Annotated in this window: 66 protein-coding genes and 2 pseudogenes (2 of these 68 running past the window's edge); 47 read left to right on the top strand and 21 right to left on the bottom strand. The window is 60.9% G+C overall.

What is annotated here, in order from left to right; all coding sequences use genetic code 11:
• From P0D52_RS07955 to P0D52_RS07925, 7 genes and pseudogenes are all read left to right on the top strand, one after another.
• Positions 1-369: the 3' end of an isoaspartyl peptidase/L-asparaginase family protein gene (locus tag P0D52_RS07955; RefSeq protein WP_394692134.1), read on the top strand. 714 nt of this gene lie to the left of the window's left edge; 369 of the gene's 1,083 nt are visible here — the last part of the coding sequence; its start codon lies beyond the left edge, outside the window; it ends in the stop codon at positions 367-369.
• The gene (locus tag P0D52_RS07950; RefSeq protein ID WP_394692133.1) at positions 353-751 is read left to right on the top strand and encodes a hypothetical protein; all 399 of its coding nucleotides are present in this window, start codon (positions 353-355) and stop codon (positions 749-751) included. Before P0D52_RS07955 ends, P0D52_RS07950 begins: the two co-directional genes overlap by 17 nt.
• Before the next feature lie 65 nt (positions 752-816).
• Positions 817-1,899 (top strand): annotated as a pseudogene (locus P0D52_RS07945) (homogentisate 1,2-dioxygenase); the annotation flags it as partial.
• Positions 1,889-2,116 (top strand): annotated as a pseudogene (locus P0D52_RS07940) (carbonic anhydrase); the annotation flags it as partial. The pseudogenes P0D52_RS07945 and P0D52_RS07940, both read left to right, overlap by 11 nt.
• Before the next feature lie 179 nt (positions 2,117-2,295).
• Positions 2,296-3,255 (top strand): sodium-dependent bicarbonate transport family permease, encoded by a 960-nt coding sequence (locus P0D52_RS07935; protein ID WP_394694778.1) that lies wholly within the window; start codon positions 2,296-2,298, stop codon positions 3,253-3,255.
• 2 nt (positions 3,256-3,257) lie between these two features.
• Positions 3,258-3,569 carry a DUF190 domain-containing protein gene (locus P0D52_RS07930; protein WP_394692132.1) on the top strand — a complete coding sequence of 104 codons (312 nt, stop codon included), beginning with the start codon at positions 3,258-3,260 and terminating at the stop codon, positions 3,567-3,569.
• 78 nt (positions 3,570-3,647) lie between these two features.
• Entirely contained in the window at positions 3,648-4,661 is a 1,014-nt protein-coding gene (locus P0D52_RS07925; RefSeq protein WP_394692131.1) for a fumarylacetoacetate hydrolase family protein, read from the top strand.
• Positions 4,662-5,552: 891 nt separating this feature from the next.
• Here the strand turns inward: P0D52_RS07925 and hspQ are convergent.
• Positions 5,553-5,891, bottom strand: a complete 339-nt coding sequence (gene hspQ, locus P0D52_RS07920) for a heat shock protein HspQ (protein WP_394692130.1) — start codon at positions 5,889-5,891, stop codon at positions 5,553-5,555.
• Positions 5,892-6,046: 155 nt separating this feature from the next.
• Here hspQ and P0D52_RS07915 point away from each other — a divergent pair, with 155 nt between their 5' ends.
• The 17 genes from P0D52_RS07915 (at position 6,047) to P0D52_RS07835 (ending at position 19,745) form a co-directional block, all read left to right on the top strand.
• Positions 6,047-7,165 (top strand): Ppx/GppA phosphatase family protein, encoded by a 1,119-nt coding sequence (locus P0D52_RS07915; RefSeq protein ID WP_394692129.1) that lies wholly within the window; start codon positions 6,047-6,049, stop codon positions 7,163-7,165.
• Positions 7,162-7,902 carry an RlmE family RNA methyltransferase gene (locus P0D52_RS07910; protein ID WP_394692128.1) on the top strand — a complete coding sequence of 247 codons (741 nt, stop codon included), beginning with the start codon at positions 7,162-7,164 and terminating at the stop codon, positions 7,900-7,902. The genes P0D52_RS07915 and P0D52_RS07910 overlap by 4 nt, the downstream gene beginning before the upstream one ends.
• Before the next feature lie 214 nt (positions 7,903-8,116).
• Positions 8,117-8,917, top strand: coding sequence for a Coq4 family protein (locus tag P0D52_RS07905; RefSeq protein WP_394692127.1), 801 nt, complete (start codon positions 8,117-8,119; stop codon positions 8,915-8,917).
• 196 nt (positions 8,918-9,113) lie between these two features.
• Positions 9,114-10,064: an IMP dehydrogenase gene (locus tag P0D52_RS07900; RefSeq protein WP_394692126.1), complete on the top strand. Its 951-nt coding sequence runs from the start codon at positions 9,114-9,116 to the stop codon at positions 10,062-10,064.
• 12 nt (positions 10,065-10,076) lie between these two features.
• Positions 10,077-11,387, top strand: a complete 1,311-nt coding sequence (locus P0D52_RS07895; RefSeq protein ID WP_394692125.1) for an RsmB/NOP family class I SAM-dependent RNA methyltransferase — start codon at positions 10,077-10,079, stop codon at positions 11,385-11,387.
• 5 nt (positions 11,388-11,392) lie between these two features.
• Positions 11,393-11,884, top strand: coding sequence for a hypothetical protein (locus tag P0D52_RS07890; protein ID WP_394692124.1), 492 nt, complete (start codon positions 11,393-11,395; stop codon positions 11,882-11,884).
• A 10-nt stretch (positions 11,885-11,894) separates the two neighbouring features.
• A complete protein-coding gene (locus P0D52_RS07885; RefSeq protein WP_394692123.1) occupies positions 11,895-12,494 on the top strand; it encodes a hypothetical protein in 600 nt (199 codons plus the stop codon).
• Positions 12,495-12,774: 280 nt separating this feature from the next.
• A complete protein-coding gene (locus P0D52_RS07880) occupies positions 12,775-13,422 on the top strand; it encodes a peptidase M15 (RefSeq protein WP_394692122.1) in 648 nt (215 codons plus the stop codon).
• Positions 13,419-14,987 carry a glutamine-hydrolyzing GMP synthase gene (gene guaA, locus P0D52_RS07875; RefSeq protein ID WP_394692121.1) on the top strand — a complete coding sequence of 523 codons (1,569 nt, stop codon included), beginning with the start codon at positions 13,419-13,421 and terminating at the stop codon, positions 14,985-14,987. Before P0D52_RS07880 ends, guaA begins: the two co-directional genes overlap by 4 nt.
• 4 nt (positions 14,988-14,991) lie before the next feature.
• A complete protein-coding gene (locus tag P0D52_RS07870) occupies positions 14,992-15,192 on the top strand; it encodes a SlyX family protein (protein WP_394692120.1) in 201 nt (66 codons plus the stop codon).
• A gap of 192 nt (positions 15,193-15,384) precedes the next feature.
• The gene (locus tag P0D52_RS07865) at positions 15,385-16,113 is read left to right on the top strand and encodes a DUF6090 family protein (RefSeq protein WP_394692119.1); all 729 of its coding nucleotides are present in this window, start codon (positions 15,385-15,387) and stop codon (positions 16,111-16,113) included.
• A 463-nt stretch (positions 16,114-16,576) separates the two neighbouring features.
• Complete coding sequence (locus tag P0D52_RS07860) at positions 16,577-16,786, top strand: cold-shock protein (protein WP_394692118.1); 210 nt, start codon at positions 16,577-16,579, stop codon at positions 16,784-16,786.
• 180 nt (positions 16,787-16,966) lie between these two features.
• Positions 16,967-17,218: a type II toxin-antitoxin system CcdA family antitoxin gene (locus tag P0D52_RS07855; RefSeq protein ID WP_394692117.1), complete on the top strand. Its 252-nt coding sequence runs from the start codon at positions 16,967-16,969 to the stop codon at positions 17,216-17,218.
• 6 nt (positions 17,219-17,224) lie between these two features.
• A complete protein-coding gene (locus tag P0D52_RS07850) occupies positions 17,225-17,533 on the top strand; it encodes a CcdB family protein (protein WP_394692116.1) in 309 nt (102 codons plus the stop codon).
• Positions 17,534-17,623: 90 nt separating this feature from the next.
• Positions 17,624-18,370 (top strand): hypothetical protein, encoded by a 747-nt coding sequence (locus tag P0D52_RS07845; RefSeq protein ID WP_394692115.1) that lies wholly within the window; start codon positions 17,624-17,626, stop codon positions 18,368-18,370.
• Positions 18,367-19,164: a hypothetical protein gene (locus P0D52_RS07840; protein WP_394692114.1), complete on the top strand. Its 798-nt coding sequence runs from the start codon at positions 18,367-18,369 to the stop codon at positions 19,162-19,164. The genes P0D52_RS07845 and P0D52_RS07840 overlap by 4 nt, the downstream gene beginning before the upstream one ends.
• Positions 19,165-19,232: 68 nt before the next feature.
• Entirely contained in the window at positions 19,233-19,745 is a 513-nt protein-coding gene (locus P0D52_RS07835; RefSeq protein WP_394692113.1) for a TetR family transcriptional regulator, read from the top strand.
• On the opposite strand, the gene P0D52_RS07830 is transcribed toward P0D52_RS07835, so the two are convergent.
• Together P0D52_RS07830 and P0D52_RS07825 are read right to left on the bottom strand one after the other, a co-directional pair.
• The gene (locus tag P0D52_RS07830; RefSeq protein WP_394692112.1) at positions 19,742-20,143 is read right to left on the bottom strand and encodes a hypothetical protein; all 402 of its coding nucleotides are present in this window, start codon (positions 20,141-20,143) and stop codon (positions 19,742-19,744) included. The two genes, P0D52_RS07835 and P0D52_RS07830, sit on opposite strands and share 4 nt — an antisense overlap.
• A 62-nt stretch (positions 20,144-20,205) precedes the next feature.
• Entirely contained in the window at positions 20,206-20,541 is a 336-nt protein-coding gene (locus tag P0D52_RS07825; protein ID WP_394692111.1) for a hypothetical protein, read from the bottom strand.
• Positions 20,542-20,608: 67 nt separating this feature from the next.
• Between P0D52_RS07825 and P0D52_RS07820 the strand changes: the two genes are divergently transcribed.
• Positions 20,609-20,965 carry a DUF1428 domain-containing protein gene (locus P0D52_RS07820; protein ID WP_394692110.1) on the top strand — a complete coding sequence of 119 codons (357 nt, stop codon included), beginning with the start codon at positions 20,609-20,611 and terminating at the stop codon, positions 20,963-20,965.
• Here P0D52_RS07820 and P0D52_RS07815 read toward each other — a convergent pair.
• Positions 20,962-21,831 carry a LysR substrate-binding domain-containing protein gene (locus tag P0D52_RS07815; protein WP_394692109.1) on the bottom strand — a complete coding sequence of 290 codons (870 nt, stop codon included), beginning with the start codon at positions 21,829-21,831 and terminating at the stop codon, positions 20,962-20,964. The two genes, P0D52_RS07820 and P0D52_RS07815, sit on opposite strands and share 4 nt — an antisense overlap.
• A gap of 103 nt (positions 21,832-21,934) precedes the next feature.
• On the opposite strand from P0D52_RS07815, the gene P0D52_RS07810 reads away from it, so the two are divergent.
• From P0D52_RS07810 to der, 13 genes are all read left to right on the top strand, one after another.
• Positions 21,935-23,410 carry an NADP-dependent isocitrate dehydrogenase gene (locus tag P0D52_RS07810; RefSeq protein ID WP_394692108.1) on the top strand — a complete coding sequence of 492 codons (1,476 nt, stop codon included), beginning with the start codon at positions 21,935-21,937 and terminating at the stop codon, positions 23,408-23,410.
• Positions 23,411-23,551: 141 nt separating this feature from the next.
• Positions 23,552-24,157: a COG3650 family protein gene (locus tag P0D52_RS07805; RefSeq protein WP_394692107.1), complete on the top strand. Its 606-nt coding sequence runs from the start codon at positions 23,552-23,554 to the stop codon at positions 24,155-24,157.
• An 88-nt stretch (positions 24,158-24,245) separates the two neighbouring features.
• Complete coding sequence (locus tag P0D52_RS07800) at positions 24,246-24,671, top strand: hypothetical protein (protein ID WP_394692106.1); 426 nt, start codon at positions 24,246-24,248, stop codon at positions 24,669-24,671.
• A 2-nt stretch (positions 24,672-24,673) separates the two neighbouring features.
• On the top strand, positions 24,674-25,207 hold the full coding sequence (locus P0D52_RS07795) for an RNA polymerase sigma factor (protein WP_394692105.1): 534 nt from the start codon (positions 24,674-24,676) through the stop codon (positions 25,205-25,207).
• A complete protein-coding gene (locus P0D52_RS07790) occupies positions 25,204-25,521 on the top strand; it encodes a hypothetical protein (protein ID WP_394692104.1) in 318 nt (105 codons plus the stop codon). Before P0D52_RS07795 ends, P0D52_RS07790 begins: the two co-directional genes overlap by 4 nt.
• Before the next feature lie 55 nt (positions 25,522-25,576).
• A complete protein-coding gene (locus P0D52_RS07785) occupies positions 25,577-26,137 on the top strand; it encodes an NnrU family protein (RefSeq protein ID WP_394692103.1) in 561 nt (186 codons plus the stop codon).
• An 86-nt stretch (positions 26,138-26,223) separates the two neighbouring features.
• On the top strand, positions 26,224-26,607 hold the full coding sequence (locus P0D52_RS07780; RefSeq protein ID WP_394692102.1) for a DUF6249 domain-containing protein: 384 nt from the start codon (positions 26,224-26,226) through the stop codon (positions 26,605-26,607).
• Between the two features lie 15 nt (positions 26,608-26,622).
• A complete protein-coding gene (locus P0D52_RS07775) occupies positions 26,623-27,171 on the top strand; it encodes an RNA polymerase sigma factor (RefSeq protein WP_394692101.1) in 549 nt (182 codons plus the stop codon).
• Positions 27,168-27,500, top strand: a complete 333-nt coding sequence (locus P0D52_RS07770) for a hypothetical protein (RefSeq protein ID WP_394692100.1) — start codon at positions 27,168-27,170, stop codon at positions 27,498-27,500. Before P0D52_RS07775 ends, P0D52_RS07770 begins: the two co-directional genes overlap by 4 nt.
• A gap of 47 nt (positions 27,501-27,547) precedes the next feature.
• A complete protein-coding gene (panB, locus tag P0D52_RS07765) occupies positions 27,548-28,375 on the top strand; it encodes a 3-methyl-2-oxobutanoate hydroxymethyltransferase (protein ID WP_394692099.1) in 828 nt (275 codons plus the stop codon).
• 338 nt (positions 28,376-28,713) lie between these two features.
• On the top strand, positions 28,714-29,583 hold the full coding sequence (locus tag P0D52_RS07760; protein WP_394692098.1) for a tetratricopeptide repeat protein: 870 nt from the start codon (positions 28,714-28,716) through the stop codon (positions 29,581-29,583).
• 4 nt (positions 29,584-29,587) lie between these two features.
• Positions 29,588-30,955 carry a PQQ-binding-like beta-propeller repeat protein gene (locus tag P0D52_RS07755; RefSeq protein WP_394692097.1) on the top strand — a complete coding sequence of 456 codons (1,368 nt, stop codon included), beginning with the start codon at positions 29,588-29,590 and terminating at the stop codon, positions 30,953-30,955.
• 4 nt (positions 30,956-30,959) lie between these two features.
• Positions 30,960-32,321, top strand: a complete 1,362-nt coding sequence (der, locus tag P0D52_RS07750; protein WP_394692096.1) for a ribosome biogenesis GTPase Der — start codon at positions 30,960-30,962, stop codon at positions 32,319-32,321.
• A gap of 167 nt (positions 32,322-32,488) precedes the next feature.
• On the opposite strand, the gene P0D52_RS07745 is transcribed toward der, so the two are convergent.
• The 14 genes from P0D52_RS07745 to P0D52_RS07680 all read right to left on the bottom strand — a co-directional run bounded on the left by P0D52_RS07745 (position 32,489) and on the right by P0D52_RS07680 (position 43,505).
• Positions 32,489-33,196, bottom strand: a complete 708-nt coding sequence (locus P0D52_RS07745) for an SDR family NAD(P)-dependent oxidoreductase (RefSeq protein ID WP_394692095.1) — start codon at positions 33,194-33,196, stop codon at positions 32,489-32,491.
• Between the two features lie 8 nt (positions 33,197-33,204).
• The gene (gene purF, locus P0D52_RS07740) at positions 33,205-34,677 is read right to left on the bottom strand and encodes an amidophosphoribosyltransferase (protein ID WP_394692094.1); all 1,473 of its coding nucleotides are present in this window, start codon (positions 34,675-34,677) and stop codon (positions 33,205-33,207) included.
• Positions 34,674-35,288 carry a CvpA family protein gene (locus tag P0D52_RS07735; protein WP_394692093.1) on the bottom strand — a complete coding sequence of 205 codons (615 nt, stop codon included), beginning with the start codon at positions 35,286-35,288 and terminating at the stop codon, positions 34,674-34,676. Before P0D52_RS07735 ends, purF begins: the two co-directional genes overlap by 4 nt.
• 3 nt (positions 35,289-35,291) lie before the next feature.
• The gene (radA, locus tag P0D52_RS07730) at positions 35,292-36,668 is read right to left on the bottom strand and encodes a DNA repair protein RadA (protein ID WP_394692092.1); all 1,377 of its coding nucleotides are present in this window, start codon (positions 36,666-36,668) and stop codon (positions 35,292-35,294) included.
• A 95-nt stretch (positions 36,669-36,763) separates the two neighbouring features.
• Positions 36,764-37,672 (bottom strand): hypothetical protein, encoded by a 909-nt coding sequence (locus tag P0D52_RS07725; RefSeq protein WP_394692091.1) that lies wholly within the window; start codon positions 37,670-37,672, stop codon positions 36,764-36,766.
• Positions 37,665-38,456 carry a hypothetical protein gene (locus P0D52_RS07720; protein WP_394692090.1) on the bottom strand — a complete coding sequence of 264 codons (792 nt, stop codon included), beginning with the start codon at positions 38,454-38,456 and terminating at the stop codon, positions 37,665-37,667. The genes P0D52_RS07725 and P0D52_RS07720 overlap by 8 nt, the downstream gene beginning before the upstream one ends.
• A gap of 9 nt (positions 38,457-38,465) precedes the next feature.
• Positions 38,466-39,533 carry a GNAT family N-acetyltransferase gene (locus P0D52_RS07715; protein WP_394692089.1) on the bottom strand — a complete coding sequence of 356 codons (1,068 nt, stop codon included), beginning with the start codon at positions 39,531-39,533 and terminating at the stop codon, positions 38,466-38,468.
• Between the two features lie 64 nt (positions 39,534-39,597).
• On the bottom strand, positions 39,598-41,082 hold the full coding sequence (locus P0D52_RS07710; protein WP_394692088.1) for a replicative DNA helicase: 1,485 nt from the start codon (positions 41,080-41,082) through the stop codon (positions 39,598-39,600).
• 175 nt (positions 41,083-41,257) lie between these two features.
• Positions 41,258-41,899, bottom strand: coding sequence for a 50S ribosomal protein L9 (rplI, locus tag P0D52_RS07705; RefSeq protein ID WP_394692087.1), 642 nt, complete (start codon positions 41,897-41,899; stop codon positions 41,258-41,260).
• 11 nt (positions 41,900-41,910) lie between these two features.
• A complete protein-coding gene (rpsR, locus tag P0D52_RS07700; protein ID WP_109260157.1) occupies positions 41,911-42,165 on the bottom strand; it encodes a 30S ribosomal protein S18 in 255 nt (84 codons plus the stop codon).
• 18 nt (positions 42,166-42,183) lie between these two features.
• Complete coding sequence (rpsF, locus tag P0D52_RS07695; protein ID WP_394692086.1) at positions 42,184-42,537, bottom strand: 30S ribosomal protein S6; 354 nt, start codon at positions 42,535-42,537, stop codon at positions 42,184-42,186.
• Positions 42,538-42,713: 176 nt separating this feature from the next.
• On the bottom strand, positions 42,714-42,989 hold the full coding sequence (locus P0D52_RS07690; RefSeq protein WP_394692085.1) for a type II toxin-antitoxin system RelE/ParE family toxin: 276 nt from the start codon (positions 42,987-42,989) through the stop codon (positions 42,714-42,716).
• Positions 42,982-43,266, bottom strand: a complete 285-nt coding sequence (locus tag P0D52_RS07685) for a type II toxin-antitoxin system Phd/YefM family antitoxin (protein WP_394692084.1) — start codon at positions 43,264-43,266, stop codon at positions 42,982-42,984. Before P0D52_RS07685 ends, P0D52_RS07690 begins: the two co-directional genes overlap by 8 nt.
• 59 nt (positions 43,267-43,325) lie before the next feature.
• Positions 43,326-43,505: a hypothetical protein gene (locus tag P0D52_RS07680; RefSeq protein ID WP_394692083.1), complete on the bottom strand. Its 180-nt coding sequence runs from the start codon at positions 43,503-43,505 to the stop codon at positions 43,326-43,328.
• 179 nt (positions 43,506-43,684) lie between these two features.
• Here P0D52_RS07680 and P0D52_RS07675 point away from each other — a divergent pair, with 179 nt between their 5' ends.
• The 9 genes from P0D52_RS07675 to gmk all read left to right on the top strand — a co-directional run bounded on the left by P0D52_RS07675 (position 43,685) and on the right by gmk (position 50,432).
• On the top strand, positions 43,685-44,077 hold the full coding sequence (locus P0D52_RS07675) for a hypothetical protein (protein WP_394692082.1): 393 nt from the start codon (positions 43,685-43,687) through the stop codon (positions 44,075-44,077).
• Between the two features lie 55 nt (positions 44,078-44,132).
• Entirely contained in the window at positions 44,133-45,077 is a 945-nt protein-coding gene (gene fabD / locus P0D52_RS07670; protein ID WP_394692081.1) for an ACP S-malonyltransferase, read from the top strand.
• Between the two features lie 3 nt (positions 45,078-45,080).
• Entirely contained in the window at positions 45,081-45,410 is a 330-nt protein-coding gene (locus P0D52_RS07665; protein ID WP_394692080.1) for a hypothetical protein, read from the top strand.
• Positions 45,411-45,426: 16 nt separating this feature from the next.
• Entirely contained in the window at positions 45,427-46,164 is a 738-nt protein-coding gene (fabG, locus tag P0D52_RS07660; RefSeq protein ID WP_394692079.1) for a 3-oxoacyl-[acyl-carrier-protein] reductase, read from the top strand.
• 165 nt (positions 46,165-46,329) lie between these two features.
• Positions 46,330-46,566: an acyl carrier protein gene (locus tag P0D52_RS07655; protein WP_394692078.1), complete on the top strand. Its 237-nt coding sequence runs from the start codon at positions 46,330-46,332 to the stop codon at positions 46,564-46,566.
• 11 nt (positions 46,567-46,577) lie between these two features.
• Complete coding sequence (gene fabF / locus P0D52_RS07650) at positions 46,578-47,858, top strand: beta-ketoacyl-ACP synthase II (RefSeq protein ID WP_394692077.1); 1,281 nt, start codon at positions 46,578-46,580, stop codon at positions 47,856-47,858.
• Positions 47,859-47,867: 9 nt separating this feature from the next.
• Positions 47,868-48,899, top strand: a complete 1,032-nt coding sequence (mltG, locus tag P0D52_RS07645) for an endolytic transglycosylase MltG (RefSeq protein ID WP_394692076.1) — start codon at positions 47,868-47,870, stop codon at positions 48,897-48,899.
• Positions 48,899-49,780, top strand: coding sequence for a YicC/YloC family endoribonuclease (locus tag P0D52_RS07640; RefSeq protein ID WP_394692075.1), 882 nt, complete (start codon positions 48,899-48,901; stop codon positions 49,778-49,780). Before mltG ends, P0D52_RS07640 begins: the two co-directional genes overlap by 1 nt.
• A complete protein-coding gene (gene gmk, locus P0D52_RS07635) occupies positions 49,770-50,432 on the top strand; it encodes a guanylate kinase (protein WP_394692074.1) in 663 nt (220 codons plus the stop codon). The genes P0D52_RS07640 and gmk overlap by 11 nt, the downstream gene beginning before the upstream one ends.
• 101 nt (positions 50,433-50,533) lie before the next feature.
• On the opposite strand, the gene rsmA is transcribed toward gmk, so the two are convergent.
• The 3 genes in view from rsmA to P0D52_RS07620 are tightly spaced (each overlapping or abutting the next) and all read right to left on the bottom strand, a layout consistent with a single transcriptional unit that may run on beyond the window.
• Positions 50,534-51,382, bottom strand: coding sequence for a 16S rRNA (adenine(1518)-N(6)/adenine(1519)-N(6))-dimethyltransferase RsmA (rsmA, locus tag P0D52_RS07630; protein ID WP_394692073.1), 849 nt, complete (start codon positions 51,380-51,382; stop codon positions 50,534-50,536).
• Positions 51,379-52,362 carry a 4-hydroxythreonine-4-phosphate dehydrogenase PdxA gene (pdxA, locus tag P0D52_RS07625; RefSeq protein WP_394692072.1) on the bottom strand — a complete coding sequence of 328 codons (984 nt, stop codon included), beginning with the start codon at positions 52,360-52,362 and terminating at the stop codon, positions 51,379-51,381. Before pdxA ends, rsmA begins: the two co-directional genes overlap by 4 nt.
• On the bottom strand, positions 52,362-52,770 hold the end of the coding sequence (locus P0D52_RS07620) for a peptidylprolyl isomerase (protein WP_394692071.1). The gene runs 866 nt beyond the window's last position; 409 of the gene's 1,275 nt are visible here — the last part of the coding sequence; its start codon lies off the right edge, out of view; the stop codon is at positions 52,362-52,364. Before P0D52_RS07620 ends, pdxA begins: the two co-directional genes overlap by 1 nt.

Raw genomic sequence — 52,770 nt, 5'->3', positions numbered from 1 at the left:
ACCACCGCCAAGCGCTGGGGTCGTGTTGGCGACAGCCCGGTGATCGGCGCGGGCACCTATGCCACGCAGAGCTGCGGCGTCTCCGCGACGGGCACGGGCGAGTATTTCATCCGGCTGAACATTGCCGCGCGCATCTGCCATGAGCTGGACGTGATGGATCGCGGCGCGGAAGAACGGCCCTATGCCGCGCAGGATGCCGCCGACATGGTGATCCAGGGCGATCTGACCGATCTGGGCGGCGATGGCGGAGTCATCGTGCTGTCGGCCTCGGGCGAGACCGCCTGGAGCTTCAACACGCCGGGCATGTATCGCGCCAGCTGGGGCTCGGGCCGTGAACCGGTCGTGGCGATCTATGGCGATGAGGACTAGCCTGTCCGCCTTGCGTTTCGGCGCGCTTTATGCGGGGGCGGTGTTCGCGGTGGGCTTCATGCTGGGCGCGCTGCGCACGCTGCTCATCGCGCCGCGCACGGGCGATCTGATCGCGGTGCTGATCGAACTGCCCATCATTCTGGGCGTGTCCTGGCTGGTCTTCGGCGCGTTGGTGAGGCGTCCGGCCCCATCGAAAGCGCTGACCGGTCTTGTGGCCTTCCTCGTCCTGATGGCGCTGGAGCTCGCCCTGTCTGCCGTCATTGCCGCGGGCGGGGTGAGGGGATTTCTCGCCAGCTGGCTGACCCCGCCGGGCGCGATCGGCCTGACCGGGCAGATCGCCTTCGCCCTGATCCCGCTGGTGCATCCGGCTGCGCGAAATTGACCGCTAGCATTTAGTTTCATTTGTAACTAAATTGCCGCCAAACCCGTTCGGCAGGAGACAGCATCATGGCCAATCGCAAATGGATTTATGCCTCTCGCGTGGAGGGCAATGCCTCCCGGCAGGCGCACGCTGACATGCCCGAAGGCACGTATGAGCGCGAAATGTCCAAGGAGGGCTTTTTCGGCCCCGCCGCTTTTCTGCACCACAAGAATCCGCCCACCGGCTGGGTGAATTTTGAAGGCCCGCTGCAACCGCGCGCCTTTGATCTCAACAAGCTGAATGCGGCAGAAAACTCGCCGTGGAATTCCAGCGCCGTCCTGCACAATAACGCCACCGATGTGCGCTTCTGGAAGCTGGCCGAGCCGATGACCGCGCTGGCGCGCAATGCCGATGGCGACCAATTGCTCTTCATCCATCGCGGCACCGCCGACCTCTTCTGCGACTTCGGCCATATCGAGGTGACGCAGGGCGATTATGTCTATCTGCCGCGCGGCACGATGTGGCGGCTGACGCCATCCGAGCCGCTGGCTGTGCTGATGATCGAGGCGACGAACACGCATTACACCCTGCCGGACAAGGGGCTGGTCGGCCCGCATGCCGTCTTCGATCCCGCCATTCTGGACGCGCCGAAAGTCAATGACGCCTTCACGGCCCAGCAGAATGACGAGAATCATGAATGGGTGGTCGAGGTCAAAAAGCGTGGCGCGGTCTCGCGCATCACCTATCCGTTCAATCCGCTCGATGCCGTCGGCTGGCATGGCGAGTTGCACCCGGTGCGCCTGAATGTGCGCCATATCCGGCCGCTGATGAGCCATCGCTACCATCTGCCGCCAAGCGCGCACACCACCTTCCTGTCGGATCGCTTTGTGATCTGCACCTTCGCGCCGCGTCCCTTCGAGACCGATCCGGGCGCGCTGAAAGTGCCGTTCTTCCATAATAATGACGATTATGATGAAGTGCTGTTCTACCATGCCGGTGACTTCTTCAGCCGCGACAATATCGATGCGGGCATGATGACCTTCCACCCGGCGGGCTTCACCCATGGCCCGCACCCCAAGGCGCTGGCCAACATGCTGGAACAGAAAAAGCCCGCGACCGACGAATACGCCGTGATGATCGACACCCGCGACCCGCTCGATGTGGGCGAGGGCGTGCGGCGGCGTCAATGCCTGCGTCTGCGGCGAGCCGGACCCCGATTCGCTCTTCATCGACCACTGGATCGAACCCATTGCCGAAGCGCTGGAGGATGCCCGCGCCGAGCTGCCCGGCGTCGAGGATATCGACACGCTGTCGGAACGCACCGAATTGTGCTCCATCCGCCGCTCCATGGAGCGCCTCCTGACCTATCCCTTCATCCGCCAGCGCGTCGATGATGGCATGTTGAAAATCCACGGCGCGCGATTTGGCATTGCCGATGGAGAGCTGGAATGGCTGACCATTGATGGCGATTTCGCCCAGGTCGATCATCGATAGCCATTCTGCTTGCGGGCGGCCTGCAGCGCTGCTAGACGGCGCGCAATCATGAGGGAGAGCGCCCGGTGGGATTGTTTGATCTGGCAGCGGCAAATCTGATTTCGCCGCCAATATTATTCTTCGCTCTCGGGCTGGCCGCGGCGCTGGTGCGCTCGGATCTGGTCGTGCCCGAAGCGGTCGCCAAATCCCTTTCCATCTACCTGATCATGGCCATCGGCTTCAAAGGCGGCGTCGAGATGGCCAATAGCAGCCTGTCCGTGGCTGCGCTGGCAATCGGCGCCGGCATTATCCTGTCTTTCGCCATTCCCTTCATCAGCTTCACCCTGCTGCGGGCGACCAGCAAGACCGACCGCACCAATGCGGCGGCGATTGCGGCGCACTATGGCTCGATCTCCATCGTCACCTTCATCGCAGCCTCCGATGCCGGTGCGGCGCTGGGGCTAGCTGCCGCCGGCTTCATGGTGGCCGTGGCCGCGGCCATGGAAGCACCCGCCATCTTCTCCGGGCTGATGCTCGCGGGCAAACAACAGGGCCAGTCCAACAAGGAGCTGATCCGCGACGTCGCCTTCAACGGCTCCATCGTGCTTCTCATCGGCGCCTTCGCCATTGGCTGGGCGACGGGCGAGACCGGCCAGCAAGTGGTCCAGCCCTTCTTCTACGATATTTTCCGCGGCGTGCTCTGCCTCTTCCTTCTGGATATGGGACTGGTTGCGGGCCGCGGCCTTGTGCGGCAGGCCGGTGATATCCGGCTGCCGGTCATCCTGCATGGCCTCTACATGCCGCTGATCGGCGCATCGCTCGGCCTGATCGCGGCGATGCTGATCGGCATGGAGCCGGGCAGCGGTGCGCTCCTGATGACGCTGGCGGCAAGTGCCTCCTATATCGCCGTGCCGGCCGCCATGCGCCTCGCCCTGCCGAAAGCCAAGCCCGCCATTTCGCTGACGCTGTCGCTGGGTGTAACCTTCCCCTTCAACCTTATTTTCGGCATCCCGCTGTACTACGCGGTGGCCGGGCAGATGCTGGGTGGATGACCATGGATACGACGCCAAAGAAGCGGCTTGAAATCGTGATCGAGGCCCCGGTGCTGGACCGGCTCTGCCGCCGTCTGGATCAGCTGAAGGTCAGCGGCTATACCGTGATGCCCGCCGTCTCCGGCCGCGGCAAGAACGGCTCCTGGTCGCGCAAGGGCGAGATCAGCGAGAGCCAGCGCATGTTCGTGCTCTTTGCCGTGCTCGACGATAAAGACCTGCCGCCGGTGCTGGATGAAGTCTATGCGCTGGTCTCGTCCCAGATCGGCATCGTGACGGTCTCGAATGTCGAAGTGATCCGCGCCGATCATTTCTGACGTCCGCACACAGGCCTTGAACCGTTTGCTGCGCGCGTTAGTAAAGCGCCAAAGCAAACATGTCGAAGGGCCTCAATCATGAAACTCGCTTCGCTGCGCAATGGACATCCCGACGGTCAACTCGTCGTCGTTTCCCGTGATCTTTCCCGCTATGCCGATGCTTCGGATATCGCGCCGACCCTGCAGGCCGCGCTCGACAGCTGGGAGACCAGCGAACCGGCGCTGAAAGCCTTGTCGGACAAGGTGAATGATGGCTCGGCGAATACCTCGGCCTTCGACCCGGCACAGGCCTTGTCGCCCCTGCCGCGCAGCTTTCAGTGGGCGGATGGCTCGGCCTACGTCAATCACGTTGAACTGGTGCGCAAGGCCCGCAATGCCGAAATGCCGGACACCTTCTGGACCGATCCGCTCATGTATCAGGGCGGCTCGGATGCCTTTCTTGCGCCGACCGAAGACATCCCGCTGGGCGATGATAAATGGGGCTGCGACTTTGAAGGCGAAGTCGCCGTCATCACCGGCTCCGGCCCGCAAGGCCTGACGCCGGACGAAGCGGCAAATCAGATCCGCCTTCTCATGATCGTCAATGACGTGTCCCTGCGCGGCCTGATCCCCGGCGAGCTGGCCAAGGGCTTCGGCTTCTTCCAGTCCAAGCCGCCCACGGCCTTTGCGCCGGTCGCGGTGACGCCGGACGAGCTGGGCGAGGCCTGGGATGGCCGCAAGGTGCATCTGCCGCTGGTCAGCCACTTGAATGGCGAAAAATTCGGCGAGCCCGATTGCGAAGTCGACATGACGTTCGACTTTGCCCAGCTGGTTGCGCATCTCGCCAAGACTCGTCCGCTCACCAATGGCACGATTGTCGGCTCCGGCACTATTTCCAACAAGATGGATGATGGCCCGGGCAAGCCAGTCAGCGAAGGCGGGCTAGGCTACAGCTGCATTGCGGAAATCCGCATGATCGAGACGATCTATGATGGCGCACCCAAAACCCCGTTCATGACTCCGGGCGACACGGTGCGCATCGAGATGTTCGATGCCGATGGCCAGTCCATCTTCGGCGCGATTGATCAGAAGGTTGTGCGGTATACGCGCTAGTTCGGCTTGAGGTCGTCAGTTCCAAGCCGTTAGCACTCGCCGCCACCGTCTTAACTCCGGGAGTTCGCGGGCGCTATCTCCGGCGTCTCTCCATGCGCCGGCGCGTGCGGGGCAAAGTGTCGCTTTTTTATTCTTAACAATTATATTTTCTAAAAAGCCTTAATATAGAAATAATTATCAAAATAAAACCAGAGTATAATAATAAAGATGAAAAAGGATACGTAAAATCCAGGGCTCCGATAATTATTTCAATGCTGGTTGCCGATTCTACATCAATGTAGTGGCTTGATTCAACGCTCCCCAACATGGTCATATTAACGCCTAGCAATGATATTAGTATAAGAATGATGCCAATAAAAAGCGCCAATAGTATTTTGGTCATGTTTGGCATCTGATTTCTCTATCTTCATTGGTACATTGAAGCTAAAAAATGGCGTTACCCACCATTCTCCCACGCGAACGTCGCGAACAAGCTCCGCTTTGCCGCACGGCCCGAAGCCACACTAGAACGCCTCGCCCCTAGCCTGCCAGCATGAATTGAATGGAAGGTAAGTCAAGCAAGGCGAATGCGTGTCATTCGCGATATGGGAAGCGTGGCTTCGGCGACGCGGCGGGCAGAGAGAAGCGGCAAGGGAGTGGGTTAAAGGGGGGGGGCTAATTCCTGAGGGTTAGAATTTATACCGTCATCTCTGCGATCCCCGCCTTCGCGGGGACAGGCATTGGGACTCAGTTGCGCCATTTCAACCGGCACGCCCTGCGCCAACCAGCCGCCAGCTTCGCCGCTGCGCAGATTGCGCGCATGGATTTAGCGTTTCACCGTAGCTCTGGGTCCCTGCCTTCGCAGGGATGACGTTTGGAGACAAGGCCGGCGCGAATGGCTGGAGCGAGTGATCAGTTCGGCTTCATCTCTCCGGTTTTCATCCTGTAGCGTTCGCCGTCAAAGCGCTCGAACAATTCGCGGGTCTGGGGGTGTTTGACCGGGCCGCTCCGGGCGTCCGGTAACAGATTCTGCTCCGACACATAGGCGGTATAGAAACTGTCCTCATTCTCGGCCAGCACATGGTAGAAGGGCTGTTCCTTCGCCGGGCGGATGGCTTCCGGAATGGCCTGCCACCATTCTTCCGTGTTGGCGAATTCCGGATCGACATCGAACACAACCCCCCGGAAGGGGAAAAGCCGGTGGCGCACCACATCGCCAATGCCGAACTTTGCGTCGCGTTCCAGAGTCATTCTGTATACCGATCCTTTCGTGTGTGCCGGTTTGAGCCGGTTTCACTTGATGCTGCCGAACTAAGCCTTATGCTGCAAGATGAAGGCAAAGATCAGGCCGAAACGCGGCGAGCCCATCGGGACCAACGCGCGAGACGGCGAGAGGTAGGTATATAATGGCGCAGGACAAGCCTGCTGCCGCGCAATCGCGATTCACAGGGCCAAAGCCCGGCCAGCACAAAAGAGGCGGGCCGGGGCCTGCATTCGCCGCGATTGATCTGGGCACAAATAATTGCCGCATGCTGATTGCGCGCCGGGCAGGGCGCAGCTTCCGGATTATTGACGCCTTTTCGCGCATTGTCCGGCTGGGCGGTGGCCTCACTGAAACCGGCAAGCTGAATGACGTGGCGATGGACAATGTTGTCTCGGCGCTGGGTGTTTGCGCGGAAAAGATGAACCGGCGCGAAGTGGTCAAATACCGCTCGGTGGCTACACAGGCCTGCCGCCTGGCCGAGAATGGTCCCGAGCTGATGGCGCGGATCAAGGCCGAAACCGGTCTCGATTTCGATATCATCACACCGGAAGAAGAGGCCCGCCTGGCGGTTCTGGGCTGTCTGGACCTGATGGATGAGGATTATGACGTCGCGCTGGTCGTCGATATTGGCGGCGGCTCGACCGAATTGTCCTGGGTGGATCTGGCGCAATGGCGCGCGCGCGGCGGTTTTGAAAGCGGCGGCCGGCCGCCGATCCGGACCTGGGCGAGTGCGCCGGTCGGCGTGGTCACCCTGTCGGAACGCATCCCCGAGTCCGATCATCCCGAGGACTGGTATGAGGCGATGAAGGATTTTGCCGCCGAGGCGATCCGCACGCCGCGCGGGGCCCGCAAGCTGAAAACCCTGTTCACCTCCGGCCGCGCCCACATGATTGGTACATCGGGCACGATTACCTCCGTCGCGGGCGTCCATATGGGCCTGCCGCGTTATGAGCGCTCGCTGGTCGATGGCAGCTGGATGACGGCCGCCGATGCGCGGGCGGCCTGTCTCGATCTGGCCTCGAAGGATATCGATGGCCGGGCGGCCAATCCGGTCATCGGACGCGACCGGGCCGACCTGGTACTGGCAGGCTGTGCCATCCTCGAAGTCGTCATGGACAAATGGCCGGTAGAGAAAATCCGCGTCGGCGACCGGGGCCTGCGCGAAGGCCTGTTGCTGAACCTGATGCAGAAACCGAAGCGCCGCCGCCGCAGGAATGCTAAGGGCGCGGGCTCAAGCACCGCTTCAAAGGCCGCCGAATGAGTGACGATCAAAATCCGCCGGAAGAAAAACGCCGCCGCCGATCCGGCCCGGTAAAGAAGGGCGGCGATGCGCGCTCGGCCAAATCCCTGCACGAGAAGGTCAAATCCGCGCGCGGCCGCAAGCTCTCCTCAACGCGCTGGCTGCAGCGCCAGCTGAATGATCCTTACGTTCAGCGTGCCAGGCAGGAAGGCTATCGCTCCCGTGCGGCCTACAAGCTGATCGAGCTGGATGAGCGCTTCAAATTGCTCAAGCCCGGCGCGCGCATCGTCGATCTCGGCGCGGCCCCCGGTGGCTGGGTGCAGGTGGCGTTGAAGAAAGGTGCGTCTCACGTTGTCGGCGTGGACCTCCTGGAAATGGACCCGATCGACGGCGCGATCATGATGACGCTGGATTTCTCCGAGCCCGACGCGCCGGAGAAGGTGAAGGCCGCGCTGGGCGGGGAGGCGGATATCGTCCTCTCCGATCTCGCGCCGTGGACCACGGGGCATAAATCCACCGACCATTTGCGCATTGTCGCCCTGGTCGAGCTGGCGGCGGAATTCGCACTGGAGACGCTGCGCCCCGGCGGCAGCTTTGTCGCCAAGGTGTTTCAGGGCGGCACCGAGGATGATCTTCTGAACCGGCTGAAGCACCGCTTTGAAACCATCCGCCACGCCAAACCGCCATCCAGCCGTTCCGAAAGCGCCGAAACCTATCTCATCGCCAAGGGCTATCGCGGCGACACACCGGAGAAGTGAGGGGGGGGCGCAGGTTGAGGGATAACCCGATTTGCGTGCTTCGAGGCTTTTCTGTCGAAAAGCACCTCAGCATGAGGTGAGTTGTTATCTGACGTCCTCCCACCTCATCCTGAGGTGCGAGCGAAGTGAGCCTCGAAGGATCGGAAATCGAGGCGCCCCCTTGACGAAAAAGTAAACAGTGTTCACTTATCCTGTATCGGAGGAGAGCCGTCCCATGCCGGATACGCAGACATTCCAGAGTGAGGCCACGGGCCACACGCACAGCGCCGCCGATTATCCCGTCCGGCCGATCAATCCGTGGAAAGCCTGGCAGGCCTTTCAGGGTCTGGTGCGCGACAAGGAAGACACCCGCTATGTGTTTGCCTTCTTCGAGAATGTAAACGGCCGCTCCTACACGAAATTCTATGAGCGCTTCACCGCTTCGGAATATGGCCAGTCCATCCTGGCCGATCGCGAGCAGGTGGGCCGCGTCCTCAATGATCGCGCCACGCTGGAATCTCATGGCCCCGGCACGTTTGCCGCCGCCTATCTGGACTATCTGGATTCTGAAAATCTCCGGCCCGAAGGCGTGTTCGAAGCCCACTGGGCGCAGGCGCCAAAGGAAATGGCGGCCATGCGCGACGATTGGCCGGGCCTGTATGCGGTCTCCTACATGATGAGCCTGACGCATGATCTCTATCATGTGTTGTCGGGCTATAGCCGCGATCCGCTGGGCGAGGCGCTGCTGCTGGTCTTTACCGGCACGCAAACGAATGGCCGCGGGCCGAAATGGCTGGGGCGTCTGGCCGGACTGCGGCTGCGCTATGAAATCCCGTCCTGGCCGGTGGGCCGGATGATGAGCGAGGCCAAGCGCAATGCGCTGGCGGCCACGCCGTTTTACACCACCGACCTGACCGCGCTTCTGCCTCTGCCGCTGGAAGAGGCGCGGGCGCGCCTGAATGTGAACCCGCCGCAGCTTTATTGGGACACGCTGGCCGCCTATGACGGCCCGGATCCCGTGGCGGTGAAGGTTTAGCCGCGACCGCCGTCATCCCGGACGGAGCGGAGCGACGATCCGGGACCTATGCCGGAAGACTGAATCCACAGAATGGGTTCCGGGTTCACGCTGCGCGCACCCCGGAATGACGAAAAAGGAGATGGAAGCGTCCCACCCCCTTGCGCCCGGACTGATTCCCCGTTAATCCGCCCCCGCAAGCAGCAAGGAGGTCTCCATGGCGGAGATTCGCGAAGGCCTGACCTTCGATGATGTGCTCTTGCAACCCGGCGCATCCGAAGTTTTGCCCGCAGACGCGGACACCACCACCGTCATCGCTGACGGTGTGAACCTCAATATTCCGATCCTTTCGGCAGCGATGGATACGGTCACCGAAGCCCCCATGGCCATCGCCATGGCGCAGGCCGGCGGGCTGGGCATCATCCACCGCAATCTGACCAATGAGCAGCAGGCCGAGGAAGTGCGCCGCGTGAAGCGCTTTGAAAGCGGCATGGTGGTCAATCCGATCACCATTGGCGCGGATGCCACCCTGGCCGAGCTCAACGCGCTGATGGCGCATCACAAGGTCTCCGGCATTCCTGTCGTCGAGGGCAATAACGGCATGCCGGGCAAGCTGATCGGCATCATCACCAATCGTGATGTCCGCTTTGCCGAGGATCCCAACGAAAAGGTCGGCAATATGATGACCCGCGAGGTCGTCACCGTGCGCGAGGGCGCCGGTGAGGACGAGGCGCGGCGTCTCCTGCACAAGCACCGCATCGAGCGCCTGCTTGTCGTCGACGAGGAGGATCGCTGTATCGGCCTGATCACCGTCAAGGATATGGAAAAGGCGCAAACCCACCCGCTCGCTTCCAAGGACCGCCACGGGCGCTTGCGCTGCGGCGCGGCCACCACGGTCGGCGACAGTGGCTATGAACGCGCCGAAGCGCTGATCGACGCCGGTGTGGACGTTCTGGTGATCGATAGAAGGTCGGCATCGGCCCGGGCTCGATCTGCACGACGCGCGTCGTCTCCGGCGTCGGGGTCGTCACCATCACCCGCGAAGCGCCGAACTATCCGACGCCGAATTAGGGACGGCACGCGGCAGCCGCAAGACATTCTCCGTCATCCCCCGGCTTGTCCGGGGGATCTTCAGATCACCCGAATAAATCGGGTGATGACGCGTTAAAGGATCATGCCCATGAGACTCGGTGGACGCATCGCCGCGGCAATGGAAATTCTCGACGTCATCGAACGTCAGAACCGCCCCGTAAAGCTCGCCGTGCGCGAATGGGGCTCGGCGCACCGCTTTGCCGGATCGGGCGACCGCGCCTTCATCTCCGGCCTGGTGATGGACGCCCTGCGGCGCAAGCAATCGCTCGGCCATGCCATGGGCGAGGCGAGCCCGCGCGCTCTGGCGCTGGGCGTGGTCGGCCGCATCTGGGGCATGGATGTCGAAGCGCTGAAAGAACAGCTCGCCGTGGACCCGCATTCACCCGATGCGCTGACCGAAGCCGAGATCGCCGCCTTCGCGCGCGACATCTCCGATGCGCCGGCGCATATCCTCGGTGATTATCCCGAATGGCTGGCCGCCTCCATGGCGCGCGCCTTTGGCAAGACGGCGGCAGAGGAGGGCGCCGGCATGGCCGATCGCGCCCCGGTCGATCTGCGCGTCAATGAATTGAAGTCCGAGCCGGAAAAGGCGCTCGCCGCCGTGCAGTCGAAAATCCCGACCGCGCGCGCCGGGGCGCTGGCGCGCTCCTGCATCCGTATTCCGCTGGACGAGGCGACGGGCAAATCCCCGCCGGCGGATGCCATCCCCGCCTATGGCAAGGGCTGGGTCGAGGTGCAGGATGAAGGCAGCCAGCTGGCCGGCCTGGCTGCGGGCGTGAAGCCGGGTGATCAGGTGCTGGATTTCTGCGCCGGCGCGGGCGGCAAGACGCTGGAACTTGCCGCCATGACCGGCAATACCGGACAGATTCACGCCTGGGACCATGACTGGCGGCGGATGAAGGCCATCTGGCCGCGCCTGCAGCGGGCGGGCGTGCGCAATGTGCAGGTCCATGACGGTCCGGAAGAAGAGCTCGCCGAGCTGGAAGGCCGGATGGATGTCGTCTTTGTCGATGCGCCCTGTACCGGCACCGGCACCTGGCGGCGGCGTCCGGATGCGAAATGGCGCGTCTCGGAAAGCGCCTTGAATCAACGCATCGAACAACAGGACGAAGTGCTGGATAATGCGGCGAAATACGTAAAGCCCGGCGGGCGTCTGGTCTATGTCACCTGCTCCATCCTGCCGGAAGAAAATGGCGACCGGATCGAGGCTTTCCTGGGCCGCGAGCGCGATTTTACCCCGCTCAAAGCCCGCGAGGCGCTGATCGCCTCCGGCGGTCTGGCCGACGGCGCCGCTGACGTGCTCGCCGCCTGCGAGATGGAGAGCGGCGCGCTCCAGCTCACCCCGCACCGCAGCGCCACGGACGGCTTCTTCATCGCCGTGATGGAGCGGGGGAACTAAACGGTATGCAGACTCAGATTTACAGGCCTCAGTATTGGCAAGCGATTGTGCCGATGATCGGTGGCTGGATAGGGCTCATTTTCCTGTTCGTGAATTTTGGCACCGGTGAAATCAGTCCGCCCAATTGGAGTATCGGAACCCTTTTTCTGCTTTTCCTGTCGGCCGGTGGCGCATTTGGAGGATTGGTGATCGTGTTTGCGATCGCGACAGGCCGCCTTCACCTCAAACTGGAAAGCGACGCTTGGGAATCCGTAATGTTGTGGGAACCCACACGTTATCGATGGGACGAATGCAGCGAGTTCCGGCTCGAACACAGCGAGTTGGATGAATACGGAAATTCGAGAGGATCGCCGTCATTGGTTTGCGATGTGACGCGCGAGGGAAAAACAGAAACGCTGGGTCCCGAAAACACTTACGGAATGAATCTCGAAGAACTCTGCGACGTCATGAACCAATATCGCACCGCAGCGCTAAGGACGGCTTCTTCATCGCGGTGATGAAGCGGGGATGATATCCGGGTTTGGACAGCTGACAATTGCGGCTTGGGCCGGAACGTTCGTTTGCTGGCTGGTCGCGTATCTGATTTTCAGACAATTGTCTGCATTGCGCACCGCCCGTATCGCTGAAATCCCGGACGTTCAGGTTTGGAGCTATCGGCCGCTCAATATCATAACCTATTATGCTTATTTCGTTGGCGTGTGGGCGCTGCCGTGTGGAATTATCTTTCTGGTACTGGCCACCTTTTTGGGAAATTGGTTGCAGAGTCTGTTTTCGTTCTCGGGTTTCATCTTGGCGCTATCTGTCGGCGGGCTCCCGCTGCTGTCCGGACGCTACCCGATATTAGGTCTCGCGCCTTCGCGCGGCGTGGTCTTGAGGCCATTCAGGTCACCGCGACGGTTTCATTGGCATGAAGTCGAGGAAATCGGTGTTTCCGATCTGGGCAATGCCTGGTTCCTTTTCAATTGCAATGACATTCTCAAACTCGGCCGGAATTTCTCGAGCGAAGAACGTCGCGTAATCGAGGCCAATTATCCGCGTCCCATACGCGACAACAAGAAACCCGAATGGGTGCTCCGCTTGCGTGAGCGCAGGATGCTCGAAAAGTAGTCGTCATCCCTGCTTTCGCAGGGATGACGTTGAGTTGGGCGGCTTGATTGCCTTGCGTGCTTCGAGGCCTTTCTTCGAAAAGCACCTCAGCATGAGGTAACAACACACCCGTCATCCCGGACAAGCGCGTCAGCGCGCGATCCGGGACCCAATCCGTGATGGCGACGGTCTGGCATGGGTTCCGGGTTCATGCTTCGCATGCCCCGGAATGACGGGTAAAGGAGAAAGCGGGTGCAACAACAGACTCGCCTTTCGCGGTGACTCGCGCTAACCGCTCGCCATGAAAAAGAAGATGTCCTACGCCGCGCTGGAAAAGCTGGGACGGGTGCGATTGTCCCCGAACTTTTTCTTCCGCGACTTTCTCTATTCTGAAATTTCGAACTTTCACGGTATTCCGAACCTGCCGCATTATCCGGATGTCGCGGTCGAGGTGGCGCGAAATCACTGCGAACAATTGCTGGAGCCCCTGACGGCAGCCTTCGGCAAGATATCCATCCGCTCGGCCTATCGTTCCCCCGAGGTCAATGATTTCGGCAACAGAAACAAGCTCAATTGCGGCTCGAACGAAGGTAATTATGGCGGCCACATCTTCGATTATCGCGACAAGGAGGGCGCGCTGGGCGGGACAGTCTGCATTGTCGTCAACAGCTTTGTCGAATACTACGAGAAGACCGGCGACTGGCCTGCCATGGCCTGGTTCATTCACGACCATCTGCCGTATTCCAGCCAGTATTATTTTCCGCCGCTCTGCGCATTCAATCTGACCTGGTCAGAAAAACCGAAGCGCGTAATCAAGAGTTATGTGTCGCCCAAGGGGCTGTTGACCAAGCCGGGCATGGATAACCATGAGGGCGACCATTCCGCATTTTATGACATGCCGTATTTTCACGAAGCCGCCGAACGTCTGAAGAGATATCGTCACCCATGACAGACATCACCGCACATCATGAAAAAGTTCTGATTGTCGATTTCGGCTCTCAGGTGACGCAATTGATCGCCCGCCGCGTGCGCGAGAGCGGCGTGTTTTGCGAGGTCCACCCCTATAACCGGGCTGATGCCGCCTTTATCGATGAATTCGATCCCAAGGCCATCATCCTGTCGGGATCGCCGCACTCCACGCATTGGGAAAATTCCCCGCGCGCCGATGAGAGCGTCTTCACCCGCGGCCTGCCGGTATTGGGCATCTGCTATGGCGAGCAGACCATGATGGCCCAGCTCGGCGGGGCGGTGGAAGGCAGTGAGGACAAGGAGTTCGGCCGCGCCGACATCCAGATTGTCGCCGACAGCCCACTGTTTGAGGGCTTTGGCGGGATCGGCCATGAAGAGCGCGTGTGGATGAGCCATGGCGACCGCGTCGCCAGCCTTGCGCCCGGCTTCTCGGTGATTGCCACCTCGCACCATGCCCCCTTTGCCGCGATTGCCGATGAAGGCCGGCAATTCTACGGCGTGCAATTCCACCCGGAAGTGGTGCACACGCCGCGCGGCGCGCTGCTCCTGCGCAACTTCACCCACAATATTGCGGGCCTGAAAGGCGACTGGACGATGGCCGCCTTCCGCGAGGAAGCGATGGCCAAGATCCGCGAGCAGGTCGGCTCCGGCCGCGTGATCTGCGGGCTCTCCGGCGGCGTCGACAGCGCCGTGGCGGCCAAGCTGATCCACGATGCGATTGGCGATCAACTGGTTTGTGTCTTCGTCGATACCGGCCTGATGCGCCTGAATGAGGCCGAGGAAGTCGTCGGCCTGTTCCGGGATTCGTTCAACATTCCGCTGGTCCATGCCGATGAGGAAGCCCTCTTTCTCGGCGAGCTGGAGGGCGTTTCCGATCCCGAAGCCAAGCGCAAGACGATTGGCCGGCTCTTCATCGACGTGTTTGAAAAGCACGCCAAGGCCGCCGGCGGCGCGGACTTCCTCGCCCAGGGCACGCTCTATCCCGATGTGATCGAGAGCGTGTCCTTCGATGGCGGCCCGTCCGTGACGATCAAATCCCACCACAATGTCGGCGGCCTGCCCGAACGCATGAATATGAAGCTGGTCGAGCCCTTGCGCGAACTCTTCAAGGATGAGGTGAGGGCGCTGGGCCGCGAGCTGGGCCTGCCCGATGGCTTTGTCCAGCGCCACCCCTTCCCGGGGCCGGGTCTGGGCATCCGCATTCCCGGCGCGGTCTCCAAGGAAAAGGCCGATATCCTGCGCAAGGCCGACGCCATCTATATCGACGAGATCCGTAAAGCCGGCCTCTACAACACGATCTGGCAGGCCTTTGCCGTGCTCCTGCCGGTGCAGACGGTCGGCGTGATGGGCGATGCCCGCACCTATGACAATGTGCTCGCCTTGCGCGCCGTGACTTCAGTCGACGGCATGACGGCGGACTATTTCCCGTTTGATCACGATTTCCTGGGCCGCACCGCCACCCGCATCATCAATGAAGTGCGCGGCGTGAACCGGGTCGTCTATGACGTCACCTCCAAACCGCCCGGCACGATTGAGTGGGAATAGGGGGGTGAGCTCTGACCGCCTCGACACCCTGGAAATGCTCGTCGCTGAACAACAGCGCACGATTGAGGATTTGTCCGACGGTCTGTTGCGTCAGCAAAAGGAGCTCGACCGGCTGACGGCGCGCCTGCGCGCCTCGGACGACCGCATCGCCGAGCTCGAATCCGGCTTGCCCTCGCCGGGCAATGAAAAGCCGCCGCATTATTGACTCTCAACCCGGGTCCCTCGGGCTTGCCTGTCCTCGGCCCCGATCGAGGAACCCGAGGGTCCATCGTTTCAAAATTGATGGATGCCCGGATCGAGTCCGGGCACCCCGGTTAGGTTCGCTTAAAGAGACATCCCGAAAAGATGGAAAGCCGCGCATTTCCTGCTACCCTGAGGGCGTGAGGGGACTAACATCATGATACTGCGCCGGATTGCCGATGCGCTTCGCCGCCAGGACTGGGTGACGGTGGTGATCGAATTTGTGCTCGTCATTGCCGGTGTTTTGATCGCGCTTCAGGTCAATAACTGGAATGAGACCAGGTCCAGTACGCAAGGCGCAATCAGCGCGCTCAACCGCCTTCACAACGAGGTCGAAGCCAATATTGCGGCAATTGATGCCGAGCTTGTTGATCTCGACATGGTCGCGGAAACTAGGGACGTATCACTGCAGGCAATAGAGACCTGCGATCCAACAGATGAAGCGGCAGACCATGTTGCGCAGACGGTTTGGGAGATGACCGGGGACATCTTGCCAGCTTTTGTAGGTCAGGCGGCGGACGGATTGTCCCGCCGCGAAGATTATCTCGATCTGATGTCAAGCGGATTCCGAACGTCATTTTATGCCTATACGGGCGCTTTTTCCGACGAGCAAGAACAGCTCCTGATCAATTATGACTTGATGTGGGACCGACACATCGTGGACCATCCCGCGATCCTCATCAGGGCCAATCCGGAACGCATGTCCGCGCCTCGACTCGCCATTACGGGAGGTCTCTCTACGGTCTGCGAGAATACGCAATTTGTGCGCCGGTTTTCGACGACAGTTATCTGGCATGCCTCGACAGCTTTCCGCTTGCGCCTGTTCCGGCAGCGGGCAGAAGATTTCCTCGTGAATATCGAGCAGGAAATAGAGGCGTTGCAATAATCCTGCGTCCGGCAATGAAAAGCCGCCGCATTATTGAGGCTTAGTCCGGGGACCCCGGTTTGGTGTGTGACGTTCTGCTCGGTTCGAGGCCCGGCTCCAGACAAGCACGAATTCCGTCATTCCCGGGAATGCGTCAGCATGAACCCGGAACCCATGCCGGCACGGAGACGCCTCGGCATGGGTCCCGGATCGTCGTTCCACGCCGTCCGGGATGACGGTGGTGGGAGGTAGGGCCCGGCTGCGCCGGGCACCGTTCAGGCCACGAAAGCAGGTCAGAGCGGATCTGCCCTTGTTGTCGCCACAGTTCGGGTCTAGACGCCTCCCCACGATCTTGTTTGCCGAATGATTCCGGCGTGCCTGGCACGCCTTCGACTGAATTCCTTCCAAAATCGTCTGTCAGGACCCACCGGCATTCGGCCGGCCCGGGCCTGATTTCTACGTGATTGATTGAAAGGAAATCGTCATGGCTACTGGTACCGTTAAATTCTTCAATACCTCCAAAGGCTTCGGCTTCATCCAGCCAGAAGATGGCTCAACTGATGTCTTCGTGCACGCGTCCGCTGTTGAGCGCGCTGGCATGCATTCGCTCCAGGAAGGCCAGAAGGTCAGCTTCGACGTGGTTGCCGACAAGAAGTCCGGAAAGAACGCCGCGGATAATCTCCGCGAGGTCTAGACCGGACCTGCGCGAACACTCGCGCAGCGCCCGACGTGAAAGAAGGCCGGACAATTGTCCGGCCTTTTTTATTGCGCTGGCCGGCCTGCCCGCGGCGGGCGATGAATAATCGCCGTGTGCCGTCTATTGATACTCTCGCATTTATGCGTATTGTTTGTACGCATAAATGGAGGGATGATTATGCGCATTCAATCGGAGAACCTGTCCGTGCAACGCCGCCGCATCAATCTGACCATCAGCGCGGATGTCATCGCCGAGGCGAAAGCCTTGTCCCTGAACACCTCTCAGGCGGCAGAAGCCGGTATCCGCGAGGCTGTGCGCCGCGCGCGGGAGGCGGACTGGCGCCGCAAAAATCATGCTGCGATCTCGGCGCACAATGCGAGAATTGACAAGGACGGCCCGCTTTTGACGCCCGACTGGGCTAGGGAATAAAGCCGGATGGCGCGCTTTGACCTGTATCGGTTTGAGGCCAATGGTGTCCCGCTCGTCATTGATGTTCAGGCGGGGATTCTCGACGATCTTGCCAGCCGGGTGGTCATTCCGCTTCGTCCGGCGAAAGACGCCGGTGAGGAGGCTCTGGCCCGGCTCAAGCCGGTGATCGAAATTGACGGCGAAGACTATGTGCTGATGACCACGGATATCGCCGCTTTGCCGGTCAGGCGCCTCGGCGAGAAAATCGGCAATCTGGGCGCCCGGCATGGCGACGAGATATCCGCTGCACTCGATTTCCTGTTTGTGGGGTTCTAGGCACCCGCCGCCGTACCGATGTGTCAGGCCACAAATGATGGCGCCGCGTGCCACACCTGCTAGTCTGGCGTCCATGAGGGGGAAACACGGATGATCTTGCGCCGTATTGCCGATGCGCTTCGCCGTCAGGACTGGGTGACAGTGCTGATTGAATTTGTGCTGGTCATCGCCGGCGTTCTGATCGCCTTGCAGGTCAATAACGGGAATGAGGCACGGGCGGCGCAGGCCCGCCTGGATCGTTATGTGGATGAGCTGCGGCAGGACCTGGCGGCAGAGCGTGAGGAAATGCTGCGCGTTCAGCAAACGGCAATCGAGCGGCATGCAGCTCTATCCTATTTGCTGGGCGAGGCGATTGACTGGTCCATGCCGGAAGTCATCGTTCGGTTCGGAGAGGATTTAGTGATCGATCCGATGCCAGGCGTGGAGGTTGAAACAGGCCAGGCCATCTTCAATGAAGTCCTCACACTGTACACTTTTGACGGTCAGCGGCATACCTTCGATGCGCTGACAAATACCGGTGAGTTCCAGCTGTTCAACCGCCGCCCGATCGCCCGGGATTTGCGCGCGCATTACTCGGATATCTCTGCCTTCCAGGATTTTGAATCCAACTATCTGCTGCCGCGTTATCTTGGCGTATTCGAACAGCTTCATGAAAACGGAATTGCCCGGTTCGATGAAGTCGAAGTGGAAGCATTGCTTGCTGTGGTTCGCGATGACCCGCAACTGGCTTCCCGGTTACGCGAATTCGCCATACTTACCGACGTTCAGTATCGTCGGCTCATCCCGCTGATCGAGGAGACCGAAGCGCTGGCAGCCCGGCTGGAGGCATTGCAATGATCCTGCGGCAATTGAGCGTGCATGTCCGGACCCAGAACTGGATAGCGGTCGGGCTGGATTTCCTGATCGTGGTGATAGGTGTGTTTGTCGGCCTGCAAGTGTCGAACTGGAATGATGCCCGACAGGATTCGCAGGAGGCGCAATCTATCCTGTTGCGGTTGGAATCAGACCTTGAGACGGAAATTATCGGTTGGCAGCGCGGCGTTGAATATTATGCGGTCGCCCGCGATCACGGCCTTCTGGCGCTTGAGGCCTACAATGCCGAGGACATCGCTGATCCCACCGCGTTTCTGGTACGGCTTTATCAGGCCAGCCAGCGATGGAATCTCACCTCGCAACGCGGCACTTATGATGAACTGATATCGTCAGGCCGTATCTCATTGATTGGCGATGAGAACATGCGGGCGCGCCTCGCAAATCATTATTTGCGGATGTCTTCCTTGCAGAATGTCCTCGATTCCAGTCGCGGAGAGTTCCAATACCGCCGAACGGTTCGTTTCTACATGAACAATACGGTCCAACGGGCCATAAGACGCGATTGTGGAGACACTTACGTGGTCGAGAATACAAACTATTTTTATCTGACCCTGCCGGAACTCTGTTCGGTAGAATTACCATTGGAGCTTGCCATAGCTGAAGCAGAACGCCTTGCCGCAAATGTCGAGATCGAGGGGGAGTTGCGCTTTCACGTCAGTGTACTTGATGGGCAATTGGCAGCGATGGAAAATGCGATCGGCATTGCGGATAGCACGCTTGCGCAAGTGCGGATGGTGCGTCAGGGCCGGCAACAATGATCCTGTTCTGTCTTTCCCGGCATGGCCGTGAGCGGTCACTGGTTTGCCGAAGAAATGCGCGCGCTTGAATGATCGATAAACGCACCGCTCTGCTCGACAAGCTCGTCGACTATGTCCTGACAGAAGGGTTGGGCGCAGCCAGCCTGCGCCCTATGGCGAAGGCGGCGGGCACGAGCGATCGTATGTTGCTTTATTATTTCAAAGATAAGGACGCCCTGATCGCCGAAGTGCTCCAGCACGGGGCCGCGCGCCTGATGGCGGTGTTCAGCGCTCCGGGTGAGCTGGAAAAACTGCCGCGCGAAGCGCTGGCGCGAAAACTTTATAATCTGATGACCAGCCCGGATATCTGGCCTTATGCGCGCCTCTGGCTGGAGATCGCAGCCGGAGCGGCGGGCGGCGATGAGACGCTGCGCGACATTGGCGGCGCCATCGGGCGCGGATTCATGGAGTGGGGCGGTGCGCAACTCGATTGCGCCGAAGCGGACCGTGCCGCCGAAGCGGCGCGCCTGCTGGTCACGGTCGAAGGCATGATCTTGCTGAAAAGCCTTGGCCTGGACGACGTCAACGCCGCCCTGCGCTAGTCGGCCTTGTTCATGAAAAAGGCGATAACGAGTCCCACGCCTCCACCCCACAGGATTGTGCCGCCCGCACCGGCGTGTAGCGCAACTGTCGGGCCGTAAAGCTGCGGATACCAGGCCAGCGCAACTCCGTCGCACAGAATGGCTGCTGCTGTACCGACCGAGGCGCCAAGCGCGACTTGCTGGCGGCCCAGCCCGGCGACTTTCTTGAACAGGATCATGAATGGAACGGTTCCGGGAATGATGGCGGCGTAGAGCAGAGCGCGTGCCAGCCCGTCATAAATTCCCAGCGGTCCCAAGAAACGTAGCATCATGGCGGCAACGAACCAGAGAATAACGCCCATCAGGGCAGATAACCAGAATTGATGGCCGGTCAGGCCTAGGCGTGAGGCGAGGTTCATGGGAGGGCTCCTGTAGCGATCGCTACAGGCCTTCTAACAGAATGTAGCGGACGCTACAATCTTTATTCAAACACGCTGGGGGAAATGGCTCCATCTACCCGGATCGGCCAGAACAGGCGGTAGATGAGAAGGCCGAGCACCATCAGGCCGGAGAAAATGGCTCCCTGAAACACGATGATAACGGGTAACAGGATCATCATGGGCAACATTTGTATAAAGGCCGCACTGCCCGAAACCGTTTCCCCATTGATGTCGATCGGACCGCCCGCCAGCGCGATGAGCATCATCAGAAGAAAAATAAGAGCGAAAAACCCGCCAATACCAAAGACCCATCCGAAGAAGATCAGTTTGAACGCGCTGCGCAGCCGCAGTTTTCCGTCTCTCACACTCAGTTTCATGTCTCAATCCCCGCTTGCCACCTTTGATCGCGGAATCGATACTGCCACCAACAGGGGAGATTTGACCATGACCTATGTCGATGGATTTGTGATTGCCGTTCCCACCGCCAACAAGGAGGCCTATCGAACGGTTGCCGAGGCCATGGTGCCGTTGTTCAAGGATTATGGCGCGCTCAGCGTGGTGGAATGCTGGGGCGATGATGTGCCGGACGGAGAGGTGACGTCCTTCCCCATGGCGGTGAAGGCCACGGCCGATGAGAGCGTCGTCTTTTCCTGGATCACCTGGCCCGACAAGGCGACCCGCGATGCCGGCATGGCCAAGGCCATGGAAGACGAGCGCATGGCCGGCATGGATACCGCCAACATGCCGTTTGATGGCAAGCGCATGATCATGGGCGGCTTTGAAGCCATCGTGGAGGCCTAGCCGCCCGTCGGCCCGTGTTCCAGCTCGCGGATGATGGTTTCGCGCAGGCGCTCGGCTGCAATGGGCAGGGTCGGCACTTCAATCAGGGCCATTTCCGTATCGCGAAGATCGGGTAATCCGCTGTCCTCGCTATCGAGCAGGGTGAGGTCGGACGGCACCATTTCCTTGGGCAGTACGCTGACGCCCAGCCCGGCGCGCACAGCGGCATGCGTGCCGGACAGGGAGGTGCAGGTATAGGCGATCCGCCAGCGCCGCCCGGCTGTATCCAGCGCCTGCGTGGCGCGGCTGCGATAGACGCAAGGCGAGGGCGAGACGACCAGCGGCAAATCCTCGCGTTTCGCGGCCTCCTCTGAGGCGGCGACCCAGACCAGAGGCTCGCGCCAGACCCGGCGCCCGGTCACGCCGGAACCGGGTTCGCGTTTCACCAGTGCCAGATCAAGACCTCCGGCCTCGAAACGCCGGATCAGATCCAGCGTCAGCTCGCAGGTCACTTCCAGAACCACGCCCGGATGGCTGCGGGAGAAGCGCGCCAGCACATTGGGCAGGTAAGAGGTGGCAAAATCTTCCGGCGCGCCCAGCCGTACCACACCGGTCAGGCTCTGCTTGTCAAAGCGATTGGCGAGATCGTCATGGAGGGCGAGAATCTTGCGCGCCTGCTCCAGCAGAGCCTCGCCCTCGTTTGTGGGGCGGACAAGGTGCGGATTGCGTTCCAGCAATTGCACGCCGAGGCGCTCTTCCAGCCGCTTGATCTGTAGCGAAATCGCCGATTGTCCGCGATTGAGGCGCTGGGCGGCCGCGCTGAAACCGCGATGATCGACAACGGTCACGAAGGCGCGCAAGAGGTCGGGGTGGAGAGCGTGGGGCATGATTGAGATTTGTAATAGTAAAGTTGAAGACAATCAATTTCCAAAATGACACTAACGGCTATAGGTCGCCGCTATCACGTCCCCGAACCGGCAGGAGATAGCCATGAACGCCCCGACCCGCCCGCAGGAATTCCCGACATCATCGCCCAAGGTTGAAACCCCGCGCGTCACCGTTGCATTTGGCGATGGCATCGGCCCGGAAATCATGCAGGCCGCGCTCGATGTCCTCATCTCGGGCGGCGCCCGCTTCGAGATCGAGCCCATCGAGATCGGCGAGAAAGTCTACAAATCCGGCATCAGCGCCGGCATCACGCCGGAAGCCTGGGACAGCCTTCGCCGCACGCGGGTCTTCTACAAGGCGCCGATCACCACGCCTCAGGGCGGCGGCTTCAAATCGCTGAATGTCACCGTGCGCAAATCGCTGGGCCTGTTCGCCAATGTGCGCCCCTGCGCCGCGCTGTCGCCCTTCGTCGCCACGCGCCATCCTGACATGGACGTGGTGATCGTGCGCGAGAACGAGGAAGACCTCTACGCCGGCATCGAGCACCGTCAGACCGACGAGGTCTATCAGTGCCTGAAACTGATCACCCGCCCCGGCTGCGAGAAGATTGTCCGCTATGCCTTCGAATATGCGCGCGCCTATGGCCGCAAGAAGGTGACCTGCATGGTGAAGGACAACATCATGAAGCTCACCGATGGCCTGTTCCGCAAGGTCTTTGACGAGGTCGCCGCGGAATACAGCGATATCGCGGCCGATCACTACATCATCGATATCGGCACGGCCCGTTTGGCGGACCAGCCCGAAAACTTCGACGTGATCGTCACGCCCAACCTCTATGGCGACATCATCTCCGACGTGGCCGCCGAGATCGCCGGTTCGGTGGGTATGGGCGCGTCTGCCAATATCGGCGAAAGCTGCGCCATGTTCGAAGCCATTCATGGTTCGGCCCCGGATATTGCCGGACAGAATATCGCCAATCCGTCCGGCCTGATCCTCGCCGGTGTGACCATGCTGGTGCATCTCGGCCAGAGCGAAGCCGCAGCCCGCATCCATAATGCCTGGCTGAAGACGGTTGAGGATGGCGTCGGCACGGGTGACATGAAGCCGGAGAATGCGGTTCTGGGCACGCGCGAATTTGCGGATGCCGTGATCGATCGTCTCGGTCAGACCCCGAGCACGCTGCCACCGGCCGCCTATGATCCGGACCAGAAGCCCATCGTGATCGAGACACCCGATCGCCCGGCACCGGCGAAAAAGGAGCTGGTCGGCGTTGATGTCTTCACCCATGACCGCGCCCCGGCCGATGACCTGGCCGCGCGCCTGAATGCGGCAGCAGCCGGCCCGTTCGAGCTGGTTCTGATCACCAATCGCGGCGTGAAGGTCTGGCCGCAGGGCTTGCCGGAAACCTTCTGCACCGATCACTGGCGCTGCCGGTTTGAAGCGCGCGGCGAAGCAGGCACGGCCGATGTCGCAAGGCTTCTGGCCGCTTTGGCAGAGGCCGGAATCGATGCGGTGAAAACCGAGAACCTCTACGAGTTTGATGGTGAACGCGGATACTCGCTGGGGCAGGGACAATAGAGCTTCCGGCTTCAACCTGAATCAGAACTTCAACTTGAATCAATACATGAAGGGCGGGCGTTTCGGCGGCCGCCCTTTTCATGTCCGGTTCAGTGCGCGAAGGTGAAAACCGACTCTTCATCAGCCACTTTGAGGCAGATCATGACTCGAATTCTCATCCTCCTGTTGGGCCTGTTCAGCGCGCCCGCGCTCGCTCAGACCGGATATCAGACGCAGTATTTCAACGTCACGGGCGTAGCTCCGGACGACACACTGAACATTCGCGCTGACGCCAATCCCGAAGCTGAGGTGATCGGTGAACTGGCATTCGATGCGGTCAATATCGAAGTCACCGGGCGAGACGGCAATTGGGCACAGGTCTCCAGCGGCGAACAGGCGGGCTGGGTGTCCTTCACCTATCTGGCCCGTACGGAGCCGGAATTGCTGGCCTCCGGCCTGCCGGTAGGCCTCTCCTGCGGCGGAACGGAGCCATTCTGGAGCGCCGAAATCGACGAAGATAATATTGTTTTCAATGCCTTCTGGGCAGAAGAGGAATCAACGCCTTACCCTGTGACGGCCGCGCCGCGCGCCTTCACGATCGGCTATCCCGTCATCCTGATGCTTGAGGGCGGCGGCGTCGCCGTGCTGGAGCCGGAATACTGCTCCGATGGCATGAGCGATATTCCCTATGGCTGGTCGTTGAATACGGTTCTGCCGGATCATGCGGAGACGGTCTATTCGGGATGTTGCACGCTGCGCCGTGAATAAATCTGCACCTATCTGCCTCCAAACCCGTATCCGGTGGCCACTCATCCTGTGAACGGCAATAATCGCCGCATCGATTGGAGGAATGGATATGGATTCGTTTGGCGAAATCTTCTCAAGTTTCTGGTGGCTTCTGTTTCCGCTGGCTTTTTTCCTGATAGCCGGATGGAACAGCTTCATGAGTTACAAGCGCACCAAAGCCAAAATCGAGCTTCTGAAAACCTACGCCGCGGCCGGCAAGGAAGCGCCGGCAGATCTGGTCGCCTCGCTGAATTCCGAGACAGATCGTCATGGCGGCCGGGAATGGCACGATAATGACGGCGATGGCGATTCCGGCGGTGGCAGCGGCGTCTTTCTGGTCGTCCTGTTTTCCGGCCTCAGCGCGATCTTTGCCTTTGCCGGCTATTCTGGCTGGCTGGGCGACGAGACGTCCATGTATTTCGTCTCGATGATACTGGGCGTGCTCGCTCTGGCTTTTCTCGCCTCGTCGCTCTTTGGCAAGCGCCGCAAGCGCTAGCCATGCACGACGCCAGCGACGCCGAGCTGGTGGGCGCTGCGCGGCAAGGCTCAGATGCCGCCTTCGCGCAGCTCGCCCAGCGACACAGTCAGGCCCTGCGGAGTTTTCTCCGCGGGGTTTGCCGCGATCATGCGCTGGCAGACGATATCGCGCAGGACGCGCTGATTCGTGCCTGGCAAAGACTGCATCAATTGCGCGAACCGGCCGCGTTCAAAAGCTGGCTGATCGGCACGGGATGGCGGCTGGCATCGCAACAGCGCCGCTCTGCCGGACGGCGCGCGCGGCGCGAACAGGACTGGTCGGATACGCAAGACCAGATGCGGCCAGAGGGCATCAGCTTGGCGGAAAACATGGAGCTGGAGGCGGCGATGCAGGAGCTCACGCCGGACCAGCGCGCCTGTATTGCCCTGTGTCTGGCCGGCGGATGGTCGCATGGCGAAGCCTCAGAGGCACTGGACATGCCGGTCGGAACGATCAAATCTCATATCAAGCGCGGCCGGGCCCGATTGCTCGCCGCGCTGGGAGGTGACTCATGAGCGCAGAAAACAGGCTGAACGCCTTTCTTCAGGCCGATGCCGCCCCGGCACGTGATCCGGCTTTCATGGCCGATCTGGAAGGGCGGATGGCCCGTATTCGTTTGTCCGCGCAGCTGCGCCGCAATGGCATCATTGCGATTGCCGCAACCGCCATTCTCTTCGGTCTGGTGAAGGCATCGGGCCTTAGTCTTGTCGGCGCTGCGGCACAATTTGCCACGGATATGGCCAGCACGCCGGGACTTGCGCTCGCCGCCCTCATTGTCGCGGCGGCTGTGTTGCTGCCGCGCGTCATTGGCGGGAATCTGATCCGTTGATCTCGCCAAGCCCCGCAGACTCGGACTAGTCTCACCGGGTCGAGGGGGACATTGCATGATTTTTCTGATTATCGGTCTGGTTCTGTTTCTGGGCATCCATTCCATCCGGCTGGTGCCGGGCGGACGCAACGCCATGATATCCGGTTTCGGACCCGGCGGGTTCAAGGTGCTCTATTCGCTGATTTCCATCATCGGCCTCGGCCTGATCATCTATGGCAAGATACAGGCGCATCCGTCCGAAATTCTGTGGGTTGCGCCGGAATGGGGCCGTCTCGCGGCGCTGATCGCCGTGCCGGTATCATTGATCCTGATCGTGGCGGCCAATACGCCCAGCCATATCCGCCGCTTTGTCCAGCATCCCATGCTCACCGGCGTTCTGCTCTGGTCAGGCTCCCATCTGGCGGCCAATAGCGAGCGCGCCGCAGTCTATCTGTTTGGCTCATTTTTTGTCTGGTCGCTCATCACCCTGATCGCCGCCTTCATTCGCGGCGACCATGCGCCGGTGCCGCCCAAGGGCTGGGGCGGAGATGTCGTGGCGATTGTCATTGGCGCTCTGATCGCCGTCCTGTTGGCGCGGTTTCACCTCTACCTGTTTGGCGTCGGCATCGTCGGATGACGGTTTGCATCCAAATTTGACCGGCGGTGCATCTTGGTTTCGAGAAGCGCATTTGAGCGCTTTCGAGACACGAAAAGGAAATCCCAATGGAAGGTTTTATGGTCTTGATCCCGTTGTCGGCAATCTTGCTGCCAGCGATCATCGTCGGAATTGTTCTCCACTTCGGCAACAAGAATAAGCGGGAAATACTGGAAACAGTACGCGTGGCCTCACAGAACGGCACCATTCTGACGCCGGAAGTTGTCAAATCGCTCGGCGTTCAGGAACGCAAGAAAGGTAGCGAGCTTCGCACCGGAATGATCTGGACCGCAGTCGCCGCCGCCGTCTTGGTATTCGGCTGGGCGGTCGGGCCTGAAGAAGACATGGCGTTCCGGGTATTTGCCGGTATTGCAGCTTTCCCCGGATTTATCGGCCTGACGCTAATCGCAATTGGCGTCCTTATGGGCGACAAATCAGACGACGCCGAATAATCGGAGAACGCTCAAGTGTCTCGGGGTGCATCGGACGAGGAATTGATCGCATTGGTCGTCGCCGCCAGGGACGGCGCGGCCTTTGGCGAGCTCGTCCGCCGTCACCAGGGCGTTGTGCGAGGGATGATGACCCGCATGTGTGGCAATCACGCCCTCGCAGACGATCTTGCCCAGGAGGCCTTCATCAAGGCCTTCAACAAGATCAACAGCTTTACGGGCAGCGGATCCTTTCGGGGATGGCTCTGCCGGATCGCTTACAACGAGTTTCTGATGTCGGCGCGAAAGCGCAAGGCAACAGACAAGGCCATGGAACGCTTTCAGCAAGATGTCGATGACGTCGAGAAGCCGCGTGACATGGGATCAGTGGTCGATCTCGACCGCGGATTGAAAACACTGAAGGAAGACGAACGGGTGTGTGTTGTGCTGTGTTATGCTAGCGGAATGTCCCATGCAGAGGCATCGGAAGCGACAGGCATGCCACTGGGAACCGTGAAGTCACACGTTAACCGGGGACGGGAAAAGCTGAAGGCCTGGTTCGAGGCCGAGGAGGCGATGGTATCATGACCATGAATGACCCATTTGAAGATCGTCTGCGCTCCGCTTTTGCGGCCGCTGAGCCCGATCACAGCGATGCCGAAGACTTTGTCCGCAAGGTGCAGAGCCGGATCAAGCGTCCCGACCGCCGCCGCGCTCTGATACTGGGCGGGGCCGGCTCGACCGGGTCGGCCGTGGCCGGCACGCAGCTGGAGGGTTTTTTTTCCAACCCGGACTTGCTGCCCGTGGACGGGATAGCCGGACAGGTCTTCGCCTATACCTCGCCGGAAATGCTGGCAGCCGGGGCGCTCGCCCTAATGATCGCCGGATTCGCGGTCGTCATTCCAAAACAGATTTAACCAGCCGGACGCTATCGCCGGAGCGGCTCTTCGGCTATGACGCCGCCATGTCTGCTCAAAACAAGATCAAACGCATCGGAGTGCCGGGTATTCGCGCCCGCAAGGGGGGCGAGCCTCTGGTCTGCCTGACCGCCTATGACGCGCCGATGGCGCGCCTGCTGGACCCGCATTGCGATGTCCTCCTCGTGGGCGACAGCCTCGGCATGGTTGTCCACGGGCTCGATTCCACCATCGGTGTGACGCTCGACATGATGATCCTGCATGGCAAGGCCGTCATGCGGGCTGCGAAACAGGCGCTGGTGGTGATTGATCTGCCCTTTGGCACCTATGAGAAATCGCCCGAACAGGCGTTTGAAAGCGCTTCGCGCGCTCTGGCCGAAACCGGCGCGCAGGCGGTGAAGATCGAAAGCGGTGTTTATGCCGCTGACACGATCCGTTTTCTCGCCGAGCGCGGCATTCCGGTGATGGGCCATGTCGGCCTTCGCCCGCAGGCGGCCCTCAATGAAGGCGGCTTCAAAGCCAAGGGCCGCGACGATATGGAACGCACGCGCGTCTTCAACGAAGCGCGCGAAGCGGATGCGGCCGGTGCCTTTGCCATCGTCATTGAAGGCGTGGCGGAAAATCTGGCGCGGGAAATTACCGGCGCGGTGAAAGCGCCGACCATCGGCATTGGCGCATCGGCCGCCTGTGACGGGCAGATTCTGGTCACCCAGGACATGCTCGGCCTGTTCGACTGGACCCCGAAATTCGTGCGTCGGTATGCGCAATTGTCCGGCGTGGTGGAGGAGGCCGTTGCAGCCTATGCGGCCGATGTGAAATCACGCGCCTTTCCGGCAGATGCAGAAACCTATTCCTTCAAGCCGAAGAGCAGTTAGGGCCAGGATCTGCTAATCTGGCTGCAATGGCCGGAGCGGATCTGCGCGGATACAAGGAGCAAACCCGCCGGAAGGCCAATGCCTTTCAAGGATTTGCGACGCAGTAGCCCGTGCAAAGCGGCCCGGTCCGAAGGACGGCCATGATGACGTCGATCTGCTTTGTCAAAGCCCTCGACCGGGGGAAAGGCTCCGCTCTTCGGGCTTTTCCTCGCATCTCTCGTCACCCCGGCCGCCATTACAGACAAATTAGCAGGTCCTGGCCCTCAGCGCTGTTGCCGCTGAGGCCCAGCGCGGCTAGTGTCCGGCTCCGATTGACCAGAGATTACAGGGCGTTTCCCTTGGCCGACATTTTCCACGAAGTTGAAGAAGAACTCCGCAAGGACAAGTATAACGATCTCCTGCGCAAATGGGGACCGTGGGTTCTTGGCGGCGCCATTGCGATTGTCGTGATCGCAGCAGCCTGGCAAGGCTGGGAATACTGGCAGACCCAGCAATCCCATGCCATGTCGGATCGCTATTTTGCGGCATTGGAGCTGGTTGAAGACGACCGCCTCGTCGAAGCCGATCTCGCCTTGCAGCAGATTTCCGAAGACAGCGCGGGCGGCTATGCGGCACTGGCGCTGATGCAGCGCGGCGAACTTGCGCTGCAGGCCGGAGATGCGGCAACAGCCGGGTATCTGTTCGAGCAGGCTGCGGACCGGTTTTCAACCGTCGCCTTCTCCGATCTGGCGCGCGTCAAGGCCGCGATGGCCCAGTTCGAGGAACTGTCGATCGACGATCTTCAAAACCGCCTCGGCGACATGATGCAGCCGGAGCGGCCCTATCGCCTTCTGGCGATGGAAGTGATCGCGGCAAAAGCCTTTGCCGAGGGCGATCTCGACCGCGCCCTGACCGAATACAATGCCATTGCCGGCGATATTGATGGTCTCGCCTTGCCGGTCTCGCAACGCGCGCAGGCTGCCGTGGATCTGATCGAGCGCCTTCAGCAGCAGGAAGCTCTGGACGCGCCGGCAACAGACGATGCCATCGAAATGCCGGCGCTTCCGGAAACACCGGATGTGGATCCGGCGACCTTCAATCTGGGGGAAGTGCTGGACCGCGTCGATGAAGAGACCGGAACGCTGACGACCGACAGCCCGCAATTGCCCGACGCGGCCGGCTTGCTGGAAACAAATGACAATGACTCTGCCGAAGACGGACAGGACTAAGCTGATGACATTTTCGAACCCGGGCCGGTATCTCCTGCTGGCCTCTCTGGCCTTCCTTGCCGGTTGTTCCTCCATTCAGGACACAGCCGCGCAAATCAATCCCTTCGTCCTTCTGGAAGAGGACGATCCGGAACGGCCACCGGAAGACGAACGCGTCTCCATCCTCTCCTTCGAGCAATCCTTGCAGGCCGACCCGGATGCGGCGGCAACGCCAGTCGAATTGCCGACCGCCTATCGCAACACGATCTGGGCGCAGCCGGACGGCTATCCGACGCACGCGATGCAGCACACGCAGGCGACCGGCAATCTCGACGTTCTGTTCCGCAACCGGTTTGGTCAGGGCTCGGACCGCTCCAGCCGCATCAATGCGCGGCCGATATATGCCGATGGACGCATTTACGCGATGGATGGCCGCGGCCGCGTCTATGCGCTGGACCCGGATACCGGCGCGCAAATCTGGGAGGCCCGCCTGCAATCGGGGGCCCGCAATGACCGGACAACTTTCGGCGGCGGTCTCGCCTTCGACGGAGGCCGGGTGTTTGCCCACAATGGCAATCGTTTCCTCGCAGCGCTCGATGCCACGAGCGGCGCAGAAATCTGGCGCGCGGAATCGCTGACGCCTTTCCACTCGGCCCCGACGGCTGTGAACGGTATGGTCTTTGTCTCGACCGATGACAATGAGCTCTACGCCATCGAGCAGGGATCCGGCGATATTGCCTGGAACCACCAGGGCATTTCCGAGCCGGCGCGCCTTCTGACGTCGCCGAGTGCGGCTGTGCTGGGTGAAACCGTGGTTGCGCCCTATGCCTCCGGCGAGCTTGTCGCACTGCGCATCCAGAACGGTAACCCGATCTGGACCGATGCGCTGACACGGTCGGGCGGGCTGACACCGATTTCCGCGATCAATGATGTGGCAGGCAGCCCCGTCATCGTGGATGACTTCGTCTATGCGATGAGCCATTCGGGCATTCTCGCCGCGTTCAACCTGCGCACAGGGGAGCGTCTCTGGACGCAACCGGCGGGCGGACTGCATGCGCCATGGGTCGCTGGCAATTTTCTGTTCCTCGTGACGTCTGACGGCGAAGTCGTCTGCGTCGAGCGGGTGACGGGGGCCATCCAGTGGATCACCCAGTTGCAGCAGTTCGAAAGTGAACGCCGCCGCCGCGACCGCATTGCATGGTCCGGCCCGATCATGGCCGGTGGACGCCTGGTACTGGCCGGATCGCATGGCCGCGCCGTCATTCTGTCGGCGATCGATGGGACTATCCAGCGAGACGTCAATCTGGGTGGTCCGGTCTTTGTGGCCCCGATCATCGTCAATGAAACGATCTATGTCGTGACCGATGAGGCACGTCTGGTCGCGCTGCGATAACGATATGGCTGTCCCCACAATTGCGGTGGTGGGCCGCCCGAATGTCGGCAAGTCGACGCTTTTCAACCGGCTTGCAGGCAAACCACTCGCCATCGTCGACGACATGCCGGGCGTCACACGCGACCGACGCGAAGCGCACGGCCGCCTCGGCGACATTCCCTTGCGGATCATCGATACCGCCGGCTTTGACGATGCCGATGCCACAAAGCTCGGCACCGATATGCGCGCGCAAACAGAGCTCGCGCTGGCCGATGCCGATGTCTGCCTGTTCGTCATTGATGCCCGCGAAGGTGTCACCGCGCTTGATGAAGCCTTCGCTGATGTGATCCGGCGCTCCGGTGCCAAGGTCGTGCTGGTCGCCAACAAGGCGGAGGGCAGGGCCGGGCTGGTTGGAATTTCCGAGAGCTATGCGCTGGGCTTTGGCGAGCCGGTCGGCCTGTCGGCCTCTCATGGCGATGGCATTGGCGACCTCTATGCCGCGGTTGGCGAGGCGCTGGGCGAGTTTGAAAATCTGAAAGATGACCGCAGCGAGGAACCCCCTCTGCGCATTGCGGTGATTGGCCGGCCGAATGCCGGAAAATCCACCCTGATCAATTCCCTCATCGGACAGGATCGCCTGATTACCGGCCCGGAAGCCGGTGTGACGCGCGATGCGATTGCGGTCGACTGGTTCTGGGATGGCCGCCGCGTGCGTCTGCACGATACGGCGGGGCTTCGCAAACGCGGCAAGGTGGATGACCGGCTGGAGCGGATGAGCGCGGCGGACACGCTGCGCGCCATCAAATTTGCCGAAATCGTGCTCTTGCTGACCGATTCCGAACACCCGTTCGAAAAGCAGGACCTGACCCTGGCCGATCTGGTTCTGCGCGAGGGGCGGGGACTGGTCATGGTTCTGGCGAAATGGGACCTCGTGGCCAACCGCCATGCCGCCCTGAAAGAGCTTCAATACGAATTCGAGCGCCTGCTGCCACAGGCCAAGGGCGCGCCTCTGGTGCCGGTCTCGGCGCTGAAGATGAAGGGGCTGGACGACATCATGCCGGCGGTTACCCGCCTGCACAAGGACTGGTCCGCCAAGATCAAGACGCGCGATCTCAATGACTGGCTGCAGGAAATGACGGCCCGGCATCCGCCGCCCGCTGTCAATGGCCGCCGCATCAAGCCGCGCTATCTGACGCAAACGAAATCACGCCCGCCGACCTTCGTATTGATGTGTTCGCGCGCAGCGGATTTGCCGGAAAGCTACAAGCGCTATCTGGTCAACGGATTGCGTGAAGCCTTTGACATGCCGGGCGTGCCGATCCGTCTGATCGTGAAGGCGGGCAAGAACCCCTATACGGACGGCGCACGCGGCGGCAGCGGGAATTGATCCTGCTGTGTGAAGCGTGAGCGGACGAGTGACGCCCGTATCTCACCAGAAAAATCCGTCATCCTCCGGCCGCGCTTGCGCGGGTCCGGGGGATCTCACCATCTATTGAGATCACCCGAATGAATCGGGTGATGACGGTTTTATCAGGGCGTCCGGGGTAAGCTCCGTCACCCCTCGTCGGGAAAATCCACCCATTCGCGGTGGCGCGTATTTTCCGCAGACACCAGCGACAGGACCAGCGGCACCAGCGCTTCGGGCGGGGGCAGCGCATCGCGGTCTTCGCTGGGGAAGGCTTTCTTGCGCATGGCGGTCCGCATCGGGCCGGGATTGACCAGATTGATCCGCAGATCGGATGAAATGTGCTCATCCGCCCAGGACATGACCAGCGCATCCAGCGCCGCCTTGCTGGCTGCATAGGGCGCCCAGTAGGCGCGGCAGGACTTCGATGCGCCAGACGTCAGGAAGACGGCCCGGCCAGCCTCGGATTTCAGCAATAGCGGCTCGAACGCCCGGATCAGACGCGCCGGCGCGATCGCATTCACGCCCATGACTTCATTCCAGGTTTTCGCTGTCACCTGATAGGCGGGCGTCAACTCGCCCAACTGCCCGGCAGCCGCGACCAGAATATCAAGCCGGCCCCAACGCTCGTCGATGATTTCGGAGAGTTTTTCAATACCTTCCGGATCCATTTGATCCAGCGGCACCAGCGTGCATTTGCCGCCCGCAGCCTTGATCTCGTCGTCCAGTTCTTCCAGCCCGCCCTGCGTGCGCGCTGTGGCGATCACATGCGCGCCGTCTTTGGCCAGACCAACCGCAATAGCGCGGCCAATACCGCGGGATGCGCCGGTGACCAGCGCAATCTTGTCATTCAACATCGGATTACTCATGCATCGACCAGCAGGGAAAGCTGCCGGTCCTTGTCGGAAGCCGCGCGCTCATGGTCAAGCAGGCGGGTCGGATACTGGCCCGTGAAGTAATGATCGGCCATTTGCGGGGTCTTGTCGTTGCGCGCCTCGCCCAGCACAGCCTGATAGAGGCCGTTGATGGAGAGGAAGCCGAGACTGTCGGCTTTCAGCGCGCGCGCCATGGCTTCGCAATCGAGGGAGGAGGCCATCAGCTCGTCCGTGCGCGGCATGTCGATGCCGTAGAAATCCGGGCTGACAATGGGCGGACAGGCGGAGCGGAAATGCACTTCGGTCGCCCCGGCATCGCGCATCATGTCGACAATCTTGCGCGACGTGGTGCCACGCACGATGGAATCATCCACCAGCAGGACGCGCTTTCCGGCAATCACGGAGCGGTTGGCCGAGTGCTTGCGGCGGACGCCCAGATCGCGTTTCGCCTGGGTCGGCTGAATAAAGGTCCGGCCGACATAGTGGCCGCGGATAATGCCCATTTCATAGGGCACGCCGGCGGCTTGCGCATAACCCAGAGCCGCTGGCACGCCGCTGTCCGGCACCGGAATAACGACATCCACATCCGCCGGTGCATCCCGGTAGAGCTGACGCCCCATTTCCTTGCGCGCCTCATAGACGCTGATCCCGGATATGATCGAATCGGGGCGGGCAAAATAGATGTACTCAAAGGCACACGGCCGTGAGGGCTGAACCGGGGCAAAGCGCTCCGACTTGATCCCGTCATCGCTGACGACAATGGCCTCGCCCGGATCGATGTCGCGAATATATTTCGCGCCAATCACATCCAGCGCACAGGTTTCCGACGCAAGGATGACCGCACCATCCAGATCGCCCAGGACGAGCGGCCGGATGCCGAACGGGTCCCGCGCGGCAACGAGCTTGCCGTTGACCAGAGCGACAAGGGCAAAAGCGCCTTCGATCTGCTTCAGGGCTGACAGGAAGCGCTTGGAGGCGCTGGTGCGTTCCGAGCGCGCCGCGATCTGGAGAATGACTTCCGTGTCGCTGGTCGACTGGAAGATGGCGCCGCTGGCGACCAGGTCATTCCGCAATGTGCGGGAATTCGTCAGATTGCCGTTATGTGCCACGGCAATACCGCCGCCGCGCACATCGGCATAGAGCGGCTGGATATTCCGGGTGATGGTCGCGCCCTGCGTGGAGTAGCGCACATGGCCGATGCCGGCAGAGCCGGGCAGGCGATGATGGGTTTCGCCATCGGCAAAATGCTCGCCGACCAGTCCCATATGCCGTTCGGCATACACGCGCGATCCGTCATGGGTGACGATGCCGCAGCTTTCCTGTCCGCGATGTTGCAGGGCGTGAAGGCCCAGCGCGATCAGCAGCGCCGAGTCGGCTGCGCCGTAGACGGCAAAAACGCCGCATTCTTCGCGCATATGGTCCGAAGCCGGATCATAGGCGAGGGGGGGAGCCGGAAATCTCATCCGTCATCATCCTCACTGGCATTGCCGATTAGTTCATCAAGCCGATTGCGGTCGCGGTCTTCATACGACTCTTCATCCGGTCTGTCCGGAATTTCTGCGGGCGATATAGGCGTAGTTCGTCCGATTTGCGAATCCCCCGGCGCAAGTGATTGCAGCAGGCGGGCAGATGTATTCACCAGCGGATACAGCCGGGCATCGGTCAGTTGACCCGGCGGCTGTCCCTGATTGGCGAGGCTGGAAATGATCAGGAAAAAGCCCAGCGCCAGCAAGGCCCGCGCAATGCCGAAGAAAAATCCCAGCATGCGGTCGAGGAAGCCGACATCATCGCCGCGTTTGACATTGGCGCGCATCGGCGCGGTCAGGAAGCTGACGGCCATGAAGACCAGCGCAAAGACCACGGCGAGCGTGATCAGATTGGCAATCCATCCCGATGGCACGAAATCATCGGCCAGCGTGACAAATAGCGGCCGGCTCCATAGCGCCGCGATGGCGGCCACAATGGCGGCGGTCATGGACAGGGCTTCGCTGACAAAGCCGCGGACCAGGGCATGATAAGCGGACGCCCCAATGAAGAGGAGGATGGCGCCGTCGATCGGGGTCAGGCCGCCCATCCGCTAGTCCTCCAATTGCCAGGCGCTGATCGTGGCGACGAGGTCGGCCACGCCGCCCAGTCCGCGCACGGAAACGGGCGGGTTGCCCTCGCTGGCGGACAGCGGGGCGAGTGCCTGTAAAAAACCGAGTTTCGCTGCTTCTTTCAAACGCGCCTCACTCCGGCCCACGGCCCGAATATCACCCGAAAGGCTCATCTCGCCAAATACCACAGCATCCACGGGCAAAGGCGCGTTGAGCGCAGAGGAGATAATCGCCGCCGCCACGGCCACATCCGCCGCCGGTTCGCCGATCTTCAGGCCCCCTGCAACATTCAGATAAACGTCACGCCCGCCAAATGAAAGCCCGCATCGCGCTTCGAGGACGGCCAGCACCATGGAAAGCCGCCCGGAATCCCAGCCCACAACCGTGCGACGCGGCGTGCCCAGTGGCGACGCCGCCACCAGCGCCTGAATTTCGGTCAGAACGGGTCGCGTGCCTTCCATACCGGCAAAGACAGCCGCTCCCGGCGTCTGGTTGCCACGATCATTCAGGAAAAGGGCGGAGGGGTTTTCAACTTCCTGCAGCCCCGCTTCGCCCATTTCGAACACGCCGATTTCATCGGTCGGGCCGAAGCGGTTCTTCACCGCGCGCAGGATGCGGAACTGGTGGCTGCGCTCGCCTTCAAAATAGAGGACGCCATCGACCATGTGTTCGACAACGCGCGGACCCGCAATCTGTCCGTCCTTGGTGACATGCCCGACCAGCACGATGGCGCAGCCGGATTTCTTGGCGAACCGGACCAGCTCCTGCGCGCAGGCGCGTACCTGCGCAACGGTCCCGGGCGCCGCGGCCAGCTGATCGGTCCACAGCGTCTGGATCGAGTCGATGACCGCGATTTGCGGCTTTTCCGACTTCAGCCCGTCGAGAATGTTTTCCAGATTGGTTTCAGCTGCCAGCGCGACCGGCGCGTCCGCCAGACCGAGCCGCCGCGCCCGCCGCCGGACCTGATCCACGGCTTCCTCGCCGGACACATAGATGGTGCTGACATCATTGTTGGCGAGATTGGCCACGGCCTGCAGCAGCAGGGTCGATTTGCCAATGCCGGGATCACCGCCCACCAAAAGGGCCGAGCCGGGCACAATGCCGCCACCGCAGACACGGTCAAACTCGGCAATCCGGCTTTGATGACGCGGCAGCTCGCCGCCATCCCCGTCCAGCGTGACCAGCTCCAGCCGGCCGCGCCGGCCCGCTTTCTTGCTCTTGGCTGCGGTGCCGACGGGCGCAGAGGCGACTTCCTCGATCAGCGTATTCCACGAGCCGCAATCATCGCAGCGGCCGGCCCATTTTGCATGAACCGACCCGCAAGACTGACAGACATACTGATTGTCGGCACGCGCCATAACGAATCATCCCGGAACTCAATGTCCAGAATGGGGGCTTTGCCCGGAAATCCAAAGCCGGGACTGCAATCATCAGCGCATTGTGATGTGAAGGATCAGCTCTCTTCCAGCAGGAAAGTATGCGGGATAACGGTCGGCTTTTTATGCCGGGGTTCCAGCAGGCGAAAGGCGCGCGCTAGCAGGACTTTGGGCAGCCAGCCGGCATTCGGGCGCGCTTCGATCCGGGATTTCAATCCAAACCGGTCCCGCAGCCAGGCATTGGCCAGAATGGTATTGGCCCGCAATTGCGCCACCGGTGTCATGAATTCGATCGACAGCGAGACATTCAGATCATCACCATTATCAATGCGGTGTGGCGCATTTTGCGGCCAGTGAACCATATCGCCGGGGGCGAGATGGAAACATTCGCCGCCCGCGTCGAATTCCGGCGAGTAGGGAATTTCCTCTTCGGTTTTCTCGCTGACCACCGCCTCGAGGCCATGCGCATCCACAAAGGGTTCTTCCCGCGGATAGAGCCAGACGGATTTGTGACCACGCAGATGCAGCAGCATGACGCGCGGCACATCAAGGTGGTAGAAAACGCGCGCACGCGGTGACGAGATCAAGAGCCCGAGATCGGTGTTGAAGGGCCGGAAACCGGGGATGATCGCCTTCAGCTCGGCAAATATCCGCCGGTTCATCTCGGCCAGTTCCGGATCGCGGCGGTCGGCGGCGCGCAGATTCAGCCAGATGCGCCCGTCCTTGACGGCCTGCACCATCTGCTGGCCAGTGACCTTGCCGAGCCGGCCACATTCCCAGCTTTCTGGCGTATCGCCCATCCGGTAAACGCCAATATGCTCGCGCGGATAGCGGTCCAGCAAGGCCGCCAGCCCCTCATCTGTGAACATGGCATCACGATGGAGGGAGTGCGTATGGGCCGACACGACCTCTCCGAACTGATTGCGGGTTTCCGCATCAAATGTGGCCGGGTCAAAAACGGTGGTGGTTTCAGGAAAATCACGCATAAGACACCTCCCGGTGTGCCGGCTCACCGTCCGGCTTGATCAGGTGAAGGAAGAAGAGAAGCGCGGCAAATCCGAAAACGAATTCCGAATACTCCTCGAACAATTCGTGCTGCAACAGGACGGCGGCGCTGATCGTCGTGATCAGGCCATAGCGGCTGTTCCGAAGCCACTCTCCGGCAGCCCGCAGCAAACGCAGCAGGACAAAGTCCGGGCTATGGGGCGGGCACTGGATGAAGCCATAGGCAATGAGCGCCAGTACCAGCGTGCTCCAGCCAATGGCGGCATAGACAATGTCGTAGAGACGCGGATCGACCAGATTGTGCAGATTGGTTTCATTCTGGAGGTTGACCGCCGCCAGTGTTTCGGGCGTTGACCAGCCAAAAATCCACTGGCCCCAGCTCATTTCCTCACCCGCTATAACTATCGCTGCCAGGCCCAGAAGCACGAACAGAACGCGGTTGAGGCCGGACTGCCGGATTGCGAGCAGCGCAGAGATGGCCGCAATACCAAAGAGCGCGAAGACGACGCCATATTCGGAAAAGCCGAAATCCACGGCTTCCGATCCGAACAGCCAGCCCAGTGGCTCGCCCGAGCGATTGTGAAACACGCTGAGGAGAGCGCCCGCACCGATCAGTCCGCCTGCCATCAGTATCGGCACCGAGCGCAGCGCATGCTGCAAGCCTTCGGTTTTCAGCCAGATGGCGCGAAGCAGGATAAATCCGGCAAACAGGGCCGCAGCGCCAAACGAGACGAGAGGGCCGATATGATCAGTCGTTTCCGGCATGTGCCTCTCCTAGGATCGCATCAGCGAAGCGGCAGCCAGCGCGGCGCCGGTCAGACGGCCCTTGACGGTCGGTTCGCTGAGAAGGATCTGTTCCCATCTGCGGGCCACCTTGTTCACGAGGTGGCTGCCGGATGTCAGGCGCGGCGTCAGGCGTTGGCCTTTTGCGCGCAAACTGCCTTCAGCCAGTGCGACCGTCCCGTTGGCAAATCCGGATTTGTACCCGGCATCGGCAGGCCCCAGATCATAGCGGTGCAGCCCGTTTTGCTGCATGTTGTCGAGCAGGCGTTTCACCAGAATATTGCCGGGTGAGTAGGCCGCGTAATCGGAATCATAGGCCGCGATCCAGGGATGGAAAATGCCATTCCAGCGCGGTCCGAATTCGGCCGCTACCAGATGGTCTCCGGCTCGCAATGTGACCAGACAGCCAGTCAGATCGCCGGTCTGGCAGGTTTGCAGCGTGTCGAGCATCTTCCGCGCCCAGCTGACACCCAGCACATCGTGGCGGGCAGTGGCGATGAATTGTTGCGACTTCCAGTGCAGCAATTGGGCGTACGCGGCGGTATCCGTATCGCCGATTTCGAGGACGACATCGCCAACTTCACGTTCCAGCTTGCGGTCAAGACGGCGTAAGGTCTTGGCGCGCGAGGCGCTGTTGTCCTGAACCAGCGTCGTCAGATCACTGATGGACGCATCGGCATAGGCACCTTCATGAGGGCTGTCGGCCCGGGAATTGACGAGTGAAAAATAGCGAAAGGCGCGCAGACCGGCACCGGCCAGAACGCTGGAAATGTTTCCGCGGAAAGCCGGCTCGGCGATCAGGCCGTGATAGTCGGAAAAAACCGAGCCGATCGGCCGCGCAAATCCGAAAGCCAGCTTGTGAATCGGCAGAAAGGCTTTCCGGGCGGCCTTGTCGGTTGCAATCAGAATTCTTGCATCAGCCCGCGTGGTTCCAACCAGAACGGTGAAATCGGGATGCAATAGCGGCGAGACAAAGTCGGCGTCTGCCAGGGCCGCAATCCAGCGCGCACGATCTTCGTGCGTCAGCCTGTCAGTTCTGATTGCGTCAACTTGATACACTGGCGAGCCTTTCGACTTAACGAAAGGTTAGCGTCGCAATTCCCGGGCCGAAGGCGGCAATGCGCTAGTGCGCGGCCCCGTCATAGCGATCATCCTGGATGCGATCGGAGAACTTCGTGCGGGCGCCATCGAATGCCAGTTCGACCGTGCCGATCGGGCCATGACGCTGCTTGCCGATGATGACTTCGGCATTGCGTTCGATCTGCCGGAATTCCTCTTCCCAGGCGAGATATTCCGGCGTGCCTTCGGTCGGCTTCTCGCGTTCCTTGTAGTAGGATTCCCGGTACACAAACATCACGACGTCCGCGTCCTGCTCGATCGAGCCGGATTCACGCAGGTCGGACAGCTGGGGCTTCTTGTCTTCGCGCTGCTCCACCTGACGGCTCAGCTGGGACAAAGCGATCACTGGCACGGAGAGTTCCTTCGCCAGCGCTTTCAAAGCCTGGGTGACTTCGGAGATTTCCTGCACCCGGCCCTGACTGGCCTTGCTGGCAGACGCGGTCACCAGCTGCAGGTAGTCGACCACGATGACATCCAGCCCGTGCAGGCGTTTCAACCGCCGGGCCCGGGCGCACAGCGCGCCGATGGACAGACCACCCGTATCGTCGATGTAAAAGGGCAGGCTCTGGATATCGAGCACCGCATCGCGGATTTCTTCATACTGCGCCGGGTCAATATCGCCGCGGCGGATCTGATAACCGGGAATGCCGGTATAATCCGCGATCAGACGGGTGGCGAGCTGTTCGGCGCTCATCTCCAGCGAGAAGAAGCCGACCACGCCGCCGCTTTCCGTCTTCTTCGCCCCATCGGGCATGGTCTGATACTGGTAGGCGCGCGCGATCGAGAAGGCGATATTGGTCGCCAGCGCCGTTTTCCCCATGGAGGGGCGGCCCGCGAGAATGATCAGGTCGGACGAGTGCAGCCCTCCCAGTTTGGCATCCATGGCCTTCAGACCCGAGGAAATACCCGAAAGCCCGCCTTCACGCTCGTACGCCGCTGCAGCCATCTCCACGGATTCTGTCAGGGCGTCCTTGAAGCTGATGAAGCCACGCTGATTGCCGCCGGTTTCAGCCAGTTCGAACAACTTGCGTTCAGCGGTCTCGATCAGATGCCGGGCATGGGTTTCCGGAGTTGCGTCGGTGGCCTCGTGAGAGAGTTCTGCACTGACGCGGATCAGCGCCCGGCGCAGCGCCAGATCATAGATGAGCTGGGCGTATTCAATCGCGGCGACGGCGTCGGATGCACTCTCCAGAAGCAGGGCCAGATAGGAGGCGCCGCCGATCTCTTTCAGACCGCCATCGCGTTCGAAATCCGATTTGAGAACAATGGCATCGGCCAGTGCGCCGCGCTGGATGCGATCCGAAATCGCCTGAAAGACACGACCGTGGACCGGGTCATAGAAATGCTCGGCGCGGAGCCAGTCACTGACCCGGTGCAGCACTTCATTGTCATACATCAACGCACCCAGAAACGCCTGCTCGGCCTCGATATTGTGAGGGGCAGTATCGGTTCCGGCATCTTCCGGATGGGGGAGGTCATGTATCGCCATGGGGCTTGTCTTAACGATATCTTAAAGCGCGACAAGCGCGCGTTTGGAGTTGACATTGGGGTTTTTCAGATCGCCAACAGGAAACTGCACGACTGTGGATAACTCGAGTCGCACGCAAAGAAAAAAGGCGGGCCAAGCGACCCGCCTTTGATCCTTGCAAGGAAGGTGGAAAGGCTTACGCCGTTTCGTCTTCCCCGGCTGCTTCTGCTTCGGCGTCCGCCTCGACTTCAGCATTGTCTTCGGCCGCGATCAGATCTTCCGGCTCGGCACCGGCTTCAAACAGCTCGGCGGCCTGGGCTTCGGCGATGGCGCGATCTTCGTCAGCCTGGGCTGCGATCACATCTTCACCCGAGGCCTGACGTTCGGCTTCATCCTCGGTTCGCGCGATATTGATCGTCACGGTGATCGTGACCTCCGGGTGCAGCTTGATTTCGACATCATGCAGACCCAGCGTTTTGATCGGGACGTTCAGAACAACCATGGAGCGGCCGACCTTGACGTCGTCCGTGGTCACGATTTCCGCGATGTCACGGCTCGAAACCGAACCGTAAAGCTGACCGGTTTCGCCAGCTTGACGGATCATGATGAAGGTTTCCCCATCAATGCCGTCAGCCGACTTGGCGGCTTCATCGCGACGTTCTTCGTTGCGTTTCTCAAGGATTTCGCGCTGCGCTTCAAAACGCTTGCGATTGGCTTCATTCGCACGAAGCGCCTTCTCTTGAGGCAGGAGGTAATTGCGGGCGAAGCCGGATTTTACCGTCACTTCGTCGCCAATACCGCCCAGATTTCCGACGCGTTCAAGAAGAATAACTTGCATCGTCTCTCTCCTTAATCGACCGCGTAGGGCAGGATTGCCATCTGGCGGGAGCGCTTGATGGCGCGGGCCAGTTCACGTTGCTTCTTGGCCGAAACAGCGGTGATGCGGGCCGGGACGATCTTGCCCTTTTCCGACATGTAACGCTGCAGCAGCTTGGGATCCTTGTAGTCGATCGCCGGCGCATGCTCGCCGGAGAACGGACAGACTTTCCGGCGGCGCTGGAACGGGCGGCGGGCCGGAATATTGGAAATATTCAGATCAGACATGTGTGTGTCTCCCTCGGCCTAGCGACGCTGTTCCCGGCGGCGCCGGTCGTCTTTTTTGGACAGGATGGCAGATTGCTCTTCCGTGTGCGCGTCGACCTTCACCGTCATGTGACGGATGATGTCGTCCGACAGGCGCTGACGGCGGTCGAGCTCGTTGAGCACGTCGCCATTGGCGTCGATGTCGATCAGGCCGTAATGGCCCTTGCGGTGCTTGTGCACACGGTAAGCCAGGTTGCGAAGACCCCAGTATTCGGTCTTGCCGACTTTGCCGCCTTTTTCCTCGATGAGGGTTTTGAGCTCTTCGGTCAGAGACTCAACCTGCGCCGGAGAAATGTCCGGACGCGCAATGAATACATGCTCATACAGAGCCATGTCGGTACTCCCTTCTCTCATGAATGCGGCGCGGATCAACCGAAGGGTCGGGATGATCTGCGGTGGCTCCTTTTCCCATGCGCCCTGTGCGCACGTTACAGACGGGAGAAAGGACCGCATTCGTTCGAAGGCGGGCGTATAGGCGAAAGCCGCGCAGGAGGCAAGTGGGGGAGGTATTATCGGTTCATGCGTTCATGAAGGATACGCAGGATTTCAATACCGTTCTCTGTTTCACGGAATACAATGAAATGATGCTTGTAAAAAAAGACGCGCCCATTGAAATACTCATCCGCGCGCGACGCGAGCGCCGGGAAGCGAGATAGCATCTCGAATGTCTCAAAGGCTTTTTTAATGTAGGCGTTGGCCTGACGGGGCCCCCAGTTCTCGATTGTGTAACGGGAAATCTGGCTCAAATCGCTGATGGCCGCCTCGGTCAGCGAATAGTCAGTCATCGGCGCTGGCAACCGCGCTGTTCGCTATTTCTTCCTTCAGCCGAAGCAGAGCTGTTCGGCCGTCAACCGTTTCTCCGCGATCTGCTTGCGCAAATCCTTCGCTCACCGCTTCGCGAATTTCCGGTTGTTGCATAAGTAGATGGAATTCGTAGGCTTCCTCGGTCATGACAACCATGGGACGTCGCCCATGCTTTTCAATCCGCACCGGCTCGCGCTGGGCATCATCCAGCAATTGCCCGAATTTGTTTTTGGCTTCGGTCGCGGTGTAGGTCTTCATGGGCTTTGTCCATTTTAGCTATTTTGGCTAAAATAGCTAAAAGGCCGCAGCAGCGCAAATCAGGCGTCGTTGCCGGACTCTTCACAATGTCGCCCATCCCAATGCCAGGTGCCGCCGCGCTCCACGCAGCGCTCGGGCGGGTTCTTCCACCAGGCGATGGCCATCAGAATGGCGCTCCCGGCGGCGAGAAAAATCACGGCAAACAGAAACCGGCGGGCGAGAGAGGGACGTGGGCGCATGGCGTAAGTCTGACGGATTTACCGCTGCAGGCAAGGCTTGTGCGAACGGAAAGCGTCGGCAATAGCGGCGACAGGGGCTGCAACCAGCGAATGCTGGGATGCGGCGGGGCAATCTGCTAATATTCATGGTGCCGGGGGAGGGGCGCCAGCCGGCCAAGAGGCCTGAACGGAAGTCGCCCATGCCCTGTACGATCCGATACCTGCCCGAACATAATGTCTTCGAGATGCGCACCCATGGCAGAATGACCGTGGAGGAGATCGCCGCCTACATTCCCGACTGCATGGCGCGGCCGGAATGGAATGACGACAGTCAGATTCTCGGCATTGCCAGCGCCAACGCCGATTTCAGCGAGTTTACATTCCAGGGCTATAGCGAGGTGCTGATACCGGCGATGACGCAGGCGCGTTCGGGCAAATACAAGGGTTTGAAAGAAGCCATTCTGGTGGAAAAGGACCTCGATCTGGCCATCATCAAACTGTTCGAAATGATGGCGACAGACGTGCCGGGGCTGAAGAGCCGGGTGTTTCGTGACCGCGATGCGGCACTGGCCTGGCTGACCTCCGGCGATTGATTAAAGCCGCCATGCTGTTTATCGAGTCCCGCAGCGAAGTTGAGGGAGTTCCGAGATGACACTGGCATTCGTATTTCCAGGACAGGGCTCGCAGGCCGTGGGCATGGGCACAGAGCTGGCCGGCGCCTTTCCGGCGGCAAAGGACGTGCTCGACGAGGTGGACGAGGCGCTGGGCCAGAAACTCTCTCACCTGATGGCGGATGGTCCGCTGGAAGACCTGACCCTGACCGAAAATGCCCAGCCCGCCATCATGGCGGCTTCGCTGGCGGTGATGCGCGTTCTGGAAAGCCAGTACTGCATCGATGTGTCCGCCGCGAAATTCGTCGCCGGTCATAGCCTCGGTGAATATTCCGCGCTGGCTGCTGCGGGCTCCTTGTCAATCACGGATGCGGCAAAACTGCTGAAGCTGCGCGGCAAGTCCATGCAGGCCGCCGTACCGGTCGGCGAGGGGGCGATGGCCGCTCTGATCGGTGCCGATATCGAAACCGCCCAGGCCGCCGCCGACGCTGGTGCGCAGCACGGCGTTTGCCAGTTTGCCAATGACAACGCGCCCGGCCAGATCGTGATCTCCGGCGCGAAAGACGCTGTTGATGCGGCAATCGAATTTGCCAAGGAAAAAGGCGTAAAGCGCGCCATGCCCCTGCCGGTTTCCGCACCCTTCCATTGCTCTTTGATGCAACCGGCCGCTGACGCCATGGCCGAAGCGCTGGCGGCCGCCACGATCAACGCGCCGAGCGTGCCCGTTGTCGTAAATGTGCGCGCCCGCCCGGAAAGCGACCCGGATGCCATCCGCGGTCTGCTGGTCGAGCAGGTGACGGGCCGTGTGCGCTGGCGCGAAAGCGTTGAATGGATGGCGGGCGAGGGCGGTATCACCGAATTCGCCGAAGCTGGCGGAAAAGTGCTGTCTGGCATGTTACGCCGGTCTGCGCCGGATGCGAGTGGCACGCCGCTCATCACCCCTGATAATCTGGACGCCTTTGCGTCGTCCCTGAAAGGCTGAACGGTGTCTGACGGCACAAATCCAGACTATTCAAAAGAGGCTGTTCAAAAACGCCTGTCAGCGAAACGTCGCCAGCGCGAATCCTGGGCGTATTGGCCAGCTTTCGTTCTCGATGCGCTCGTATTGGCCGGTTCGGTTTACGCGCTTTGGATGGCATTCACCGCCGAGTTTTCTGACGGACGGATTCAGTGGTTTGGCTTTGCCTTTGTTGGCTCGCCTGCTGTGTTTGCGATTTCGCGTTTCATCAGATCGCGGCCCACGCCGGCTGGATGGGCTTGGTTGGCGGTTTCAGCTTTCGCATTGATTGTTATCGCGATAACGAGTTTCACCTAGATTGAGGTAAAGACCCATGTTCTCACTTGAAGGAAAAACCGCTCTGGTCACCGGCGCCACCGGCGGGATCGGCGGCGCAATCGCCAAAGCCCTGCACGCGCAGGGCGCCACGGTCACCATTTCCGGCACACGCCAGGAAAAACTCGACGAATTGAAAGCCGAGCTGGGCGAGCGCGTGCATGCCATTGCCTGTAATCTCGGCGATGGCGAGGCGGTCGATGCGCTGCCCAAACAGGCGGCAGAAGCCATGGGCGGTCTGGATATTCTGGTGGCCAATGCCGGCATCACCAAGGACGGCCTGTTGATGCGGATGAAGGACGAGGACTGGGAACAGGTCCTGAAGATCAATCTGGAGAGCTATTTCCGCCTCTCCCGCGCCGCCATGCGCGGCATGATGAAGGCGCGCTTTGGCCGCATCATCGGAATTACCTCCGTTGTCGGTGTGATGGGCAATCCGGGGCAGGCGAATTATTGCGCCTCCAAGGCCGGCATGATCGGCTTTTCCAAATCCCTGGCCCAGGAAGTCGCGGCGCGCGGCGTCACCGTGAACTGCGTCGCTCCCGGCTTTATTGCCTCGCCCATGACCGATGCGCTGAATGACCAGCAACGCGCGGCCATCCTCTCCAAAATCCCCGCCAATGATCTTGGCTCGGGCGATGATATCGCGGCCGCTGTGGCCTATCTGGCGAGTGATGAGGCCCATTACGTCACGGGCCAGACCTTGCACGTCAATGGCGGCATGGCCATGATCTAATAATGGCCGGGCAGGGCGAAGCGCAGCGTGTCTGGTCAAGTGTGATTTTGCGTGCTAACTGCCCGGCACAAATTATTTCGGGGGGAGAGGCGTCTGTACTCGGCGCTTCACGGCTCGCCCGGCCCCGCTTAAGGTTTCACGAAGGATTGCAGAAGGGAATCGCTTATGTCCGACGTATTTGCCCGCGTTAAGAAAATTGTTGTCGAGCACCTCGACGTTGAAGAAGACAAGGTCACAGAGTCCGCGTCTTTCATCGACGATCTCGGCGCTGACTCTCTCGACAATGTCGAGCTGGTCATGGCGTTCGAAGAAGAGTTCGACATCGAAATCCCGGATGATGCTGCAGAGCACATCTCGACGGTTGGTTCTGCTGTGAAATTCATCAGCGAGAAAACCGGCTAGTCACGGATATCATGCGCCGCGTTGTTGTTACCGGACTGGGAATCGTTTCGCCGCTGGGGTGCGGAATCGAACCTGTCTGGAAGCGGCTCTTGTCCGGACAATCGGGCGTAAAGCCCATTGAACATTTTGATGCCAGCGATCTCGCAAGCCGGATCGCTGGCATTGTTCCACGCAAGGATGGCCGGGGCGGCGGTGCGGATGATCCGCATGCCTTTGATCCCGATGCCACCATGGCGCCGCGTGAACAAAAGCGCATCGACGAATTCATTCTCTACGGTATTGCCGCCGCTGATCAGGCGATCGCACATTCCGGCTGGAAGGCCGAAACGGACGAACAGGCCGAACGCGCGGGCGTGATGATCGGGTCGGGCACGGGTGGTCTGAGCACGATCTATGAGACATCCGTCCTCCTGAAGGAGCGCGGACCCCGCAAGATTTCACCCTTTGTCATTCCCGGCATCATCATCAATCTGATCTCCGGCCAGGTCTCGATCCGTCATGGCCTCAAAGGCCCGAACCACGCCGTGGTGACGGCGTGCTCCACCGGCGCCCACGCCATTGGCGATGCGGCGCGGATGATCAAATACGGGGATGCCGACATGATGGTGGCGGGCGGCGCAGAAGCCGCCATCTGCCGCCTCGGCGTCGCCAGCTTCGTGGCCGCGCGCGCCATGTCGACCGGTTTCAATGACACGCCGGAAAAGGCCTCCCGCCCCTATGACACGGACCGAGACGGTTTCGTCATGGGCGAAGGCGCAGGCGTGCTCGTGCTCGAGGAATATGAAAGCGCCAAGGCGCGCGGCGCGACGATTTATGCCGAAGTGGCCGGCTATGGCCTGTCCGGCGATGCCTTCCACATCACCGCGCCGGCCGAAGACGGCAATGGCGGCTATCGCTCCATGCGCGCCGCGCTGAAAGATGCCGGGATGGAAGCGTCCGACATTGATTACGTCAACGCCCATGGCACCTCGACGCCCAAGGGCGACGAAATTGAACTCAAGGCGGTGGAGCGTCTGTTTGGCGATGCCGCGGGCGATATCGTCATGTCCTCGACGAAATCCTCCATCGGCCACTTGTTGGGAGCCGCCGGAGCGGTCGAGGCGATCTTCTCCATCCTCGCCATGCGCGACGGCATCTGCCCGCCGACGCTCAACCTGGACAATCCGTCTGTTGAGACGCCGATCAATCTTGCGCCTCACAAAACGGTCGAGAAGCCGGTCAAGGCAGCCTTGTCCAACTCCTTCGGATTTGGCGGCACGAATGCGTCTGTCATCTTCCGCGCTGTCGATTGATCCGCGGCGATGAGCGAGCAAAAACCGAAAAAGAAGACCTCCGGCCTGTTGGGCAAAATCCTGTTATGGCTGCTGGTGCTGATTATTGGCGGCGCGCTCGCGCTTGCAGGGAGTGCCTGGTTCGGCTGGCAATGGCTTCAGAGTGAAGTGGCCGATAGCGGTCCGGCTGAGACCGAAACCGTTCTGACCCTGCCGCGCGGCGCCGGTCTGATCGCCATCGCGAACCAGCTGGAGCGCGAAGGGGTCATTGAAGATGCCCGGATTTTCCGTATCTGGGTGACGATTGATGGCGGCGACCGCGATCTGCAGGCTGGCGAATACGCCATTCCGGCCCGCTCCAGCATGCTCGACATCTATGACCAGCTGCGCGCGGGCGAGACCCTGTCCTATCCGGTGACCGTGCCGGAGGGCCGCACCAGCGCGATGATCGTTCGGATACTCGAAGACTCCGATGTGCTCACCGGCGCAATTGCGGAGACACCGCCTGAAGGCTCGCTTCTGCCGGAAACCTATTTCGTGCAGCGCGGCACCTCCCGTCAGGATGTGCTGGATCGCATGCGCGCGGACCAGCAGGCCCTGCTGGACCAGCTCTGGGCCGGGCGCGCAGAGGACTTGCCTTTCGATACGATCGAAGAGGCGATCATTCTCGCTTCCATCGTTGAAAAGGAGACCGGCGTCGCGTCAGAGCGCCCGCTGGTGGCCTCCGTCTTCGTCAACCGCCTGCGCCGTGGCATGCGTCTGGAGAGCGACCCGACCATTATTTACGGCATTACCGGCGGTGAACCGCTGGGCCGGGGGATCCGCCGATCCGAACTGGATAATGCGAACAATCCCTACAACACCTACTTTGTCGATGGCCTGCCGCCGACGCCGATTGCCAATCCGGGACGCGATGCCATTGCCGCCGTCCTCAATCCGCCCGAATCCGATTATCTCTTCTTTGTGGCGGACGGCACGGGCGGGCACGCCTTTGCCGCCACCTATCGCGAACACCAGCGGAATGTGGCGAACTGGCGCCGCATCGAAAGGGAGCGTCGCTGATGGCCCGGCTTTCCGGAATGACAGGCTTTGCCCGTGCCAGCGGGCAGCTGGCGCAATGGACGTTTACCTGGGAATTGAAGAGCGTGAATGGCAAGGGGCTGGAGGTGCGCTTTCGCACGCCGCCCGGATATGACGCGCTGGAACAGGCCGCCCGTGAGCGCGCCAAGGCGACTTTTTCCCGCGGAAATATTCAAGCCAGCCTGACCCTGTCGCGCGATCAGTCAGATGGCGCGATTGCCATCGACACGGCGCGCCTTGAGGGCCTGATTGCAGCGAGCCGCGACTATGTCGCCCGTGGCGAGGTCAGCGCGCCGAGCTTTGACGGCTTGCTGGCCATCAAGGGTGTGCTCCGGTCCGAAGAAGACGCCAGCGACGATGATGCCGAGGCGCTGCATGGCGCCATTCTGGTCTGCTTCGATGAGGCGCTCGCAGCGCTGCATGCAGTACGCCGGGAGGAGGGTGCGGCCTTGTCCGGCATTCTGACCACCGTGCTGGACGAAATCGTCGCCTTCCGTGAACAGGCCGCGAATCTGGCCGCAACCCGGCCTGATATGATCCGCGACAAGTTCCGCGCCAAGCTGCAGGACTTTCTCGACGGCGACATTCCCGAGGACCGCTTGGCGCAGGAAGCCGCCTTGCTGGCCGTCAAAGCGGATATTCGCGAGGAACTCGACCGCCTGACTGCTCATATTGACAGCGCGCGCGACTTGCTGGCGCAAGGCTCGCCTGTGGGCCGCAAGCTGGATTTCCTGTCTCAGGAGTTCAATCGCGAGGTCAACACGCTATGCTCCAAGTCCGGCGATTCGGAGCTGACCCGTATCGGGTTGGCGCTGAAGGCGGCCGTGGATCAGTTCCGGGAGCAGATACAGAATGTCGAATAGCCGACCGTCCGCGCCGCGATTCCGTGGCGGCCGTCGTGGCATGATGCTGGTTTTGTCCAGCCCGTCCGGTGCCGGCAAAACGACGCTCTCCAAACGTCTCATCATGCATCATCCCGACGTGGTTCTGTCGGTCTCGTCAACGACGCGCGCCCCCCGTCCGGGGGAGGTGGATGGCGAAGACTATTTCTTCACCGACCATGCCGCCTTTGAAAAACAGATCGCCGAGGATGGCTTTTTCGAGCACGCCAGGGTCTTCGATCATTACTACGGCACGCCGAAAAAGGCGGTCGAGGAGGCCCTGTCCGATGGCCGGGACGTCGTCTTCGATATCGACTGGCAAGGGGCCCAGCAGCTGGCGAAAAAAGCGCCGCGCGATGTTGTGCGGGTCTTTATCCTGCCGCCTTCCCTGAAGCTTCTGGAAGACCGTCTGCGCAAGCGGGCGCAGGATTCAGAAGCCACCATCAATGGCCGGATGGAACGCGCCGAGGCGGAAATCTCCCATTGGGAGGAATACGACTATGTCATCGTCAATGAGGATTTTTCCGGCGCACTGGAAGAGCTCGAAATGATCCTGCGCGCAGAACGCCTGCGCCGGACGCGCCGCCCGTGGCTGCGCGGTTTCGTCAAGGAATTGATGAAGGAGCGGCGCTGAACCTTGCGTGCTTCGAGGCTGACCTGCGGTCAGCACCTCACCCTGAGGTGCGAGCCCGGAATTTGTCCGGGAGAGCCTCGAAGGGCGAGGTACAACCATCCTTACCCCTTCGCGGCCCGCCACGCGCGCGCCAGGTCGAAAAATCCCTCCGGCGGAATCGTCTCCGCCCGCGCGCCGGGATCAATTCCGGCTGCCGTCAGCAGGGTTTCCGATGAGGTGTTGGCCTTTCCTGCGGCTACACCCAGACTCTTGCGCAACGTCTTGCGCCGTTGACCAAAGGCGCTTTCCGTCACCGCCTCCAGCGCAGTCAGATCCGTAAAGCGTTGATCCTCCGGGAGAGGTTCGACAACGATCACGGCACTTTCCACTTTCGGTGGCGGCGTAAAGGCCCGCGCCGGGGCCTTAAGCACGATGCGCGCTGACGCCATTGCGGCGGTCAGAATGGCCAGGCGTCCATAGGATTTGGCCCCGACCGGCGCGACGATGCGTTCGGCAACTTCCTTCTGGAACATCAGGACGAGACGCCGCCAGAAAACCGGATCGGCCTTCAGCCATTTGATGAAAAGCGGTGTGCCGACATTATAGGGCAGGTTGGAGGCAATAATGGCCGGGCCATCGCCAATGATAGTGGCCTCATCCACTTTCAGCGCATCGCCCTCGATGATCTCGAACGGCGTGTCGTAATACTCACCCGTGGCCTCCAGCGCGGGAATGAAGCGCCGGTCCATCTCGATCGCCACCATGCGTTTCGGTCCCAGCTCCAGCAAGGGCCGGGTCAGCCCGCCGGGGCCGGGGCCGACCTCGATCAGCGTGGCATCGGAAACATCCTCGCACAGGCTGGCAATCTTGCTGGTCAGATTGAGGTCGAGCAGGAAATGCTGGCCAAAGGATTTGTCCGCGCGCAATCCGTATTCCGCGATCATCTCGCGCAGAGGCGGGGGCGTGGTCATGCGGCGCGCCGGGCGGCCATGTCGGCGGCCAGCTGGATCGCGGCAATCAGGCTATCGGCCCGGGCAATGCCCTTGCCGGCAATGTCAAAGCCGGTGCCATGATCGGGCGAGGTCCGTATCACCGGCAGGCCGAGCGTGACATTCACCCCGCCCCAGAAATCCAGCGCCTTGAACGGGATCAGTCCCTGATCATGATAGAGGCAGATGGCGGCATCATATTTGGCGCGGGCCTCTTCATGGAACATCGCATCGGGCGGCAGTGGGCCGACGATATCAATGCCGTCCGCGCGCAGCGCATCGGCGGCCGGTGTGATGATGGTGATTTCCTCGCGGCCGAGCGATCCGCCTTCACCGGCATGCGGGTTCAGCCCCGCCAGCGCCAGCCGGGGCGATGTGATGCCGAAGTCCTGTTGCAGCGTATAGGCGGCGACGCGGGCGGTCTGGATGATCGCTTCCGCATTCAGCCCGGATATCGCTTCTTTCAGCGAGGTATGGATACTGACGAGCGCAACCCGCAAATGCTTTCCGGCCAGCATCATCACCGGCCCGCGCGGGCCGGACTGTTTGAGGTTCTGCGTCAGCATGGCCACAAACTCGGTATGGCCGGGATGCTTGAATCCCGCCGCATAAAGCACGGATTTCGAAATGGGATTGGTCACAAGGCCGGACGCCAGCCCACTGGCCGACAACTCGACCGCCATTTCAATGGACGACAGGATGGCCGCGGCGTGCGCGCTGTCAGCCTTGCCGGCAATGGCGGGTTTCTGAAGCAGGGCGGGCAGAACGGGCAGGGCCGTGGAGAAGAAATCGGCGGCTTGCGCCGGGGTCTGGATGACTTTGACCGGGCCGTCATAGAGCGCGGGATCACCGATCACGAAAAAGGCCGGCCCGCTATCCTTCAGCGCGGTCCAGGCCGCAATTGTGATTTCCGGTCCGACGCCAGCCGGATCGCCCATCGTCAGCGCCAGTGGCGCCGTCATTAGCGGATTTCGATCGTGGAATCGCGGCGCAGATCGCGCAGCCAGCGGCGCGCCAGCATGGAGAGTTGCTGGTTACGCAGCTGACGTTCGATATCGTCACGGCTGGGAACGCCAGGACCGCCAATGGAGCGGTCACAGACAAAATAGACCTGCCGGCCGGCAGCCGATTCCAGCACGCCGGTATTCTCGCCGACCGCCAGCCCAGACAGCGGATCGGCGACCTGCGGCAACAGGGCATCGAGCGAGATCTGTCCGAGACGCGACGAGAAGGCGCCTTCGACATTTTCAATCGCGGAATCAATCTGGTCGCAATTGGAAATCCGTGAAACCGCGCGCTGAAGCGCGGCAACCGAGTCATCGGTGACGCGGCTGGTCGGCAAGGTGACCTGAACCAGATCATACATGATC

Source organism: Hyphobacterium sp., from assembly GCF_043584775.1.
GTDB lineage: Bacteria > Pseudomonadota > Alphaproteobacteria > Caulobacterales > Maricaulaceae > Hyphobacterium.
This window is presented reverse-complemented; position numbering and strand designations above follow the sequence as displayed.

What these genes read in the sequence shown, in the direction of transcription:
- P0D52_RS07950 (WP_394692133.1), top strand. Translation starts at nt 353, where the DNA reads ATGGCGATGAGGACTAGCCTGTCCGCCTTGCGTTTCGGCGCGCTTTAT.
- P0D52_RS07930 (WP_394692132.1), top strand. Translation starts at nt 3,258, where the DNA reads ATGGATACGACGCCAAAGAAGCGGCTTGAAATCGTGATCGAGGCCCCG.
- P0D52_RS07925 (WP_394692131.1), top strand. Translation starts at nt 3,648, where the DNA reads ATGAAACTCGCTTCGCTGCGCAATGGACATCCCGACGGTCAACTCGTC.
- hspQ (WP_394692130.1), bottom strand. Translation starts at nt 5,891, where the DNA reads ATGACTCTGGAACGCGACGCAAAGTTCGGCATTGGCGATGTGGTGCGC.
- P0D52_RS07915 (WP_394692129.1), top strand. Translation starts at nt 6,047, where the DNA reads ATGGCGCAGGACAAGCCTGCTGCCGCGCAATCGCGATTCACAGGGCCA.
- P0D52_RS07910 (WP_394692128.1), top strand. Translation starts at nt 7,162, where the DNA reads ATGAGTGACGATCAAAATCCGCCGGAAGAAAAACGCCGCCGCCGATCC.
- P0D52_RS07905 (WP_394692127.1), top strand. Translation starts at nt 8,117, where the DNA reads ATGCCGGATACGCAGACATTCCAGAGTGAGGCCACGGGCCACACGCAC.
- P0D52_RS07900 (WP_394692126.1), top strand. Translation starts at nt 9,114, where the DNA reads ATGGCGGAGATTCGCGAAGGCCTGACCTTCGATGATGTGCTCTTGCAA.
- P0D52_RS07895 (WP_394692125.1), top strand. Translation starts at nt 10,077, where the DNA reads ATGAGACTCGGTGGACGCATCGCCGCGGCAATGGAAATTCTCGACGTC.
- P0D52_RS07890 (WP_394692124.1), top strand. Translation starts at nt 11,393, where the DNA reads ATGCAGACTCAGATTTACAGGCCTCAGTATTGGCAAGCGATTGTGCCG.
- P0D52_RS07885 (WP_394692123.1), top strand. Translation starts at nt 11,895, where the DNA reads ATGATATCCGGGTTTGGACAGCTGACAATTGCGGCTTGGGCCGGAACG.
- P0D52_RS07880 (WP_394692122.1), top strand. Translation starts at nt 12,775, where the DNA reads ATGAAAAAGAAGATGTCCTACGCCGCGCTGGAAAAGCTGGGACGGGTG.
- guaA (WP_394692121.1), top strand. Translation starts at nt 13,419, where the DNA reads ATGACAGACATCACCGCACATCATGAAAAAGTTCTGATTGTCGATTTC.
- P0D52_RS07865 (WP_394692119.1), top strand. Translation starts at nt 15,385, where the DNA reads ATGATACTGCGCCGGATTGCCGATGCGCTTCGCCGCCAGGACTGGGTG.
- P0D52_RS07860 (WP_394692118.1), top strand. Translation starts at nt 16,577, where the DNA reads ATGGCTACTGGTACCGTTAAATTCTTCAATACCTCCAAAGGCTTCGGC.
- P0D52_RS07855 (WP_394692117.1), top strand. Translation starts at nt 16,967, where the DNA reads ATGCGCATTCAATCGGAGAACCTGTCCGTGCAACGCCGCCGCATCAAT.
- P0D52_RS07850 (WP_394692116.1), top strand. Translation starts at nt 17,225, where the DNA reads ATGGCGCGCTTTGACCTGTATCGGTTTGAGGCCAATGGTGTCCCGCTC.
- P0D52_RS07845 (WP_394692115.1), top strand. Translation starts at nt 17,624, where the DNA reads ATGATCTTGCGCCGTATTGCCGATGCGCTTCGCCGTCAGGACTGGGTG.
- P0D52_RS07840 (WP_394692114.1), top strand. Translation starts at nt 18,367, where the DNA reads ATGATCCTGCGGCAATTGAGCGTGCATGTCCGGACCCAGAACTGGATA.
- P0D52_RS07835 (WP_394692113.1), top strand. Translation starts at nt 19,233, where the DNA reads ATGATCGATAAACGCACCGCTCTGCTCGACAAGCTCGTCGACTATGTC.
- P0D52_RS07830 (WP_394692112.1), bottom strand. Translation starts at nt 20,143, where the DNA reads ATGAACCTCGCCTCACGCCTAGGCCTGACCGGCCATCAATTCTGGTTA.
- P0D52_RS07825 (WP_394692111.1), bottom strand. Translation starts at nt 20,541, where the DNA reads ATGAAACTGAGTGTGAGAGACGGAAAACTGCGGCTGCGCAGCGCGTTC.
- P0D52_RS07820 (WP_394692110.1), top strand. Translation starts at nt 20,609, where the DNA reads ATGACCTATGTCGATGGATTTGTGATTGCCGTTCCCACCGCCAACAAG.
- P0D52_RS07815 (WP_394692109.1), bottom strand. Translation starts at nt 21,831, where the DNA reads ATGCCCCACGCTCTCCACCCCGACCTCTTGCGCGCCTTCGTGACCGTT.
- P0D52_RS07810 (WP_394692108.1), top strand. Translation starts at nt 21,935, where the DNA reads ATGAACGCCCCGACCCGCCCGCAGGAATTCCCGACATCATCGCCCAAG.
- P0D52_RS07805 (WP_394692107.1), top strand. Translation starts at nt 23,552, where the DNA reads ATGACTCGAATTCTCATCCTCCTGTTGGGCCTGTTCAGCGCGCCCGCG.
- P0D52_RS07800 (WP_394692106.1), top strand. Translation starts at nt 24,246, where the DNA reads ATGGATTCGTTTGGCGAAATCTTCTCAAGTTTCTGGTGGCTTCTGTTT.
- P0D52_RS07795 (WP_394692105.1), top strand. Translation starts at nt 24,674, where the DNA reads ATGCACGACGCCAGCGACGCCGAGCTGGTGGGCGCTGCGCGGCAAGGC.
- P0D52_RS07790 (WP_394692104.1), top strand. Translation starts at nt 25,204, where the DNA reads ATGAGCGCAGAAAACAGGCTGAACGCCTTTCTTCAGGCCGATGCCGCC.
- P0D52_RS07785 (WP_394692103.1), top strand. Translation starts at nt 25,577, where the DNA reads ATGATTTTTCTGATTATCGGTCTGGTTCTGTTTCTGGGCATCCATTCC.
- P0D52_RS07780 (WP_394692102.1), top strand. Translation starts at nt 26,224, where the DNA reads ATGGAAGGTTTTATGGTCTTGATCCCGTTGTCGGCAATCTTGCTGCCA.
- P0D52_RS07770 (WP_394692100.1), top strand. Translation starts at nt 27,168, where the DNA reads ATGACCATGAATGACCCATTTGAAGATCGTCTGCGCTCCGCTTTTGCG.
- panB (WP_394692099.1), top strand. Translation starts at nt 27,548, where the DNA reads ATGTCTGCTCAAAACAAGATCAAACGCATCGGAGTGCCGGGTATTCGC.
- P0D52_RS07755 (WP_394692097.1), top strand. Translation starts at nt 29,588, where the DNA reads ATGACATTTTCGAACCCGGGCCGGTATCTCCTGCTGGCCTCTCTGGCC.
- der (WP_394692096.1), top strand. Translation starts at nt 30,960, where the DNA reads ATGGCTGTCCCCACAATTGCGGTGGTGGGCCGCCCGAATGTCGGCAAG.
- P0D52_RS07745 (WP_394692095.1), bottom strand. Translation starts at nt 33,196, where the DNA reads ATGTTGAATGACAAGATTGCGCTGGTCACCGGCGCATCCCGCGGTATT.
- purF (WP_394692094.1), bottom strand. Translation starts at nt 34,677, where the DNA reads ATGAGATTTCCGGCTCCCCCCCTCGCCTATGATCCGGCTTCGGACCAT.
- P0D52_RS07735 (WP_394692093.1), bottom strand. Translation starts at nt 35,288, where the DNA reads ATGGGCGGCCTGACCCCGATCGACGGCGCCATCCTCCTCTTCATTGGG.
- radA (WP_394692092.1), bottom strand. Translation starts at nt 36,668, where the DNA reads ATGGCGCGTGCCGACAATCAGTATGTCTGTCAGTCTTGCGGGTCGGTT.
- P0D52_RS07725 (WP_394692091.1), bottom strand. Translation starts at nt 37,672, where the DNA reads ATGCGTGATTTTCCTGAAACCACCACCGTTTTTGACCCGGCCACATTT.
- P0D52_RS07720 (WP_394692090.1), bottom strand. Translation starts at nt 38,456, where the DNA reads ATGCCGGAAACGACTGATCATATCGGCCCTCTCGTCTCGTTTGGCGCT.
- P0D52_RS07710 (WP_394692088.1), bottom strand. Translation starts at nt 41,082, where the DNA reads ATGGCGATACATGACCTCCCCCATCCGGAAGATGCCGGAACCGATACT.
- rplI (WP_394692087.1), bottom strand. Translation starts at nt 41,899, where the DNA reads ATGCAAGTTATTCTTCTTGAACGCGTCGGAAATCTGGGCGGTATTGGC.
- rpsR (WP_109260157.1), bottom strand. Translation starts at nt 42,165, where the DNA reads ATGTCTGATCTGAATATTTCCAATATTCCGGCCCGCCGCCCGTTCCAG.
- rpsF (WP_394692086.1), bottom strand. Translation starts at nt 42,537, where the DNA reads ATGGCTCTGTATGAGCATGTATTCATTGCGCGTCCGGACATTTCTCCG.
- P0D52_RS07690 (WP_394692085.1), bottom strand. Translation starts at nt 42,989, where the DNA reads ATGACTGACTATTCGCTGACCGAGGCGGCCATCAGCGATTTGAGCCAG.
- P0D52_RS07685 (WP_394692084.1), bottom strand. Translation starts at nt 43,266, where the DNA reads ATGAAGACCTACACCGCGACCGAAGCCAAAAACAAATTCGGGCAATTG.
- P0D52_RS07680 (WP_394692083.1), bottom strand. Translation starts at nt 43,505, where the DNA reads ATGCGCCCACGTCCCTCTCTCGCCCGCCGGTTTCTGTTTGCCGTGATT.
- P0D52_RS07675 (WP_394692082.1), top strand. Translation starts at nt 43,685, where the DNA reads ATGCCCTGTACGATCCGATACCTGCCCGAACATAATGTCTTCGAGATG.
- fabD (WP_394692081.1), top strand. Translation starts at nt 44,133, where the DNA reads ATGACACTGGCATTCGTATTTCCAGGACAGGGCTCGCAGGCCGTGGGC.
- fabG (WP_394692079.1), top strand. Translation starts at nt 45,427, where the DNA reads ATGTTCTCACTTGAAGGAAAAACCGCTCTGGTCACCGGCGCCACCGGC.
- P0D52_RS07655 (WP_394692078.1), top strand. Translation starts at nt 46,330, where the DNA reads ATGTCCGACGTATTTGCCCGCGTTAAGAAAATTGTTGTCGAGCACCTC.
- fabF (WP_394692077.1), top strand. Translation starts at nt 46,578, where the DNA reads ATGCGCCGCGTTGTTGTTACCGGACTGGGAATCGTTTCGCCGCTGGGG.
- mltG (WP_394692076.1), top strand. Translation starts at nt 47,868, where the DNA reads ATGAGCGAGCAAAAACCGAAAAAGAAGACCTCCGGCCTGTTGGGCAAA.
- P0D52_RS07640 (WP_394692075.1), top strand. Translation starts at nt 48,899, where the DNA reads ATGGCCCGGCTTTCCGGAATGACAGGCTTTGCCCGTGCCAGCGGGCAG.
- gmk (WP_394692074.1), top strand. Translation starts at nt 49,770, where the DNA reads ATGTCGAATAGCCGACCGTCCGCGCCGCGATTCCGTGGCGGCCGTCGT.
- rsmA (WP_394692073.1), bottom strand. Translation starts at nt 51,382, where the DNA reads ATGACCACGCCCCCGCCTCTGCGCGAGATGATCGCGGAATACGGATTG.
- pdxA (WP_394692072.1), bottom strand. Translation starts at nt 52,362, where the DNA reads ATGACGGCGCCACTGGCGCTGACGATGGGCGATCCGGCTGGCGTCGGA.